Here is a 41,373-nt window from a genome sequence, read left to right as displayed (position 1 = left end):
CGGACGAATAAGCCTTTCCCGTCCGCCCGCCCGTTTGCCCCGCAGCCACCCCCGGACACCCGGGCCTCCCTCACCCGCCCGCGCGCCCGATCAAACCGCGCCAGCGCCGACGCACGAGCCTCACCCACCCGACCGGCTGCCCCGCAGCTACCCCTGCACGAACACGCCTTTCCCGTCCGCCACCCGATGGCCCCGCAGCCACCCCCGGACGAATAAGCCTTTCCCGTCCGCCCGCCCGTTTGCCCCGCAGCCACCCCCGGACACCCGGGCCTCCCTCACCCGCCCGCGCGCCCGATCAAACCGCGCCTAGCGCCGACGCACGAGCCTCACCCACCCGACCGGCTGCCCCGCAGCTACCCCTGCACGAACACGCCTTTCCCGTCCGCACACCCGACGGCCCCGCAGCCACCCCGGACGACCGGGCCTCCCTCACCCGCCCGCGCCCCCGATCATCCCGCCCCAGCCCCGGACGCACGAGCCTCGCCCGCCCGTCCAATTGCCCCGCAGTTCCCCTACACCCCCCTCAAATGCACCACATCCCCCGCCCCCACCGGCTCCTGCACCCCTTCCCCGGTGGCCAGGACCAGGCGGCCGTCGCTGTCCACCGCTACCGCCTCGCCCGTGATCGATCGGTCGCCCGGCAGTTCTGCCCTGACCTTGCGGCCCAGCGTCGCGCAGCCCGCGGCATAGGTTTCCTGGAGGCGGGAGGCCGTCGGGTCGCCCTCTGCCGTGCGCCAGTCGCCGTACCACTGCTCCAGGGAACGCAGCACCGCCCGCAGCACCGTGTCCCGGTCGGTGCTCGCCGCCCCGGCGAGCGCGAGGGACCCGGCCGTGGGCACCGGCAGTTCGTCCGCGCGCAGCGTCACGTTGATGCCGATGCCGACCACGACACCGCCGCCGTCCCCGGAACCCGCCCGCTCGGCGAGGATGCCCCCGGCCTTGCGTTCCTCTCCGTCGACCGTCACCAGCAGGTCGTTCGGCCACTTGAGGGCCGTGTCCACCCCGGCCGCCCGCGAGAGCCCCGTGGCGACGGCGACGCCGGTCAGCAGCGGCAGCCACCCCCAGCGCGCGACCGGGACCGCGGGCCCCGGCTTCAGGAGCACCGAGAAGAAGAGGCCCGAGCGGGCCGGCGCCGACCAGCGGCGGTCGAGGCGGCCACGCCCCGAGCTCTGCTCCTCGGCGACGAGCACCGCCCCCTCGGGCAGCTCGTCCGCGCGGGCGGCCAGATCCGTGTTGGTCGACCCCGTCGCGGGCACCACATCCAGGGAGGTCCAAAGCCCTCCGTCCCGCAGCAGCGCACGCCGCAGCGACGCGGCGTTCAGGGGCGGTCGGTCGAGGTCGGACCACCGGCCGTCACCCGTGCCGGAAGGAGTGTCCGAAGGGTCGTCTGAAGCATCTCGCGGCGTCATGCAAGCCACCTTAGGTGTGGTAAACGCCGCACTGCCGATCCGTAGGCACGCCGATACCCTACGAGTCAGTAGCAAGCGATCACCAGCAGCCGCAAGCCGCCAGTCGCCCCTTTGAGCAGGCAGGGAGCCGCATCCCTATGTCCGAGCCGGAAGAGCCCAACGTGCCCGTGCAGAGCGCCGCAAGCGATACCACCGCCACCACCGCCGCCCCGGAGGCAGGTATCGACATCCATACGACTGCGGGCAAGCTCGCTGATCTGCAGCGCCGCATCGAGGAGGCCAAGCACGCCGGTTCGGCCCGCGCGGTCGAGAAGCAGCACGCCAAGGGCAAGTTGACGGCGCGCGAGCGCATCGAACTGCTCCTCGACGAGAGCTCCTTCGTCGAGTTCGACGAGTTCGCCCAGCACCGCTCGACGGACTTCGGCCTGGAGGCCAACCGCCCGTACGGCGACGGGGTCGTGACCGGTTACGGCACCGTCGACGGCCGCCCGGTGGCCGTCTTCTCCCAGGACTTCACCGTCTTCGGCGGCGCCCTCGGCGAGGTCTTCGGCCAGAAGATCGTCAAGGTCATGGACTTCGCCCTGAAGACCGGCTGCCCGGTCATCGGCATCAACGACTCCGGCGGCGCCCGCATCCAGGAGGGCGTCATGGCCCTCGGGATGTACGGGGAGATCTTCCGCAGGAACACCCACGCCTCCGGCGTGATCCCGCAGATCAGCCTGGTCGTCGGGCCCTGCGCGGGCGGCGCCGTCTACTCGCCCGCGATCACCGACTTCACCGTCATGGTCGACCAGACCTCGCACATGTTCATCACGGGCCCCGACGTCATCAAGACGGTCACCGGCGAGGACGTCGGCTTCGAGGAGCTCGGCGGTGCCCGCACCCACAACAGCACCTCCGGTGTCGCGCATCACATGGCGGGCGACGAGAAGGACGCGATCGAGTACGTCAAGTCCCTTCTCTCCTACCTGCCTTCGAACAACCTCAGCGAGCCCCCCGCCTTCCCCGAGGAGGCGGACCTGGCGCCGACGGACGAGGACCGCGAGCTCGACACCCTCATCCCGGACAGCGCCAACCAGCCGTACGACATGCACACGGTGATCGAACACGTCCTGGACGACGCCGAGTTCTTCGAGACGCAGCCGCTGTTCGCGCCGAACATCGTCACCGGCTTCGGCCGGATCGAGGGCCGCCCGGTCGGCATCGTCGCCAACCAGCCGACGCAGTTCGCCGGCTGTCTGAACATCGACGCATCCGAGAAGGGCGCCCGCTTCGTCCGCACCTGCGACGCTTTCAACGTCCCCGTCATCACCTTCGTCGACGTGCCGGGCTTCCTGCCGGGCGTCGAGCAGGAGCACACGGGCATCATCCGCCGCGGCGCCAAGCTGATCTACGCGTACGCGGAGGCGACGGTCCCGCTGATCACCGTCATCACCCGCAAGGCGTTCGGCGGCGCGTACGACGTCATGGGCTCCAAGCACCTGGGCGCCGACCTCAACCTGGCCTGGCCGACCGCGCAGATCGCGGTGATGGGCGCGCAGGGCGCGGTGAACATCCTGCACCGCAAGACCATCGCGGCGGCCGACGCCTCCGGCGACGTGGAGGCCACCCGCGCCCGCCTGATCCAGGAGTACGAGGACCGCCTCCTCAACCCGTACACGGCGGCCGAGCGCGGCTACATCGACGCCGTGATCATGCCGTCGGAGACCCGCTCCCATCTCGTGCGCGGCCTGCGTCAGCTGCGTACGAAGCGGGAATCCCTTCCCCCGAAGAAGCACGGCAACATCCCCCTGTAGACCGTGCGGACCGTGCCTCAGCGAGGAGAGCGAGGAGACCCTTCATGATCAAGGTCGTACGGGGCAATCCCACCCCGGAGGAGCTGGCCGCCGCGCTCGCGGTGGTCCAGGCGCGCGCCGCGGCGGTCGCGAACCAGCCGTCCGGCGCGCCCACGGTGCTCGACGCATGGGCCGACCCCGCGCGGGTGGCCCGCCATCGGCTGCCCGCACCGGGGCCGACGTCGTGGGGCCGCACCTACTGGCCCGGCTGAGCCCGGCGCCCCGATCCGGGAATGAGTGGGACGGGCCGGGGCGCCTGAGTACGCGTACTCAGGCGCCCCGCCGTCACCGCGCGCAGTATCGATTGCATGCTGTGGTCGGACCCGGAGGACAACCCGCCGAAAGACATGCGGGACATGCAGGTGAAGATGCGCCGTGCGGGGCTCGTCCTCGCCCTGGCCATGGTCATCGCGATGTTCGTCCTGGGCATCCACTGAGACGTCACGAAGGCATCCGCCCGGGGGTCCACCGCGGCTCGCTAACCTGACCGCATGAGTGATCAGCCCCGACAGCCCCGCCGCCTCGTCCTCGCCTCCAAGTCCCCCGCCCGCCTCGGCCTCCTGCGCCAGGCCGGTCTCGCCCCCGAGGTGATCGTCAGCGGGGTCGACGAGGACGCGATCTCCGCACCGACCCCCGCCGAGCTCGCCCTGGCCCTGGCCGAGGCCAAGGCATCGGTCGTCTCGGCGCGCCCGGACGCCAAGGGCGCCCTGGTCATCGGCTGCGACTCCGTCCTCGAACTGGACGGTCAGGCGCTCGGCAAGCCCGCCGACGCCGAGGAGGCCACGGCCCGCTGGAAGTCCATGCGCGGACGCGCGGGCGTCCTGCAGACCGGCCACTGCGTGTACGACACCGCGGCCGGCCGGCATGTGTCGGCGGTCGCGTCGACCGTCGTCCGCTTCGGCGACCCTTCCGACGAGGAGATCGCCGCGTACGTGGCGAGCGGCGAACCCCTGCACGTGGCGGGCGCGTTCACGCTCGACGGCCGCTCGGCCCCCTTCGTCGACTCGATCGAGGGCGATCACGGCAACGTCATCGGCCTCTCGCTGCCGCTGCTGCGCCGCCTGCTGTCCGAATTGGGCGTCGGGATCACGGAGTTGTGGGCGAATTAGACCCACGCAGACCCACGCGAGAGCCCCGGAGGGGCTCAGGCGGGCTGTGGGGCGCCGTTCTCCGGAGCGGCGCCGCCCGCTGCCCCGTTGCCGGGGCGCGGCTCGTCGGCGGCCCCACCGGGCTTCCTGTCGTACGCCACGAGCGTCAGGACGATCAGGCCGAGCACGATCATCATGAAGACGAAGGCGGGCCAGCCGACCAGGCCCACCGAGAACGCCCCGAGCAGCGCGTGCACCACGGCGGCGCTGATCAGGAGCAGCCGGCCGAAGCGGCCCGGCGCGCGGTCGCTGATCCCCGAGCGCGCCATGATCAGGCCGCACAGCGCGAGGTAGAGGCCGAAGACGCCGCCCGCGATCCACGTCGAGACCGACATCGCGTGCGGGTCGAGCCCGGCGAGCGACATGTCCTGCTTGTTCACGACAAGCCCGAGGAACCAGTTGAGGAGTGCGATGCCCACCGCCTCCACCAGGAGCACGATCGCGCCCACCAAGGCCACCGGTCTACGCGCCACGGCGCCCACCCTCTTCCGCTGTTACCGCCATTACGTGCCAGACATCGCGAACGCTACTAACGGGTAAACCGAGGGACAAGGGCCCGGCCCAAGGCAAAGAATCATTGGGCCATTCGTAGGGACTCCACAAAGATTGGCCCCCTGCCGCAGCACGCTCTCACAGAGACCTTGGCCACATCGGGGCGTTAGTCTGCCCGGAAGGGACCCTGCGTACCGTGGTGCGACAAGGGATTTCGCGGTACGGGCAGGCCCGGATCACGCTCCGTGTGGGCAAGCTCACCATTGGGGACGGGTCGAAAGGTCGTGTCGGCAGTCCCTAAACTCGGCTTGTTTCAAGGAGGGAGCCATCGTGCGCAAGGTGCTCATCGCCAACCGTGGCGAAATCGCTGTCCGCGTTGCTCGGGCATGCCGGGATGCAGGGATCGCGAGCGTAGCCGTCTACGCAGATCCTGACCGGGATGCTCTGCATGTACGTGCGGCAGATGAGGCGTTCGCGCTGGGCGGTGACACTCCGGCCACCAGCTACCTGGACATTTCCAAGGTGCTGGCAGCGGCCAAGGACGCGGGGGCGGACGCGGTCCACCCCGGCTACGGCTTCCTTTCGGAGAACGCCGACTTCGCGCAGGCCGTTCTGGACGCGGGCCTCATCTGGATCGGCCCGCCGCCGCAAGCAATTCGTGACCTCGGTGACAAGGTCGCCGCCCGGCACATCGCGCAGCGCGCGGGTGCCCCGCTGGTGGCCGGTACGCCGGACCCCGTCAGCGGTTCCGACGAGGTCGTCGCCTTCGCCGAGGAGCATGGCCTGCCGATCGCGATCAAGGCCGCCTTCGGTGGCGGCGGGCGCGGTCTGAAGGTGGCCCGGAACCTCGAAGAGGTGCCCGAGCTGTATGACTCCGCGGTGCGCGAGGCCGTCGCCGCCTTCGGCCGCGGCGAGTGCTTCGTGGAGCGTTACCTCGACAAGCCGCGGCACGTGGAGACGCAGTGCCTGGCCGACAAGCACGGCAACGTGGTCGTCGTCTCCACCCGTGACTGCTCGCTCCAGCGCCGCCACCAGAAGCTGGTGGAGGAGGCCCCCGCGCCGTTCCTGAGCGAGGCCCAGAACGCCGAGCTGTACGCGGCGTCGAAGGCCATCCTGAAGGAAGCGGGCTACGAGGGCGCCGGCACCGTCGAGTTCCTCGTCGGGACCGACGGCACGATCTCCTTCCTGGAGGTCAACACCCGTCTGCAGGTGGAGCACCCGGTCACCGAAGAGATCACCGGCATCGACCTGGTCCGCGAGATGTTCCGCATCGCCGACGGCGAGGAACTGGGCTACGGCGACCCCGAGATGCGCGGCCACTCCTTCGAGTTCCGCATCAACGGCGAGGACCCGGGCCGCGGCTTCCTGCCCGCCCCCGGCACCGTGACCGAGTTCGCCCCGCCGTCGGGTCCGGGCGTGCGCCTGGACGCGGGCGTGGAGTCCGGCAGCGTCATCGGCCCGGCGTGGGACTCGCTCCTCGCCAAGCTGATCGTGTCCGGCGCGACGCGTCAGCAGGCGCTGCAGCGGGCCGCGCGCGCCCTTGAGGAGTTCACCGTGGAGGGCATGGCCACGGCCATCCCGTTCCACCGCGCGGTCGTCAAGGACCCCGCCTTCGCCCCCGAACTGACCGGCTCGACCGACCCGTTCACGGTCCACACCCGCTGGATCGAGACCGAGTTCGTCAACGAGATCCCCGCGTTCTCCGCGACGGCCGACGCCGAGACGGACGAGGAGCCGGGCCGCGAGACGGTGGTCGTCGAGGTCGGCGGCAAGCGTCTCGAGGTCTCGCTCCCCTCCTCGCTGGGCATGACCATCGCCCGCACGGCAGCGGCGGGCGGCGCCCGCCCCAAGCGCCGCGCGGCGAAGAAGTCGGGCCCGGCGGCTTCCGGTGACACCCTCGCCTCCCCCATGCAGGGCACGATCGTCAAGATCGCTGTCGAGGAGGGCCAGGAGGTGCAGGAGGGCGACCTGGTCGTCGTCCTGGAGGCCATGAAGATGGAACAGCCCCTGAACGCACACCGCTCGGGCACGATCAAGGGCCTCACGGCGGAGGTAGGCGCAAGCCTGACCTCCGGCGCGGTGATCTGCGAGATCAAGGACTGACCCGAGGCTCGTTACTCGTACGCTGGCCGGGCTGGAGCTTCCAGCCCGGCCAGCGGAGCATTCAGCCCGTCGTGGGGGTCCCCCCTGCTCCTTAAGAGCTTGGGGGAGGTTGAGGACGAACTCGGCGGAGCCGGTGACAGACGGCCACCGCGCTTCGGGCAGACTTGAAGCACACGTACATTCGGGTCAGGGAGGCACGCCATGGCAGAAGCCGGGAGCCGCCAAGAGCGCCCCCGCTCGAAAAGAGCGGACGCGCGCCGCAACTACGACCGGCTCCTCGCAGAGGCCCGCGCCGCCTTCGCCGAGCACGGCACGGACGCCTCGCTGGAAGACATCGCCCGCCACGCGAACGTAGGCATCGGCACCCTCTACCGCCACTTCCCCAACCGGCACGCCTTGATGAGCGCCGTCTTCGAAGAGGCGGTGAGCGACCTCCTGGACCGTTCCCGCGCGCTGCTCGAAGATCCGCAGCCCTGCTCGGCCCTGGTGACCTGGCTGCGCGCCATCATCACTCATGCGGGTGAGTACCGCGGGCTCTCCCGCGCCCTCATGTCGGCGTCGCACGACGACAGTTCGGCACTCTCCCGATGCAGCAGGCCCATGCGGGAGGCGGGCACGGCCCTGCTCGTGCGGGCCCAGGAGGCCGGCGCCGTACGCCAGGGCGTCTCGATCGGCGACCTGATGCAGCTGACCAACGCGATCGCGCTGGCCGCCGAAGAGACCCCCGACGAGCCCGAGCTGGCCGACCGTCTCCTGATGCTGACCCTGCGCGGCCTGAAGGCCGAGGGACCGGCACCCGAAGACCGCGGTCCGGTCCCGGCGGCCACGGCCGGTTCAGCGGCGGCGTAGATCCGCCACCCGCGCGGCCCGCTCCCCGGGCTGCTGCTCCCCGAGCACCGCACTGCGCAACTGCGCCCCGGGTCCCGCCCCGTGACCGCCGTGGTTACGGCGCTGTCCCGGCAGTGGCACGTCCCGACGCGGTTGCCGCGCCGGGACGGAATCCACCCCCGGTCCGGAGTTGGGGCTCGCGGCCCCGCCGGCGACGGCGATCTGCACGCCCTGATCGGCCAGGGCCTGCAGCTCGGTGGCCGCGCGGTCGTCGTGCGTGGGCGGTTCGTCCGTGACCAGGCGCGTGATGACGTCCGTCGGCACCGTCTGGAACATCGTGTCGGTGCCGAGCTTGGTGTGGTCGGCGAGGACCACGACCTCGGCCGCGGCCTGGACGAGCGCACGGTCCACGCTCGCGGAGAGCATGTTGGACGTGGAGAGCCCGCGTTCGGCGGTCAGACCACTGCCCGACAGGAAGGCGCGCGAGACCCGCAGGCCCTGCAGGGACTGTTCGGCCCCGCTTCCCACGAGCGCGTAGTTGGAACCGCGCAGGGTGCCGCCGGTCATGACGACCTCGACGCGGTTGGCATGAGCCAGGGCCTGTGCCACCAGAAGGGAATTGGTGACGACGGTCAGACCGGGCACCCGCGCGAGCCGTCGGGCCAGCTCCTGCGTGGTCGTACCCGCCCCGACGACGATGGCTTCGCCTTCTTCGACGAGTCCCGCCGCGAGATCGGCGATTGCCGTCTTCTCGGCGGTCGCGAGATGTGATTTCTGCGGAAAGCCGGACTCCCGCGTGAATCCGCCCGGCAATACCGCACCGCCATGTCTGCGGTCGAGGAGTCCTTCTGCCTCCAGCGCGCGCACGTCCCGCCGTACGGTCACTTCGGAGGTCTGGACGACGCGGGCGAGCTCCCGGAGCGATACAGCTCCGTTGGCCCGCACCATTTCGAGGATCAATTGGCGACGTTCTGCAGCGAACACGAAACTGACAGTAACCCCAACGACCGTCTGCTTTCAGCAGTTTGCGCCGAATTACAGAAGTTGTTCGCACGACAGGGTGGGAAGTGGTATAGGTGCCTACTCCCCCCGCCTATGCCGAGGGAATGGGCGACAACAGCCCGTGACCTGCGCGGAGTTGTTACCCCGGACCTGCCCCGATCATTCGGCGTTCAACCGACGATCGGTCCGCGATCAGGCTTCGCCCGCCGACTTCCGCGTGTGGAGCTGACGCGCGACCTCGGCGATCGAGCCCGAAAGGGATGGATACACGGTGAACGCATTCGCGATCTGCTCGACCGTCAGATTGTTGTCGACCGCGATCGAGATGGGGTGGATCAGTTCCGAGGCGCGCGGTGCGACGACCACACCGCCCACCACGATGCCCGTACCGGGACGGCAGAAGATCTTGACGAATCCGTCGCGAATGCCCTGCATCTTCGCGCGCGGGTTGCGAAGGAGCGGCAGCTTGACGACGCGGGCGTCGATCTTGCCGCCGTCGACGTCGGACTGGCTGTAGCCGACGGTCGCGATCTCGGGGTCGGTGAAGACGTTCGACGAGACGGTCTTCAGGTTCAGCGGCGTCACCGCGTCGCCCAGGAAGTGGTACATCGCGATGCGGCCCTGCATGGCGGCGACGGAGGCGAGCGCGAAGATGCCGGTGACGTCACCGGCGGCGTACACACCGGGAGCGGACGTCCTGGAGACCTTGTCGGTCCAGATGTGCCCGGAGTCCTTGAGCCGGACCCCGGCCTCCTCCAGGCCCATTCCGCTGCTGTTCGGGATGGCGCCCACGGCCATCAGACAGTGCGTGCCGGAGATGACGCGGCCGTCGTTGAGCGTCACCTCCACGCGGTCGCCCACGCGCTTGGCGGAGGCGGCGCGGGAGCGTGACATGACGTTCATGCCGCGGCGGCGGAAGACGTCCTCCAGGACGGCGGCGGCGTCCGGGTCCTCGCCGGGCAGCACGCGGTCGCGGCTCGACACGAGCGTGACGTTCGACCCGAGCGCCTGGTAGGCGCCGGCGAACTCGGCGCCGGTGACACCGGAGCCGACCACGATGAGCTCCTCGGGGAGCTCGTCCAGGTCGTACACCTGGGTCCAGTTCAGGATGCGCTCGCCGTCGGGCAGCGCGTCCGGGACCTCGCGCGGGTGCCCGCCGGTGGCGATCAGCACGGCGTCGGCGACGAGGGTCTCCTCGGTGCCGTCGGCCGCGCGCACGATGACCTTGCGCGAGCCGTCGGTGTCCTGCTGGCCCTCCAGGCGGCCACGGCCGCGCAGCACGCGCGCGCCCGCACGCGTGACGGACGCGGTGATGTCGTGGGACTGCGCGAGCGCGAGGCGCTTCACACGGCGGTTGACCTTGCCGAGGTCCACGCCGACGACGCGGGCGGGGGTGTCGATGTGCGGGGTGTCGTCCGCGACGATGATGCCCAGCTCCTCGTACGAGGAGTCGAAGGTGGTCATCACCTCGGCCGTGGCGATCAGAGTCTTGGACGGGACGCAGTCGGTGAGCACCGACGCCCCGCCCAGACCGTCGCAGTCGACGACGGTCACCTCCGCGCCGAGCTGGGCGGCAACGAGTGCCGCCTCGTATCCGCCGGGTCCGCCGCCAATGATCACGATCCGAGTCACGTACTCCATTGTCCCGCACGCTTCAAGGTGCTTCGCCCCGGGGGCTCCATCCGGCCGTTCTGCCTACTGGCGGGGCCTGTGCGCACCGGGGGGACGCACGCGTCGCCTGCCGTACCCTCGACCACATGTCGCTCTACGCCGCGTACGCCGGCAATCTGGATCCGCGGCTCATGTCCCGCCGCGCCCCGCACTCGCCGCTGCGCCAGACGGGCTGGCTGAACGGCTGGCGGCTGACGTTCGGCGGGGAGCACATGGGGTGGGAGGGCGCGCTCGCCACCATCGTGGAGGCGCCTCGCTCGCAGGTCTTCGTGACGCTGTACGACGTCGCCCCCATGGACGAGGACTCCATGGACCGCTGGGAGGGCGTGGGGCTCGACGTCTACCGCAGGATGCGGGTGCGGGTGCACACCCTGGACGGCGAGGAACCCGCCTGGGTGTACGTCCTCAATGGTTACGAGGGCGGCCTGCCGTCCGCGCGCTATCTCGGGGAGCTGGCCGACGCGGCGGAGACCGCGGGGGCGCCGCACGACTACGTGATGGAGCTGCGCAAGCGGCCCTGCTAGGGCCTTCCGCTCGCCTCCCGTGGCTCTCGTCGGAAACGACAAGACAACGATCCGAATCCCGTGGGCATCGTCATCTACGCGCGTAGGGCGAGAGCGGCTACTCTCGTCCGCGTGAACGCTTCAGTTATTTCGGACGACCAGGGCGACCCGTACGCCGCCGCCGACGCCGCCGCCACGCGCCTGCGTGAGCTGACGGGCGCCGAGACCCACGACGTGGCCCTCGTGATGGGCTCCGGCTGGGCCCCGGCCGTGGACGCGCTCGGCGAGCCCGACGCCGAGTTCCCCGTCACTGATCTGCCCGGCTTCCCGATGCCGGCGGTGGAGGGACACGGCGGCCGCATCCGCTCCATCAAGATCGGCGAGAAGCGCGCCCTCGTCTTCCTGGGCCGCACCCACTACTACGAGGGCCGTGGCGTCGCCGCCGTCGCGCACGGCGTGCGTACGGCGGTGGCCGCGGGCTGCAAGACGATCGTGCTGACGAACGGCTGCGGCGGTCTGCGCGAGGGCATGCGTCCCGGTCAGCCGGTCCTGATCAGCGATCACCTGAACCTGACGGCCACGTCGCCGATCGTCGGCGCGAACTTCGTGGACCTCACGGATCTGTACTCCCCGCGGCTGCGCACCCTCTGCAAGGAGATCGACCCCTCCCTCGAAGAGGGCGTCTACGCGCAGTTCCCCGGCCCGCACTACGAGACTCCGGCGGAGATCCGCATGGCCCGCACCATCGGTGCGGACCTGGTGGGCATGTCGACGGTCCTCGAGGCGATCGCCGCGCGCGAGGCCGGCGCGGAGGTGCTCGGCATCTCCCTGGTCACGAACCTCGCCGCGGGCATGACGGGCGAGCCCCTCAACCACGAGGAGGTCCTCCAGGCGGGCCGCGACAGCGCCACGCGCATGGGCGAACTCCTGGGCGACGTCTTGGGGCGCATCTAGTTTTTCCCCCTGCGGGGGGCGTTGCCTGACGGGGCGCCTTGGCCTGGCGGGCTCTTTGCCCGGCGGGTGCCTTGCCCGGGGCCGGTGCCTTGCCCGGGGCGGGTGCCTTGCCCGGCGGGTGCCTTGCCCGGGGCGGGTGCCTTGCCCGGCGGGCTCCTTGCCCGGCGGGCTCCTTGCCCGGCGGGTGCCTTGCCCGGCGGGTGCCTTGCCCTGTGGGGCGCTTCGGGTGGCCGGGGGCTTTCCCCCGGGGGAGCGCCCCTGCACTGTGCCTGGGTGGCCCGGAGCGCTGGTTGCCGCACAGGCCTTCCCGCCCACCCGCCCGATTGCCCCGGAGCGTCGGGCGGGTGCGTAAGCCCTTGCCGCCGCGGGGTGAACGGGTGGGTGGGCGGGAAAGATCCGCCGCGAAGCGGTGGTACGAAAGGCCCCACCGGGCCGCACCAGACCGACGCACCCGCGGCCCAAGCCAGGCAAGCCCCCGGACCGCAACGGGTAGACGCACCGGGGGCCGCCCCGGACCGCCCGGGCACCCCGCACCCGCCCCGGGCTCGGGTAGCCATACCCGGCCCGCACAGAACCCCGCATACGAGAGGCTGAAGAACCGTGCTGGACGACTCTGAACTCATCGCGCGGGCCCAGGCCTGGCTGGCCGAGGACCCGGACCCCGAGACCCGCGAGGAACTCGCGAAGCTCATCGAGACCGCGGACACCGCGGAGCTGGCCGCCCGCTTCAGCGGCACCCTCCAGTTCGGCACCGCCGGCCTCCGAGGCGAACTCGGCGCGGGCCCCATGCGCATGAACCGCTCCGTGGTCATCCGCGCGGCAGCAGGCCTCGCCGCGTACCTGAAGGCCCAGGGTCAGACCGACGGCCTCGTCGTCATCGGCTACGACGCCCGCCACAAGTCCGCGGACTTCGCCCGCGACACCGCCGCCGTCATGACCGGCGCCGGACTCCGCGCGGCGGTGCTCCCCCGCCCGCTCCCCACCCCCGTACTCGCCTTCGCCATACGGCACCTCGGCGCGGTCGCGGGCGTGGAGGTGACGGCGAGCCACAACCCCCCGCGCGACAACGGCTACAAGGTCTACCTCGGCGACGGCTCCCAGATCGTGCCGCCCGCGGACGCGGAGATCGCCGCGCAGATCGACGCGGTGCCGAGCCTGCACGACGTACCCCGCCCCGAGGCCGGCTGGGAGACCCTCGGCGACGACGTCCTGAACGCCTACCTGGCCCGCACGGACGCCGTCCTGTCCCCGGACTCCCCCCGTACCGCCCGCACCGTCTACACGGCGATGCACGGCGTCGGCAAGGACACCCTCCTCGCGGCGTTCGAGCGGGCGGGATTCCCCGCCCCGGAGCTCGTCGCCGAGCAGGCGGAGCCCGACCCGGACTTCCCGACCGTCGCGTTCCCCAACCCGGAGGAGCCGGGCGCGATGGACCTCTCCTTCGCGAAGGCCCGCGAGGTGGACCCGGACCTGATCATCGCCAACGACCCGGACGCGGACCGCTGCGCGGCAGCGGTCAAGGACGGCGCCGACTGGCGCATGCTCCGGGGCGACGAGGTCGGCGCACTCCTGGCGGCGCACCTCGTGCGCAGAGGCGCACGCGGCACGTTCGCGGAGTCGATCGTCTCCTCGTCCCTGCTCGGCCGGATCGCGGAGAAGGCGGGTCTCGGATACGAGGAGACCCTGACCGGCTTCAAGTGGATCGCCCGCGTGGAGGGTCTGCGCTACGGCTACGAAGAGGCCCTCGGCTACTGCGTGGACCCCGAAGGCGTACGCGACAAGGACGGCATCACGGCGGCACTGGTCCTCACCGAGCTGGCGTCCGAGCTGAAGGAGCAGGGGCGCACGCTCCTGGACCTCCTGGACGACCTGGCCGTGGAGCACGGCCTGCACGCCACCGACCAGCTGTCGGTCCGCGTGGAGGACCTCTCCCTGATCGCGGATGCGATGCGGCGTCTGCGCGAGCAGCCCCCGACGTCGCTCGCGGGCCTGCCCGTGACGAAGGCCGAGGACCTGACGCAGGGCACGGACACGCTGCCGCCCACGGACGGCCTGCGCTACACGCTCGACGGCGCCCGCGTCATCGTGCGCCCGAGCGGCACGGAGCCGAAGCTGAAGTGCTACCTGGAGGTCGTGGTCCCTGTCTCGGCGAAGGACGGGCTGCCCGCCGCCCGCACCGAGGCGACGGAGCTCCTCGCGGCGATCAAGCGCGACCTGTCCGCCGCCGCGGGCATCTAGGGCACAGGCGGCCACCCGTCCGGGTGGTTCGATCGGCGCAGCCGCCGCAGTGATCCAGTGCGCCGCCGGTCCCCCGGGAAGGGTGACCGGCAGCGCACGATCACGTTCCTGGAGCTGCCGCAGTGCCGTACGGACCGACCCCTGAGACCACCTCGACCGCATCGGCGCCCGCCGCGACGCCCCAGGTCGTCGCCCCGTCCCGCCACCCCCGCAGCACTCCAAGCCGCTCCCCCGGCCGCCGCGCACGCGCCGTACGCGCCCTGCGCCACGCGACGCCCGCACTCCTCGCATACGGGGCCGTACGCCTCTTCGGCGCCCTCGTCTTCGCCGTGTGGGCGCGCAGGGAGCACCGGGACGTCTGGCATCTGCTGGCGGAGTCGTGGGACTGCGACTGGTATCTGAAGATCGCCGACAAGGGGTACGCGGACACCCTGGGCACCCAGATCGACGCGAACAACCTCGCCTTCTTCCCCCTGCACTCGCTGCTCATCAGGGCGGGCAGCCTGCTCGTCCCGGAGCCGCGCGGGGCCGTGGGGCTCGCGATCGCCGTCACGTGTTCGTTCCTCGCGGCATGGGGGATCTTCGCGGTGGGCGACCGCCTGCACGGACGCAGGGCGGGCGTCCTGCTCGCCGTCCTGTGGGGTTCGCTCCCCGTCGCGCTGGTGCAGTGGATGGGCTACACGGAGTCGCTCTTCACGGCGCTCACCGCGTGGGCGCTGTACGCCGTGCTCACCGGCCGCTGGATCTGGGCAGGTTCGCTGGCCGCGCTCGCGGGGCTGACCCGCCCCACGGGAGTGGCGCTGGCGGCGGCGGTGTCCCTGACGGCCCTGCTCGCGCTCTGGCGTGCGCGCAGCGAAGTGGGCGGCACAGGCAGCGTACGCATGCTCCTGGGGGCCTTGCTCGCCCCGCTCGGCTGGCTTTCGTACGTCGGCTGGGTGGGGCTGCGACTGGGCCGCTGGGACGGCTATTTCGCCGTACAGAAGCTGTGGCGCAACGAGTGGGACGGCGGGGCGGCGACGCTGCGGACCGCGACGGACCTGCTGTCGGAACAGCGGCCGCAGCTGTTCCTGATGATGGTGACGGCGACGCTGCTCGCGTCGGCGGCGCTGTTCGTCCTGTCGGTGGGTGACCGGCAGCCGCTGCCGCTCCTCGTCTTCACGGGCCTGCTGCTCCTGATCGTGCTGGGCAGCAAGGGGGTCTACTTCCCCCGGGCCCGCTTCCTGCTCCCGGGCTTCCCCCTGCTGCTGCCCCTCGCGGCGGCGCTGTCCCGCGCGCGGACGCACGTCGCCGTGACGGTGACGGCGACCGCGGCGCTCACCTCGGCGGCGTTCGGCGGCCACATGCTGCTGGCCTGGATGGGCCCTCCGTAGAACCCGCCGTAGGAACCGCCGTAGGAACCGCCGTGGGAACCGCCGCGCAGCGCTACCCCACGGCCAGCAACACCACGAGCAGCACCGCCCCGGCCACGGCGGGCGCCAGGATCTCGTAGCCCCAGCGCACCTCGGGCTCGCCCTGGGCGGACTTCGCGGTGGCGCGGAGTTCGGACAGGGAGCGCAGGTCGTCCATGATCTGGTCCCCCGCGGCGCGCGGGGGCGCCTGCCGGCCGGACTTCATCGAGGCGCGCAGGCCCGGTCCGCCGACGCTCGGATCGCCCGCGGCCATCCCCTGGGACTTCCTCCGGGCGGCCTTCTTGCGGCCGCGCAGGGAGACCGGGACGGCCCAGAGCTGGTACTTGGTGCCGTCCTGGGTGAAGACCTCGTTCGAGTACCCGGAGCGCAGGCCCGACACGGACGCCCACGGCAGCGTGATCGTCCGGAACGGGTTGCGGATGCGCAGCCGGTCGTCGTTCGCGAACACGACGGGGCGCACGGTGAAGGCGACGACGATCGGCACCGCGAGGAGCAGCCCGGCGAGCGCGAGCCACGGGGTGCGGCCCTCCCCCCGGATCATCGCGTCGATGCCGAGCCAGCCGCCGAGGGCGAGCAGCAGGACGCCTCCGGCGATACCGCCGGACGACCGGTAGGTCCGGTCTTTGTACTCGGGGTACTCGGGCTCCGCCACGGGGGGCTGGGGGTCGGTCATGCCCCCGATTCTGCCTGAGGTCCGCTCCGGGGCTCCCGCGGGGACGCCCGCGCGACGCAATACGCCGGAGTGACCCACCTCTGTACAGCCGCTACGCGCGTAGATATGCTCCCCTCGTGACCATGCCCCATGCATCCGCCCCCACCGCACACGCGCTGACGGACGCCACAGCGTCGGACCGCACGCTGCGCCGCTTCCTCCACGGGCTGCCCGGCGTCGACACGGTCGGCCTGGAGGCACGCGCCTCAGCGCTCGGCACCCGTTCGATCAAGACGACGGCGAAGGCGTACGCCATCGACCTCGCCATCTCGATGATCGACCTGACGACGCTGGAGGGCGCCGACACCCCGGGCAAGGTCCGGGCACTCGGCGCGAAGGCCGTGAACCCCGATCCGACCGACCGCGGCACCCCGAGGACCGCCGCGGTCTGCGTCTATCCGGACATGGTGGCCACCGCCAAGGAGGCCGTCGGCGACAGCGGGGTCAAGGTCGCCTCCGTCGCGACCGCCTTCCCCGCGGGCCGTGCCGCCATCGACGTGAAGCTCGGCGACGTCCGCGAGGCCGTCGCGGCGGGCGCCGACGAGATCGACATGGTCATCGACCGGGGCGCCTTCCTCGCGGGTGACTACATGACGGTGTTCGAGCAGATCCGCGCCGTGAAGGAAGCCTCCGGCGAGGCCCGGCTCAAGGTCATCTTCGAGACCGGCGAGCTGTCCACGTACGACAACATCCGCCGCGCCTCCTGGATCGGCATGCTGGCGGGCGCGGACTTCATCAAGACCTCGACCGGCAAGGTCGGCGTCAACGCCACCCCCGCGAACACCCTCCTGATGCTGGAGGCCGTACGCGACTTCCGCGAGCAGACCGGGGTGCAGGTCGGCGTCAAGCCCGCGGGCGGCATCCGCACCACCAAGGACGCGATCAAGTTCCTCGTCCTGGTGAACGAGACCGCGGGCACGGACTGGCTGGACAACCACTGGTTCCGTTTCGGCGCCTCATCACTCCTCAACGACCTGCTGATGCAGCGCCAGAAGCTGGCCACGGGCCGCTACTCCGGCCCCGACTACGTCACGGTGGACTGACCCATGACTTCCACGCCCTTTGACTACGCACCCGCTCCGGAGTCCCGCTCCGTCGTCGACATCGCGCCGTCGTACGGCCTGTTCATCGACGGCGAGTTCGTGGAGGCGGCCGACGGCAAGGTCTTCAAGACCGTCTCGCCCTCCACCGAAGAGGTCCTCTCCGAAGTCGCGCAGGCCTCCTCCGAAGACGTCGACCGCGCGGTGAAGGCCGCCCGCAAGGCCTTCGAGAAGTGGTCGGCGCTGCCGGGCGCCGAGCGCGCCAAGTACCTCTTCCGGATCGCCAGGATCATCCAGGAGCGCAGCCGCGAACTGGCCGTCCTGGAGACCCTCGACAACGGAAAGCCCATCAAGGAGACGCGCGACGCCGACCTTCCCCTGGTCGCCGCGCACTTCTTCTACTACGCGGGCTGGGCCGACAAGCTCGACCACGCGGGGTACGGCGCGAACCCGAGGCCCCTCGGTGTCGCGGGCCAGGTCATCCCCTGGAACTTCCCGCTCCTGATGCTCGCCTGGAAGATCGCCCCGGCGCTCGCCACGGGCAACACGGTCGTCCTGAAGCCCGCCGAGACCACGCCGCTCTCCGCGCTGTTCTTCGCGGACATCTGCCGTCAGGCGGGCCTGCCCAAGGGCGTCGTCAACATCCTTCCCGGGTACGGCGACGCGGGCGCGGCCCTCACCGCCCACCCGGACGTGAACAAGGTCGCCTTCACCGGCTCGACCGCCGTCGGCAAGGCCATCGCGCGCCAGGTCGCGGGCACGGACAAGAAGGTCACGCTCGAACTGGGCGGCAAGGGCGCCAACATCGTCTTCGACGACGCCCCCATCGACCAGGCCGTCGAGGGCATCGTCACCGGCATCTTCTTCAACCAGGGCCAGGTCTGCTGCGCCGGATCGCGCCTCCTCGTACAGGAGTCGGTCCAGGACGAGGTGCTGCACGCGCTCAAGCGGCGCCTGTCCACCCTGCGCCTGGGCGACCCGCTGGACAAGAACACGGACATCGGCGCGATCAACTCCGCCGAGCAGCTCGCCCGCATCACCGCGCTCACCGAGACGGGCGAGGCGGAGGGCGCCGAACGCTGGTCCGCCCCGTGCGAACTGCCCTCCTCCGGCTACTGGTTCGCGCCGACGCTCTTCACGAACGTCACGCAGGCGCACACCGTCGCGCGCGACGAGATCTTCGGCCCGGTGCTCTCGGTGCTGACCTTCCGCACCCCGGAAGAGGCCGTCGCCAAGGCCAACAACACGCAGTACGGCCTCTCCGCCGGCATCTGGACGGAGAAGGGCTCCCGCATCCTCGCGGTCGCCGAGCGCCTGCGCGCGGGCGTCATCTGGGCCAACACGTTCAACAAGTTCGACCCGACCTCGCCCTTCGGCGGCTACAAGGAATCGGGTTACGGCCGCGAGGGCGGCCGCCACGGCCTGGAGGCTTACCTCGATGTCTGAGCAGCGTTTGAGCGTCTTCAAGACCTACAAGCTGTACGTCGGGGGCAAGTTCCCCCGCAGCGAGAGCGGCCGGGTGTACGAGGTGACGGACTCGAAGGACAAGTGGCTGGCCAACGCCCCCCTCTCGTCCCGCAAGGACGCGCGTGACGCGGTCTCCGCCGCGCGCAAGGCGCAGGGCGGCTGGGCGGGCAAGACGGCCTATCTGCGCGGCCAGATCCTGTACCGCGTCGCGGAGATGCTGGAGGGCCGCAGGGACCAGTTCGTGCGCGAGGTCGCCGAGGCTGAGGGGCTCTCCAAGTCGAAGGCCGCCGCCGAGGTGGACGCCGCGATCGACCGCTGGGTCTGGTACGCGGGCTGGACCGACAAGATCGCCCAGCTCGTGGGCGGCGGGAACCCGGTCGCGGGCCCCTTCTTCAACCTCTCCTCGCCGGAGCCGACGGGCGTGGTGACGGTCGTCGCACCGCAGAAGTCGTCGTTCCTCGGCCTGGTCTCCGTGATCGCCCCCGTCATCGCGACCGGCAACACGGCCGTGGTGATCGCGAGCGAGGACTCCCCGCTCCCCGCGCTCTCGCTCGGCGAGGTGCTCGCCACCTCCGACCTGCCGGGCGGCGTCGTGAACATCCTGTCCGGCAGGACGGCGGAGATCGCCCCGTCGCTCGCCGCGCACCAGGACGTGAACGCGATCGACCTCGCGGGCGTCGAGGACGACGACCTGGCCAAGGAGCTCGAGGTGGCCGCCGCGGACAACCTCAAGCGCGTCGTCCGTCCACAGCCTGTGGGCTGGTCGGCCGACCCGGGCACGCACCGCCTGACGGCCTTCCTGGAGACCAAGACGGTCTGGCACCCCACAGGTTCACTGGGCGCGTCGGGCTCCTCGTACTGAGGCCGCCCGAGGCTGCCTGAGGCCATCTGAAGCCACTGCGCACGGCGAAGCCCCGGTCCTCCTCCGTCCAGGAGGGCCGGGGCTTCGCCACACCACCGGGCCGATCGGCTAGCCGGGCAGCAGCCCCGTGGCCGGACCCACCACCGGCAGGTCGCTCAGCGTCCCTCCGCCCTGGGCCAGCGGGGCGGTGACCGGAGCCGTCGAGAGCGGCTTGAAGTCCGCGATCTGGGTGCCGAGCGCGTTGTCCAGCGGGTCGGACCCCGTGCCCGCGAGCGGATTTAGCTTCAGCTCCTTGACGGGCCCGAGGCCACCCGCGCTGACCTCCTCCACCGCCCGGAGCACCCCCGCACCGGCCGCGGGCAGGTTGTCGGAGGCCGGGGGCGCGGGGGCCGGCGCGGCGCTCGCCGTCGCCGCGCCACCGATGCCGAGCGCCGTGCCCGCGACGGTGACCGTCAGACCCGCCCGCAGCAGAACGCGGGAGAGGTGCTTGGAGGCTGTTGCGTGCCGTGCCATGGGTTCCGCCCTTGTCCTCTTGAGTAATCAGATGCGCACACAGCGTAGTTGAGGGGCGATGCGGGCACCAAAGCCCTACCCTTCGGGTCGCCTGGGCGGCTCAATGCAGCACACTGTTCTCTCGTGAGTTCCCATCCCCCGATACCCACCCGAGTCGTGCTGCTCGCCGGCCCCTCGGGCTCAGGCAAGTCGTCGTTCGCGGCCCTCACGGGGCTGCCCGTCCTGTGTCTCGACGACTTCTACAAGGAACACGACGACCCGACACTGCCGCAGGTCCCCGGCAGCACGGACATCGACTGGGACTCCCCCGGCTCCTGGGACACGGACGTCGCCGTCGCCGCCATCGAGCAGCTGTGCCGCACGGGACGTACGCGCATCCCCGTCTACGACATCGCCACCAGCTCGCGTACGGGCGAGACGGCGATGGACATCGAGCGCACACCCCTGTTCATCGCGGAGGGCATCTTCGCGGCGGACATCGTGGAGCGGTGCCGGGAGATCGGCGTGCTCGCCGACGCGATCTGTCTGCGGGGGCGGCCGTCCACCACCTACCGGCGGCGGCTGCTGCGGGACCTGCGCGAGGGGCGCAAGTCCGTGGCGTTCCTGCTGCGGCGCGGCTGGCGGCTGATGCGCGCCGAGCGCGCGATCGTCGCCCGGCAGACCGCCCTCGGCGCTCACCCCTGCGGCAAGGACGAGGCCCTGGGACGGCTCGCGGCCGCTGCCGCCGGGCGGTGCGCCAAGGCCGGCGCCGACGCCGCGTAGCTCCGCGGGGGGAGCGGTTCACCGGACCACCGCACCAAAAGCAGAAGGACCGGAAAGACCCCCCGGCCTTCCGGTCCCGCCACTTGTTTCCCCCGTGGATCCCCCGTGATCCCCGTTCTTCCCCCGTGCCCCCCTGCTTCCGCCGCCTCCCCCCGGGAGCGGCGGCCCCCCGATCCCTAGGCGACCAACTCGCCGAAGGACTCTTCCTGGTCACGGCCGAAGCTGAGGACGTCGTCCTCGCGCAGCCGGCGCAGGGAGCGCCAGATGCTGGACTTCACCGTGCCCACACTGATGTCGAGGATGTCGGCGATCTCGGGGTCCGTGCGGCCCTCGTAGTACCGCAGGACCAGCATCGTCCGCTGCAGTTCGGGGAGGCGGGCCAGGGCCTGCCAGAGAACCGCACGGAGTTCGGTGCCACGCATCGCGTCCGTGTCGCCCGCCGTCTCCGGCAGCTCCTCGGTCGGGTATTCGTTGAGCTTGCGGCGCCGCCAGGCGCTGATGTGCAGGTTGGTCATGGTGCGGCGGAGGTATCCGCCGACCGCGGCCTTGTCGCTGATCCTGTCCCAGGCCCGGTACGTCGAGAAGAGGGCACTTTGGAGCAGGTCCTCGGCCTCGAAACGGTCGCCGGTCAGGTGATAGGCGGTTGCGTACAGGGAGGCACGACGCTCCTGGACGTAGGCGGTGAACTCCGCCTCCGACGCTGTGGTGCGCTCCCCCGTGTCCTCCCTGTACGCGGCTCCCCCGTGAGCCCCCCCATCGGTTCCCCCGTTGTCCCCGCGGGTTTCCCCCGGGAACGCGTCAACCACCGTCATGTACGCGGTGTGCTGACGCCCGGTGCCGCGAGCGCACCCCCGCCCGCTCACGGCACCGGACTTCTCGTGCCTCTCGGCAGGCCGGATCACGTCGTGGAGACGCGTGATTACTGCGCTTGAGCTGGTGCTGTGCAGTGTGTTCATCTCGCGCCCCCCGTCGGTGGAGTCCGGCTGTTTCCGTGTGACCAAAACTCTGCCGGACCCACTTCATGACGGTGTCCGCCGACTGTCACAGGCCTGCAACAGGCCTTCCATGTGTAGGGGAGAAGTGTGGGAGCCCACCAACAGTCGAACTGTGCCCGTGCCATGGGACAGAATGACGTCCGTGCCTTCCCTGTTGCTGATCGAGGACGACGACGCCATCCGTACGGCCCTTGAGCTTTCGCTCACCCGCCAAGGGCATCGGGTGGCCACTGCTGCCACCGGCGAGGACGGCCTGAAGCTGCTCAGTGAGCAGCGGCCGGACCTGATCGTGCTGGATGTGATGCTGCCGGGCATCGACGGCTTCGAGGTGTGCCGTCGCATCCGGCGCACCGACCAGTTGCCGATCATCCTGCTGACCGCGCGCAGCGACGACATCGACGTCGTCGTCGGGCTCGAGTCCGGTGCCGACGACTATGTCGTGAAACCCGTGCAGGGCCGGGTGCTCGACGCCCGTATCCGTGCGGTCCTTCGCCGCGGTGAGCGCGAGGCCAATGACGCGGCGACATTCGGTTCGCTCGTCATCGACCGCGCCGCGATGACCGTCACGAAAAACGGCGAGGACCTGCAGCTCACGCCGACCGAGCTGCGGCTGCTCCTGGAGCTGAGCCGCAGGCCCGGACAGGCGCTCTCACGGCAGCAGTTGCTGCGTCTGGTGTGGGAGCACGACTACCTCGGTGACTCCCGGCTCGTCGACGCCTGTGTGCAGCGGCTGCGCGCGAAGGTCGAGGACGTGCCGTCCTCGCCGACGCTGATCCGTACGGTGCGTGGAGTGGGCTACCGGCTGGACACTCCTCAGTGACCAAACCGCAGGACAAGCTCCGCGGTTGGGCCGCGGCGCGCAAGGCGATAATGGCGGGGCTTCGCTTCACGAGCCTCAGGCTCCGGCTTGTCGTGGTGTTCGGTCTGGTGGCGCTCACCGCCGCCGTGACGGCGTCCGGGATCGCGTACTGGCTGAACCGCGAGGCGGTCCTGACGCGTGCGCAGGACGCGGCCCTGAAGGACTTCCAGCAGGAGATGCAGACCCGCGCCGGTGCGCTGCCGCCCAATCCGACCCAGGACGAGCTGCAGCAGGCCGCCGGGACGATGGCCAACAGCAGCCAGCGCTACAGCGTGCTCCTGATCGGGAAGGACGCCGACGGTGACACGATCGTCGGCTACTCCGACCTGGACGCCTTCACGCTCGCCGACGTGCCCAAGTCGCTGCGCAAGACGGTGAACAAGGAGCAGCCGCTCACCTCCAGCAACAAGAGCCCGTACCACCTGTACTGGCAGCGGACCGTCGAGGGCGGCACGCCGTATCTCGTGGGCGGCGCCAAGGTCATCGGCGGCGGGCCGACCGGTTACATGCTCAAGTCCCTTGAGCCGGAGGCCAAGGACCTGAGTTCGCTCGGCTGGTCGCTCGCGATCGCCACCGGGCTCGCGCTCATCGGTTCCGCGCTGCTCGCGCAGGCCGCGGCGACCACCGTGCTCAAGCCGGTGCACCGGCTGGGTGTCGCCGCGCGGCGGCTCGGCGAGGGCAAGCTGGACACGCGTCTTCGGGTGTCGGGCACGGATGAACTGGCCGATCTGTCACGGACGTTCAACCGGACCGCGGAGAGCCTGGAGAAGAAGGTCGACGACATGAGCGCCCGCGACGAGGCGTCGCGGCGCTTCGTCGCCGACATGTCGCACGAGCTGCGTACGCCGCTGACCGCGATCACCGCGGTGACGGAGGTCCTGGAGGAGGAGCTGGACGCCGAGACGGGGTCCGTCGATCCGATGATCGAGCCCGCCGTGCGGCTCGTGGTCAGCGAGACCCGCCGGCTGAACGACCTGGTGGAGAACCTGATGGAGGTCACCCGCTTCGACGCGGGTACGGCCAGGCTCGTCCTGGACCACGTCGACATCGCCGACCAGATCACGGCCTGTATCGACGCCCGTGCCTGGCTCGACGCGGTCGAGCTGGACGCGGAGCGCGGCATCATGGTGCGGCTCGACCCGCGTCGTCTGGACGTCATCCTGGCGAACCTGATCGGCAACGCGCTCAAGCACGGCGGCTCCCCGGTGGAGGTCTCGGTGCGGCTCGCGGGCGAGAAGCTCGTGATCGCGGTGCGTGACGGGGGCCCCGGCATCCCCGAGGACGTACTGCCGCACGTCTTCGACCGCTTCTACAAGGCGAGCGCGTCCCGGCCGCGGTCGGAGGGCAGTGGCCTGGGGCTCTCCATCGCCTTGGAGAACGCCCATATCCACGGCGGGGAGATCACGGCCGCGAACTCGCCCAAGGGTGGCGCGGTGTTCACGCTGTGGCTGCCGCGCGACCCGTCGGAGCTGTTGCCGGAGGACGAGCCCGCGGAGGGCACGGACGGCGACGACGCCGTCGAGGGAGAGGCACGATGAACCGCCGGAGGCTGCGCGCCGCGCTGCTCGCCACCGCGCTGACCACGCTCCTCGCGGGCTGCGGCATCCGCTCGACGGAGGTGCCCACGGACTTCGGCCCCGGGCCGTCCCGGGTGCCCTGCGTGATGTCCGGGTCGAGCATCGCGTCGCAGTCCAGCGGGGTTCCCGTGCAGGTCTTCTTGGTGTGCGCGGCGCAGCTGGTGACCGTCGACCGGTCGGTGCGCATCCCCACGGAGAAGGCGACGACGGACCGGGTCCGGATCGCGCAGGCGCTCCTGGACGAGCTGTCGCAGCCGCCGTCGGCCCCGGAGAAGCAGGCGGGCTTCGCGACGGACGTACGCGGCGGCACGGTCGTCAACGGCCCCGAGGAGGGCGACCCCGGGGACGCCCTGCGGTTCAGCACGTCCCCGGAGGATCTGTCGGCGTTCGCTCTGGCACAGATCGTTTGCACGTTCGCGGACAGCGCGGCGGCGGGCGACGACCGCGAGGTGATCATGGGCGGCCCCGGTGACGACCCGCTGCGCCGCTACGAATGCACCCAGGCGGTCCGGCAGCGTCCCGGGACGGTGGCTCCGCCCACGGAGACCGTGCGGTAGTCGATCAGGACAGTCACGGTGTGCGATCAGGACAGTGCGTGTTCCGGGAGTGAATGCGCGGAACCGATCCTGCCGTCAGGCGCGTCTTGGGGGGCGTGCGTCAAGGCTCGGGCGGCCACGGGGCCGCCATCCGCTTCCGTGCGGCAGGAGGATTCCTCCTCGTCGCGCATCTTCTGTTCGTCGGCTGGCTCACTCTGCGTCCACTGGACGTGCCGTGGGTCAGCGCGGCGAATCTTCAGCCGTTCGCCGGCATCAAGGCGGATCTGGCGCTCGGACCTGTGCAGGCCGCCCGGCAGATAGGCGGCAGTCTGCTGCTCCTCGCCCCGCTCGGTGTGCTGCTTCCGCTCGCCGGTGGGCGGGTTCACGTGTCACCGCTCGGTTCGCTGGTGCGGACGGTCGCGGCGGGCGCGCTGATCTCGCTCGGCATCGAGCTGCTGCAGACCGGGGTCCCCGGGCAGGTCGTCGACATCGACTCGCTGTTCCTGAACTCCGTGGGCGTGGCCCTCGCGCATCTCGCCGTGGTGCCCGCGGCCCGGGCCAGGCTCCGCCGCCGTACGGACGGGGAGCATCGGGCGGCCCTCCTGCGGGAGGACGCCTCTCAGGGGCCGACCCCGACGATTCCCAGGGTCGGTATCGCACCTTAGGGCGACGCTTCGCCCGCTTCGCGAACGTAGCTTTGAGTCATCGGGGCACACGTCCCGGAGCGCTTCGGGGAACGGCCCCGAGCCTCATCGCCACGGTTCACGAAGGAGCCACCATGACCGCCCTTGCCCGCCCCACCCACGGCCGGATGATCGGCGGAGTGTGTGCCGCCCTCGCCCAGCGTTTCCGCACGTCGGCCACGACGATGCGCGTGATCTTCCTGGTCTCGTGCCTGCTTCCGGGACCGCAGTTCCTGCTCTACATCGCGCTCTGGGCCCTGTTGCCCTCCGAGGGCAAGGCCAGGCAGGCAGCCTGGTGAACCGGCGGCCCCCGCCGCCACCGGATACGTACGCCGATGGGGCGCCCCCTAGAAAAAGGGGGCGCCCCATCGGCGTGTGCGGGGACCGCGAGGATCAGCCGAGCGGCAGACCGTTCACGCCCAGACCCTCGGTGGGGAGGCCCTGGAGGGGCAGGCCCTGAAGGGGCAGGGCGCCGGCGACCGGCAGGCCGCCGAGCAGACCGGAGACCGGGTCGGCCGCGGCGGGCTTGCCCCGGTCGCCGGCGTCCTTCATGCTCTCGCCGAGCTTGTCCACGGTCGGCGCGGAGGCCTGCAGGGTGCTGCCGAGCACGTTCTGGCCGGCGGAGATCGCCTCGGGGCCACCGGCGGGCAGCTTCTCGCCGACCGCTTCCATTGGGAGCACGGTGGTGGCGGAGCCCAGGGCGCCCGTGGCGTCGGGCAGGGCCGGCGCGGCGGTGGCGGCACCCGCGCCCGCGGCGGCGAAGGCGGCGCCGAGAGCGGCGACACCGAGGGTCTTGGCGGCAGACTGCTTCATCTTCAATGCGTCCTTGATGACGGGGACTTTTGAGCGGCCCATGACCGTAAACATGTGAAGGGGCGGTCCGCAAACAGCGAAACAGCAAAAGCGCGGCCGGGAATTAATGTTCCCGGCCGCGCCCAGACTGCTTCAATTCCTGTTACACGTCGACAGAAGCCCTGGTGGAGGCGGTCTGACGGAACAGCCATTCGGACTTCAGCTCGGCATATCCGGGCTTGATCACGTCATTGATCATGGCCAGGCGTTCATCGAAAGGAATGAACGCTGATTTCATCGCATTGACTGTGAACCACTGCATGTCGTCGAGCGTGTAGCCGAAAGTCCCGACCAAATGCTCGAATTCACGGCTCATGCTGGTGCCGGACATCAGCCGGTTGTCGGTGTTCACCGTGGCCCGGAAGTGCAGCTTGCGGAGCAGACCGATGGGGTGGTCGGCGTACGAGTCGGCGGCGCCCGTCTGCAGGTTGGAGCTGGGGCACATCTCCAGGGGGATGCGCTTGTCGCGCACGTAGCTGGCGAGGCGGCCGAGCTTCACGGTGCCGTCGTCGGCGACCTGGATGTCGTCGATGATCCGCACGCCGTGGCCGAGACGGTCGGCGCCGCACCACTGGAGGGCCTGCCAGATGGACGGCAGACCGAAGGCCTCACCGGCGTGGATGGTGAAGTGGTTGTTCTCGCGCTTGAGGTACTCGAAGGCGTCGAGGTGCCGGGTGGGCGGGAAGCCCGCCTCGGCGCCCGCGATGTCGAAGCCGACGACGCCCAGATCGCGGTAGCGGTTGGCGAGTTCGGCGATCTCCAGGGCACGGGCCGCGTGCCGCATGGCGGTGAGCAGTGCGCCCACGCGGATGCGGTGGCCGTTCTCCTTCGCACGCCGCTCGCCTTCCCGGAAGCCTTCGTTGACGGCCTCGACGACCTCTTCGAGGGTGAGGCCCTGCTCCAGGTGCTGCTCGGGGGCGTACCGGATCTCGGCGTAGACGACGCCGTCCTCGGCGAGGTCCTCGGCGCACTCGGCCGCCACGCGCTTGAGGGCGTCCTTCGTCTGCATCACGGCGCAGGTGTGCGCGAAAGTCTCCAGATAGCGCGGCAGCGAACCGGAGTCGGCGGCTTCCCTGAACCAGATCCCCAGCTTGTCGGGGTCGGTCTCGGGCAGACCCTCGTAACCCGACTCGCGGGCGAGGTCGACGATCGTGCCGGGGCGCAGGCCGCCGTCGAGGTGGTCGTGCAGGAGCACCTTCGGGGCGCGGCGGATCTGGTCGGCGCTGGGCGTTTCGCGGTCCGTCTGACCGGCTTTGGTGGTCTGGCTCGTCATTTCGGCACTCTAGCGCCTACGCGCGTAGATCTCACGGGTCGATACGTAACAGTGACCCCGCGGACGGGTGGCGTACACCATCGCTTCTGACACTGTTCTGTCATGGCACAGCAAGCGACGCCCGATTCCGCGCGCGCGGCCAGGCTCGGACGCGTGATCGGCGCCCGTCCTTCGGCGGTCAGCGGCGCCGTGCTGCTGCTCCCGGGCGGCCACGAGACCTCCGACCGCAAGCCGTCCCCGTTCGCCGCGTCCGCGGTGCGCGCGCTCGGCCGCAGGCTCGCCCAGGACGGCCGCGAGGAGGGACTCGCCGCGCACGTCGTGCACTACCGCAGCCGGGGGTGGAACGGTGCGCAGGCGCAGCTCGCGCGGGACGCGGAGTGGGCCGCCGACGAGATCGTCCGGCTCTACGGCGATGTCTCGATCTGCCTCGTGGGCCGGGACATGGGCGGCCGGGCCGCTCTGCGGGCCGGCGGCCACGAAGCGGTCAACTCCGTTCTGGCGCTGGCTCCCTGGCTGCCCGAGGACGACGTGGCGGCCTCTCCCGAGCCGGTCAAGCAGCTCGCCGGGCGGCGGGTCCTGATCGTGCACGGCACGAACGACGAGCGGACCGACCCCGAACTGTCGTTCCGTCTCGCGGCGCGGGCGAAGAAGGCGAACCGCGAGGTGTGCCGCTTCGAGGTCCACTCCGACGGCCACCGGTTGCAGCAGCACCAGTCCGAAGTCCAGGCGCTGGCCTCGGACTTCGTCATGGGCTCACTGTTCGGCCACGCGTACGCGCGCCCCTTGGAGGACGCGCTGGCGGCCCCGCCACCTCTGGGGCTGCGGATGCCGCTGGCGGCGGGGTTCGGGGAGTCGATGCGGCACTGAGGGGGCCCGGTCCCTACTCCGGCAGCAGCCGCCCCCGCCTCCCCAGCAGGAACTTCTTGAAGGCCGCCACCGGCGGAGTGTCCGGATGCCCGTCCAGCCAGGCCACGCCGATCTCCCGCACCGCCCGCTGCCCCGTCACCGTCAGTTCCACGACTCCCGGGCGCGGTACGGCCGGTGGCGGCAGGAGGGCCACCCCCAGGCCCGCCGCGACCAGGCCACGGAGCGTCTCCGCCTCCTCCCCCTCGAACGCGACCCGCGGCTTGAAGCCCGCCTCCTGGCAGAGGTCGTCCGTGATGCGCCGCAGGCCGTAGCCGGGTTCGAGGGTCACGAACGCCTCGTCCGCCGCCTCCGCGAGCCGCACCCGCTTCCGGGAGGCGAGGCGGTGGTCGTCCGGCACGACAAGGCGCAGGCGCTGTTCGTCCAGGCGGCGGGCGACGAGATCCGGTGCGTCCGGCACGGGCGACGTCAGGCACAGGTCGAGCTCCCCCGCCCGGAGCCGCTCGATCATCGCCTCCCCGTAGTTCTGTACGAGGCTGAAGCGGACCCGCGGATGATCCGCGCGGAAGGCGCGGATCAGGCCGGGCACGGTCTCCGAGCCCATGGTGTGCAGAAAGCCGAAGGCCACCTTGCCCGACGCCGGGTCCGCGTCCGCCCGTACGGACTCCGCGGCCCGCTCCACCTCGCCGAGCGCCCGCTCGACGGAGGCCAGGAACGTGCGGCCCGCCGGGGTCAGGGAGACCGTGCGGCCGTGCCGTGCGAACAGGTCGACCCCCAGGTCCTGTTCGAGGCGGACCAGCGCGCGCGACAGCGTCGACTGCGGCACCTGCATCTCGTGCGCGGCCCGCGTCACATGCTCCGTGCGCGCGACCCCCGCGAAGTACGCGAGGCGCGGCGAGAGCAGCGCGGACCACGACTCCGGGGTCAGCTCGGCCGGCGCGGACACCGCCGAGCCGATGTCTCCTACGTAACTGCTCTGCGACAGACGCCGCTCTGAACTGCGCTCATGCACCATGGGAACGATTATGACCAGTTCATGCATTGGACGGATGAGTCTCGTGTGCCTACGTTCGATGCATGCCTCCTGCCAGTAGCGGGGCGTCCGTCACCCACGCGGCCGCCCTCCCCTCGCCGTCCCCGCAGACCGAACCCGCCGACACGCGCCTGAACCCCGGCGGCCCCGGCTACCGCCGGATGAGCTTCGCCCTCTTCCTCGCCGGCGTCGCGACCTTCGCCCTCCTCTACTCCACGCAGGCGCTGCTCCCCCTGGTCTCCGCCGACTTCGGCGTCAGCGCGAGCTCCGCGAGCTGGACGGTGTCCGCCGCCACGGGTGCGCTCGCCCTCTTCGTGCTGCCGCTGAGCGCGCTCAGCGAGCGGTTCGGGCGGCGCACCCTCATGACCGCCTCGCTGACGATCGCGGTGGTCGTGGGTCTTCTCGTCCCCTTCGCGCCCTCCATCGGCGCGCTCATCGCGCTGCGCGCCGTGCAGGGTGCCGCGCTCGCCGGGCTCCCGGCCTCCGCGATGGCCTTCCTCGCGGAGGAGGTCAGGCCCAAGGCGCTGGTCGCCGCGATCGGCATGTTCGTGGCGGGGAACTCCATCGGCGGCATGAGCGGGCGCATCATCACCGGCTGGGTCGCGCAGGCATGGGGCTGGCGCGTGGCCGTGGGCGTCGTGGGTGTCGTCGCCGTCCTGTGCGCCCTCGCCTTCCGCGCGCTGCTCCCCGCGCCGCGCCACTTCACGGCGGGCTCGCTCAACCCCAAGGCCCTTGGCCGGACGATCCGTTCGCACCTCGCCAACCCGCTGCTGTGCAGGCTGTACGCGATCGGCGCCCTGTTCATGACGGTGTTCGGCGCGGTCTACACGGTGATCGGCTACCGCCTCACCGAGGCGCCGTTCTCGCTCCCGCAGGGCATCATCGGCTCGATCTTCCTGGTCTACCTCGTCGGCACGGTCTCGTCGGCCGCCGCGGGGAAGCTGGTGACGCGGCTCGGACGGCGCGGGGCGCTGTACCTGGCGGTGAGCACGACGGCCGGCGGTCTGCTGCTCTCCCTCTCCGACTCCCTGGCCATGGTGCTGCTCGGGCTCGTCCTGATCACCGCGGGCTTCTTCGCCGGTCACGCGGTCGCCTCCTCGTCCGTGAGCCGGACGGCCACCGAGGGGCGCGCGCAGGCTTCGGCGCTCTATCAGTCCGCGTACTACCTGGGCTCCAGCGCGGGCGGCACGCTCGGCGCGGTCGCCTTCCACGCGGGGGGCTGGGCCGGGACGGTGGGCCTGGGGCTGCTCGCGGTGAGCGGCGTCGTGTCCCTCACCGTCTGGGGGTCGCACGTGGCCCGGGTCCAGGAGCGGCGGGACCGCCAGCGGCTCGTGGCGGCGCACTAGCCGGTCCGGGCGACCCTCTCCCGCCTGCGGTTTTTCCTACTCCGGGGGCCGTTGTCAGTGGGCTGCGGTAGCTTCCAAAGTGCCGGGACTTTCGTGGCAGCCGCAGGGGTGGGTGGGTTGGTATGACTGACATCGCAGGGACGACGTCGGAGCTCGACGTCACGCTGGAGAAACACCGGGTCGAGCTGACCGGGTACTGCTATCGCATGCTGGGCTCCGCCTTCGAGGCCGAGGACGCGGTGCAGGACACGATGGTCCGCGCCTGGCGGAGCTACGAGAAGTTCGAGGGCCGCTCCAGCCTGAGGTCCTGGCTGTACAGGATCGCGACGAACGTCTGCCTGGACATGCTGAACGCGGGCAACCGCCGGGCCCGTCCGATGGACCTGACCGCATCGGCGCCGCTCGCCCAGGCCGCGCTCACCCCGCGCCCGGACAACGTATGGCTGGAGCCGATGCCGGACGCGCGCGTGCTGCCTTCCGTCAGCGACCCCGCCGAGGCCGCCGTTGCGAAGGAGTCGGTGCGGCTCGCGTTCGTCGCCGCCCTGCAGCAACTGCCGCCCAAGCAGCGGGCCGTGCTGATCCTGCGTGAGGTCCTCGCGTGGAAGGCCAGCGAGGCGGCCGAGCTCCTCGACACCTCGGTGGCCTCCGTCAACAGCGCGTTGCAGCGGGCGCGGGCGACGCTGGCCGAGGGGCCCGGCGACGACACCGCCACGTCCGACCCGCTGGACGAGGAGCAGCAGAAGCTCCTTGAGCGGTACGTCGCCGCCTTCGAGGGGTACGACATGGCGGCGCTGACGGCGCTGCTGCACGAAGACGCCATCATGACGATGCCCCCGTTCGACCTGTGGCTGCGCGGCACGGCGGACATCACCGGCTTCATGTCGACGATGGGCGCCTCCTGCGCCGACAGCCGCCTGTTCCCGGTCGACGTCAACGGCACGCCGGGCTTCGCCCACTACAAGCCCGACCCCGAGAAGGGCGGGTTCACGCCGTGGGCGATTCAGGTCATCGAGATCTCAGAGGGGCGGATCGCGGGCTTCCACTGCTTCCTGGACACGCCCCGGTGGTTCCCGCTGTTCGGCCTGCCGACCCATCTCGACGTCCATGGGGAGCCCGACGAGGTCCAGTAGCTCGCGGAGGGCCGGGGTGGGGTTCCGCAGGCGGATGCGGCCGCCTGCGCGGCGGGCGGTGAGCTGGAGTCTGGCGAGGGCGTCTATTGCGGCGAGGACGGGTGGGCCTACGTCTGCGACGTCGCACACGAGGATGTCCGCGCCGGTCGCGTGCAGCAGGCTTCTGGCCTCTTCGCAGAGGCGGTGCGTGACCTCTCGGTCGAGGGTGCCGGTCAGGGTGAGGGTCGGCCGGTGTGTGTCGTCCATGTTGGGGAGACCGTGCGGGCGCTCGGAACTCATCGGTAGGTCCGTGGCCTTGGTGACCGCAATCACCGGCTCCGCCGAGTTCGTCCTCAAACGCCGGACGGGCTGGGAATCCAGCCCGGCCGGCGTTTGAGGCCATCTTTTGGGGGTCCAGGGGGCGGAGCCCCATGGTTTCGGGAAGGGGCGGGGTGGGGGAAAGGAAACCCCTACGCGATGCGGTCCAACACGATCGGCGTCGGCGCGAAGCCCGTGCCCTCCGGCGCGATGTCGAAGGCGCCGGCCACCGACTCCAGCGCATACTCGAACCGCTCGGGGGTGTCCGTGTGCAGGGTCATGACCGGCTCCCCCGCACGGACCTGAGCCCCAGGCTTCACATGCAGCTCGACCCCCGCCCCCGCCTGCACCACGTCCTCCTTGCGAGCGCGCCCCGCGCCCAGGCGCCACGCGGCGACGCCGACGTCGTACGCGTCGAGGCGGGTCAGGATGCCCGACGACGGTGCCGTCACGACGTGCGTCTCCCGGGCCACCGGCAGGGTCGCGTCCGGGTCGCCGCCCTGGGCGGAGATCATCCGGCGCCAGACGTCCATGGCCGAGCCGTCGGCCAGCGCCTTCGCCGGGTCGACGTCCTTCAGACCCGCCGCGTCCAGCATTTCGCGCGCCAGGGCGAGGGTGAGCTCCACGACGTCGGAGGGGCCACCGCCCGCGAGGACCTCCACCGACTCGCGGACCTCAAGGGCGTTGCCCGCCGTCAGGCCGAGCGGCGTCGACATGTCCGTGAGGAGCGCGACCGTACGTACGCCGTGGTCCGTGCCCAGGCCCACCATCGTGGACGCCAGCTCACGCGCGTCCTCCAGCGTCTTCATGAACGCGCCCGTGCCGACCTTCACGTCCAGGACGAGCGAGCCCGTGCCCTCGGCGATCTTCTTCGACATGATCGAGGAGGCGATGAGCGGGATGGCCTCGACGGTTCCCGTCACGTCCCGCAGCGCGTACAGCTTCTTGTCGGCCGGGGCCAGGCCGTCACCCGCCGCACAGATCACCGAGCCCACGCCGTCGAGGACGGACAGCATCTCCTCGTTCGAGAGGAGAGCCCGCCAGCCCGGGATCGACTCCAGCTTGTCCAGGGTGCCGCCCGTGTGACCGAGACCCCGGCCCGACAGCTGCGGCACCGCCGCGCCGCACGCCGCGACCAGCGGGGCGAGCGGCAGCGTGATCTTGTCGCCGACACCGCCCGTGGAGTGCTTGTCGGACGTGGGGCGGGAGAGCGACGAGAAGTCCATGCGCTCGCCGCTCGCGATCATCGCGGCGGTCCAGCGGGCGATCTCGCCGCGGTTCATGCCGTTCAGCAGGATCGCCATGGCCAGGGCCGACATCTGCTCGTCGGCGACCGCGCCGCGCGTGTACGCGTCGATGACCCAGTCGATCTGCTCGCCGCTCAGCTCGCCGCGGTCCCGCTTCGTACGGATGACGGAGATGACGTCCATGGCATAACCCCTCTTTGCGCGTAAAACGGTGATCGCGAAACTCTACGCGCATAGAGCCGCGAGATGAAGGCGGCCCCCGCCCGAAGATCTACAACGGGCAGGGGCCGTACGTCAGTTGAGGTGCTGCGGGCCGAACGCGTCCGGCAGCATGTCCTCCAGCGTCCGGATGCCCGCGGCCGTCTCCAGGAGGAGCGTCGGGCCGCCGAACTCGTAGAGCAGCTGGCGGCAGCGGCCGCACGGCATCAGGATCTCGCCCTTGGCGTCGACGCAGGTGAAGTGCGTCAGACGGCCGCCCCCGGTGAGCTGGAGCTGCGAGACCAGGCCGCACTCGGCGCACAGGCCGAGGCCGTACGACGCGTTCTCCACGTTGCAGCCCGACACCGTGCGGCCGTCGTCCACGAGGGCCGCGGCACCGACCGGGAAGCCTGAGTAGGGCGCGTACGCACGGGACATGGCCTCGCGCGCAGCATCCCGCAGCGCGTCCCAGTCGGTCTCGGTCACGTTCCTTGTCCCTTTCGGTAGGGCTGGCCGTCCGCCTTCGGCATGCGCAGCCGCTGGGCGGAGAGCGAGAGCACGAGCAGCGTGACGACGTACGGCGTCGCGGTGACGACCTGGTTGGGAACCTCGTCGGTCAAGCCGTACCACGCGAACATCAGCGCCGAGACGGCCGCGGTGATCGCCGCGGGGATGTAACGCTTGCGCCATACGAGGTACGCCGCGCCGATGACCAGCAGGATCGCGAGCAGCAGGAGCAGTGCGTGCACGTTGGTGCCGCCGCCCCGGAGCTTCAGGCTGTCGGTGTAACCGAACAGGCCGGCACCGAGCGCGAGTCCGCCGGGCATCCAGTTGCCGAAGATCATGGCGGCGAGGCCGATGTAGCCGCGGCCGCCGGTCTGGCCCTCCAGGTAGATGTTCGAGGCGACGAGCGAAAGGAACGCGCCGCCCAGGCCCGCGAGGCCGCCCGAGATGATCACTGCCAGGTACTTGTACTTGTAGACGTTGACGCCGAGGGACTCGGCGGCCACCGGGTTCTCGCCGCAGGAGCGCAGGCGCAGACCGAACGACGTACGCCACAGGACCCACCAGCTCAGCGGCACCATCGCGATGGCGATGACGGTGAGCGGCGACAGGTTCGTGAACAGGCCGCCGAGCAGGCCCGCGATGTCCGAGACGAGGAACCAGTGCTTCTCGTTCAGGTCCTGCAGCCAGTCGGAGAGACCCGGCACGGAGAACTCCCCGAGCGAGTCCACCGGCGGCGACTGCTTCGACGTGCCGCCCTCCTTGCCCTCGAAGGCGAAGGTGGAGAGATAGCGCGTGACGCCCAGGGCGAGGATGTTGATGGCCACACCGGAGACGATGTGGTTGACGTTGAAGGTGACCGTGACGATCGCGTGCAGCAGACCGCCGAGCGCGCCGCCGAGGATGCCGAACAGGATGCCGACCCACGGGCCCCACTGGTAACCGGCGAACGCGCCGAACCAGGTGCCGAGGATGAGCATGCCCTCCAGGCCGATGTTGACCACGCCCGCGCGCTCGGCCCACAGACCGCCGAGGCCCGCGAGGCCGATCGGCACGGCGAGCCGCAGCGCGGTCGACATCTGGCCGGTGGAGGTGATGCCGTTCGCGTCGGTGATCAGCCGGACCACGGACGTCAGGACGAGGACGCCCGCGATCACGAGAAGGAGGACGGGGAGCGATATGCGGCGGCGGCCCGGCGCGGGCTGCTTGGCCGGGGGCTTGGCTACGGTTGCCGAGCTCATCGGGCAGCCACCTCCTTCACGGTGTCGTTGTTGCCGTTCTTGCCGTTCTTGCGGGCTGCGGCGGCCAGTTCCTCGCCGACGCGGCGCTGCTGACGCTTGAGGCCCCAACGGCGTACGGCCTCGTAGGAGACGACGACCGCGATCACGATGAGGCCCTGCATGATCACCGCGATCTCCTTGTCGTACGCGACCGGGGTCGCGTAGTCGAGGGCGGGCGACGCCTTGTCGAGGAAGGCCCAGAGCAGCGAGGCGAAGGCGATGCCCACCGGGCTGTTGCGGCCGAGCAGCGCGATGCCGATGCCGGTGAAGCCGAGGCCCGCGGGGAAGCTGAGGCTGTAGGTGTGGGTGTCGCCGAGCAGGATCGGCATGCCGGCGAGGCCCGCGACCGCGCCGGAGATCAGCATCGCGCTGAGCACCATGCGCTTGGCGTTCACGCCGGAGGCCGCGGCGGCCGACGTGGAGGCGCCGGTGGCGCGCAGGTCGAAGCCGAAGCGGGTGCGGTTGAGGACGACCCAGTACAGGATGCCCGCGAGCGCTGCGATGATCACGAAGCCGTAGATCTCGCCGGACTCACCCATGCTGATGCCGGGGAACCAGCCGGACTCGTGCATCTCGCCGGTGGTCTGGTTGTTGCCGACCGGGACACCGAAGTTCTCGGTGAGGGTCATGTAGCCGATGACGCTCGTCGCGATGGCGTTGAGCATGATCGTCGCGACGACCTCGCTGACCCCGCGGGTGGTCTTCAGGATGCCCGCGATGCCCGCCCAGAAGGCGCCGGTGAGCATGGCGACCAGCATCAGGAGCGGGATCTGGAGCGGGGCGGGGAGCGCGACGTGCGCGCCGACCACGGCGGTGGTCATCGCGGCGAGGCGGTACTGCCCGTCCACACCGATGTTGAACAGGTTCATGCGGAAGCCGACGGCCACCGCGAGCGCCGCCAGGTAGTACATCCCGGCCTGGTTGATGGTCAGGACCTGGACGTCGGAGTAGCTGATCTGCTCCAGCATCAGCGTGTACGGCTCGATCGGGTTCTTGCCCGAGGCGAGCAGCACGACCGAGGTCAGTGCCACGGCCACGACGAGCGCGATGACCGGTCCGGCCACCGCGAGGAGCACGCGCTCCTTGTCGAACTTCTTCATCGGGCCTCGTCCTCCGAAGCGTCGCCAGAGCCCTCTTCGGGCTCTTCTTCTACGTGTTCGAGGTGACCGGAGGCCGCGCCGGTCATGGCCGAGCCGAGCTCCTCCGGCGTGACGGTGGCCGGGTCGGCGTCGGCGACGAGCCGTCCGCGGTAGATCACGCGGAGGGTGTCGGAGAGGCCGATCAGCTCGTCCAGGTCGGCGGAGATCAGGAGTACGGCGAGTCCCTCACGCCGTGCCTCGCGGATCTGGTCCCAGATCTGGGCCTGCGCGCCGACGTCCACACCGCGGGTGGGGTGGGCGGCGATCAGGAAGCGGGGGTTGTGGCTCATCTCGCGGCCGACGATCAGCTTCTGCTGGTTGCCGCCGGAGAGGGACGCGGCCGTGACGTCGATGCCGGGCGTACGGACGTCGTACTGCTCGACGATGCGCCGGGTGTCGGCCTGCGCGCCCTTGGGGTCGAGCCAGAAGCCGCCCTTGCCGCGGGAGTTGGGCTTCTCGGTGACGTGCCCGAGGATGCGGTTCTCCCAGAGCGGCGACTCCAGGAGGAGGCCGTGTCGGTGGCGGTCCTCGGGGATGTAGCCGACGCCCTGCTCGCGGCGGTGGCGCGTGGCGAGGTCGGTGATGTCCTTGCCTGCCATGCGGATGACGCCGGAGTCGGCGTGCTTGAGGCCGATCAGCGCGTCGATCAGCTCGGTCTGGCCGTTGCCCTCCACGCCCGCGAGGCCGAGGACCTCACCCTCGTGGATGGTGAAGGAGATGTCGTCCAGGAGAGCGCGGCCGGACTCGCCGTCGGCGAGCAGCTTGAGCTCCTTGACCTCGATCATCGCGCGGTCGGTGACCGTCGACTCGGCCGTCTCCGGGGTGGGCAGTTCGCTGCCGACCATCAGCTCGGCGAGCTGGCGCGGGGTCGTCTCGGAGGGGATCGCCGTGCCGACCGTCGTGCCGCGCCGGATGACGGTGATGTCGTCGGCGACGGAGAGGACTTCGCCCAGCTTGTGGGAGATGAAGATGACGGACAGGCCCTCGGACTTCAGCTCGCGCAGGTTGTCGAAGAGCGCGTCGACCTCCTGCGGCACGAGGACCGCGGTCGGCTCGTCCAGGATCAGCGTGGTGGCGCCGCGGTAGAGGACCTTGAGGATCTCCACGCGCTGGCGGTCGGCGACGCCGAGGTCCTCGACCATGGCGTCGGGGCGCACTCCGAGGCCGTACCGCTCGGATATCTCGGCGATCTTGCGGCGGGCCGCGCCGCCGATGCCGTGCAGCTTCTCGCTGCCCAGAACGATGTTCTCCAGGACCGTGAGCTGGTCCGCGAGCATGAAGTGCTGGTGGACCATGCCGATGCCGCGCGCGATGGCGTCGGCGGGGCTGGAGAAGGTCACCTGGGTGCCGTCGACGGAGATGGTGCCCTCGTCCGGCTTCTGCATGCCGTAGAGGATCTTCATCAGGGTCGACTTGCCCGCGCCGTTCTCGCCGACGAGGGCGTGCACGGTGCCCTTGCGGACGATCAGGCGGATGTCGTGGTTGGCCACCACGCCCGGGAAGCGCTTGGTGATGCCGGTGAGTTCAACGGCAACGGCCTGGGCGGTGGTCTGGCCCTTGTCGGGACTGGTGGACGCGTCGATGGCGCACTCTCCTCGGGAATCCTCAGGAAAGGGGCCACCTACGCGCGTAGCGCCCCTGGTTCGACGGGAGTTGGGCAGTGGGCCGCGCGAACGGGGCGCGGGGGAAACCATCGTCCCCCACACCCCGTTCCGCGACCATCACGCTGGTGTTACGGCTGTGGCGACCGATGTCGAGGCGGTCGCCGCGCTGTCGTCACGCCATGGTGACGTCAGCCGTTACGGCGTGGCCTTGACCTTGATCTTGCCGCTGATGATGTCCTCTTCGGCCTTCTTCAGCGCAGCCTGGAGGCCGGCGTTCTTCTTGAACTCGGGGTTCGAGTCGGCGAGCGCGACGCCACCGGACTTGAGGTCGGCGCGGACGACGCCACCCTCGGCGTTGTCGTCGGCGACGGACTTCGCCAGGTTGTAGACCGACCCGGCGACGTCCTTCGTCGCGGAGGTCAGGATGTACTTCTTGTACTTGGCGAGCGCGTCCTGCTTGTACTGGTCGGAGTCGACGCCGATCGCCCAGACCTTCTTGGCGGCGGCGGCCTCGATGACGCCCTGACCGGAGAGACCGGCGGCGTGGTAGACCACGTCGGCGCCGTCCTCGATCTGGCCCTGGGCGGCGGTCTTGCCCTTGTCGGGGCTGGTGAAGCCGCCGTCCTCGGCCTTCTCCGTCAGGTACTGCTTGACGACCTTGACCTTGGGGTTCGTGTCCTTGACGCCCTGCGTGAAGCCCGCCTCGAACTTGTGGATCAGCGGGACGTCCACGCCGCCGACGAAGCCGACGGTCTTGCTCTTGGTCGTCTTGGCGGCGGTGACGCCCGCGAGGTACGAGGCCTCCTGCTCGCTGAAGACCAGGTCGGCGACGTTGTCGGCCTTGACCGTCTCGTCGTCGACGATGCCGAAGGTGACCTTCGGGTACTTGGCGGAGACTTCCTTGACCGCGGGGGCGTAGGCGTAGCCGACACCGATCACCGGGTTGTAGCCCTGCTTGGCCAGCTGGGTGAGGCGCTGGGCCTTGTCGGCGTCGGACTCGCCGTCGTTCGGCTCGACGGCCTTCTTGCCGATCTTCAGGTCCTTGGCGGCCTTGTCCATGCCGGCGGTCGCGGCGTCGTTGAAGGACTGGTCGCCCTTGCCGCCGACGTCGTACGCGATGGCTACGCCCTTGCTCTTGCCGTCGCTCTTGGAGCCTGCGGCGTCGCTGGACGTGCCGCCGCAAGCGGTGGCGGAGACGGCGAGTGCGGCGGTGGCTACACCCGCTGCGGCGATTCGGGAAACCCGGCGCATAGAGAGGAACTCCTTATGTACAAGCAAGCACAAGCACGTACGAGCGCCTCACCTGGCGCTGATTTCGCCGCAGCGTAACGCGCGTAGACCTGACATAAGAACCCTTCTGTCCCGTCCGTTATCGAGCTGTGGCCGCGAGGTTGCGGGAGCATGTACGCGCTGTGGGGCGCCCCTCACGCAAGGACTCACGCAAGGGGCGCCCCACCTGTCACCGCCGGATGACGACGGACCGGCTACGGAGTGGTCTTGACCGTGACCTTTCCGTCGACGATGTCCTTCTCGGCCTTCTCCACGGCGGCGACCACGTCCTTCATCGCCGTGTACTTCGGGTTGCTGTCGGCGAACCCGACGCGACCCGACTTCAGGTCGTAGCGCTGCTCGCCCGTGATGGGCTTGCCCTCGACGACCGACTTCGTCAGGTCGTACACCGCCCCGCCGACGTCCTTGAGGGCGGAGCCGAGGATGTAGTCCTTGTACTTGGCCAGGGCCTTCTGCTTGTACTGGTCGGAGTCGACGCCGATCGCCCACACCTTCTGCGAGCCGGCCTCCTGGATCACGCCCTGCCCGGAGAGCCCCGCCGCGTGGTAGAGCACGTCCGCGCCCGACTCGATCTGACCGCTGGCCGCGTTCTCGCCCTTGTCGGGGCTGCTGAAGCCGCCGTCCTCGGGCTTCTCGGTCAGGTACTGCTTCTCGATCTTGACCTTGGGGTTCGTGTCCTTCACGCCCTGCACGAAGCCGGCCTCGAACTTGTGGATGAGCGGGATGTCCACGCCGCCGATGAACCCGACGTGATCGGCCTTGGTGGCCTTGGCCGCCGCGACGCCCGCCAGATACGACCCCTGCTCCTCGTGGAAGACGAGGTCGGCGACGTTGTCGGCCTTGACGGTGTTGTCGTCGATGATCCCGAAGGTGGTCTTCGGGAACTTCGCGGCGACCTCCTTGATCGCGGGCGCGTAGATGTACCCCACCCCGACGACCGGGTTGTAGCCCTGCTTCGCCAGCTGCTCGATCCGCTGCACCTTGTCGGCGCTGGACTCGCCGTCGCCCGGCTCCATGTCCACGCCGCCGATCTTGAAGTCCTTGCGGGCCTTCGCGTATCCGGCGTAGGCGGCGTCGTTGAAGGACTGGTCGCCCTGACCGCCGATGTCGTACGCGAGGCCGATGCCCTTGTCGACGTACTTCGACGAACCGCCGGACTTGTCGTCCTTTCCGTCCTCCTCCGACGCCTCGCTGCTGGTCTTGCCGCACGCTGAGGCCGCGAGGGCGAGGGACGCCACTGTCACGGCCACTTGGGAGAGCCTGGACACCCGGGCTCCCCGGGTTCCACAAGATCCTCGACGAAGACGCATAGGACGCACCCCTTACGTTCCCCAAAGCACCCTTGAAGGGCCTGATTTCGGCGCACAGTAACGCGCGTAGAAAGGGAGGGGAACGGGGTTTCGCACTGCCGTTACCTATTCGTGCCGAGGGCCGGTTACGTCCGGATGAACGGGTCCGCCATAACCGGCCGAGGGCAGTGCTCGCCCGCCGGGCTTGTCTACCGCGCGCCGTCGAGCAGCGCGGCGGCGGTGAACAGCTCGACGCCCACCGTGATCGCCGACTCGTCCGCGTCGAAGTCGCCCTGGTGGAGGTCGCGTACGGTGCGCTCGCCGGGCGTACGGACGCCGAGGCGGGCCATGGCGCCCGGCACATGCTCCAGGTACCAGGAGAAGTCCTCGCCGCCCAGGCTCTGTTCGGTGTCCTCGACGGAGTGCGGG

General features: G+C 70.6%; 41 protein-coding genes (1 of these 41 cut by a window edge). 22 read left to right on the top strand and 19 right to left on the bottom strand.

Features of this window, described 5'->3' with window-relative positions; all coding sequences use genetic code 11:
* Positions 1-512 precede the first annotated feature (512 nt).
* Positions 513-1,409, bottom strand: coding sequence for a biotin--[acetyl-CoA-carboxylase] ligase (locus AB0I66_RS18375; RefSeq protein ID WP_363208899.1), 897 nt, complete (start codon positions 1,407-1,409; stop codon positions 513-515).
* 137 nt (positions 1,410-1,546) lie between these two features.
* Here AB0I66_RS18375 and AB0I66_RS18370 point away from each other — a divergent pair, with 137 nt between their 5' ends.
* The 4 genes from AB0I66_RS18370 to AB0I66_RS18355 all read left to right on the top strand — a co-directional run bounded on the left by AB0I66_RS18370 (position 1,547) and on the right by AB0I66_RS18355 (position 4,353).
* Positions 1,547-3,205 (top strand): acyl-CoA carboxylase subunit beta, encoded by a 1,659-nt coding sequence (locus tag AB0I66_RS18370; RefSeq protein WP_363208898.1) that lies wholly within the window; start codon positions 1,547-1,549, stop codon positions 3,203-3,205.
* A 44-nt stretch (positions 3,206-3,249) separates the two neighbouring features.
* Positions 3,250-3,456 carry an acyl-CoA carboxylase subunit epsilon gene (locus AB0I66_RS18365; RefSeq protein ID WP_363208897.1) on the top strand — a complete coding sequence of 69 codons (207 nt, stop codon included), beginning with the start codon at positions 3,250-3,252 and terminating at the stop codon, positions 3,454-3,456.
* A 96-nt stretch (positions 3,457-3,552) separates the two neighbouring features.
* Positions 3,553-3,681 carry a hypothetical protein gene (locus AB0I66_RS18360; protein ID WP_363208896.1) on the top strand — a complete coding sequence of 43 codons (129 nt, stop codon included), beginning with the start codon at positions 3,553-3,555 and terminating at the stop codon, positions 3,679-3,681.
* A 54-nt stretch (positions 3,682-3,735) separates the two neighbouring features.
* Positions 3,736-4,353: a nucleoside triphosphate pyrophosphatase gene (locus tag AB0I66_RS18355; RefSeq protein ID WP_363208895.1), complete on the top strand. Its 618-nt coding sequence runs from the start codon at positions 3,736-3,738 to the stop codon at positions 4,351-4,353.
* Positions 4,354-4,388: 35 nt separating this feature from the next.
* Here the strand turns inward: AB0I66_RS18355 and AB0I66_RS18350 are convergent, their stop codons facing one another.
* Positions 4,389-4,874, bottom strand: a complete 486-nt coding sequence (locus AB0I66_RS18350; RefSeq protein ID WP_363208894.1) for a hypothetical protein — start codon at positions 4,872-4,874, stop codon at positions 4,389-4,391.
* 340 nt (positions 4,875-5,214) lie between these two features.
* On the opposite strand from AB0I66_RS18350, the gene AB0I66_RS18345 reads away from it, so the two are divergent.
* Together AB0I66_RS18345 and AB0I66_RS18340 are read left to right on the top strand one after the other, a co-directional pair.
* Positions 5,215-6,987: a biotin carboxylase N-terminal domain-containing protein gene (locus AB0I66_RS18345; protein WP_363208893.1), complete on the top strand. Its 1,773-nt coding sequence runs from the start codon at positions 5,215-5,217 to the stop codon at positions 6,985-6,987.
* 201 nt (positions 6,988-7,188) lie between these two features.
* Positions 7,189-7,836: a helix-turn-helix domain-containing protein gene (locus AB0I66_RS18340; RefSeq protein WP_363208892.1), complete on the top strand. Its 648-nt coding sequence runs from the start codon at positions 7,189-7,191 to the stop codon at positions 7,834-7,836.
* Here AB0I66_RS18340 and AB0I66_RS18335 read toward each other — a convergent pair.
* Both AB0I66_RS18335 and AB0I66_RS18330 read right to left on the bottom strand, forming a co-directional pair.
* A complete protein-coding gene (locus AB0I66_RS18335) occupies positions 7,822-8,799 on the bottom strand; it encodes a DeoR/GlpR family DNA-binding transcription regulator (RefSeq protein WP_363208891.1) in 978 nt (325 codons plus the stop codon). The two genes, AB0I66_RS18340 and AB0I66_RS18335, sit on opposite strands and share 15 nt — an antisense overlap.
* A 210-nt stretch (positions 8,800-9,009) precedes the next feature.
* Positions 9,010-10,458, bottom strand: a complete 1,449-nt coding sequence (locus AB0I66_RS18330) for an NAD(P)H-quinone dehydrogenase (protein ID WP_363208890.1) — start codon at positions 10,456-10,458, stop codon at positions 9,010-9,012.
* Between the two features lie 116 nt (positions 10,459-10,574).
* Here AB0I66_RS18330 and AB0I66_RS18325 point away from each other — a divergent pair, with 116 nt between their 5' ends.
* The 4 genes from AB0I66_RS18325 (at position 10,575) to AB0I66_RS18310 (ending at position 15,553) form a co-directional block, all read left to right on the top strand.
* Positions 10,575-11,012, top strand: coding sequence for a gamma-glutamylcyclotransferase (locus AB0I66_RS18325; protein ID WP_344523525.1), 438 nt, complete (start codon positions 10,575-10,577; stop codon positions 11,010-11,012).
* Between the two features lie 111 nt (positions 11,013-11,123).
* Positions 11,124-11,945: a purine-nucleoside phosphorylase gene (locus AB0I66_RS18320; protein ID WP_363208889.1), complete on the top strand. Its 822-nt coding sequence runs from the start codon at positions 11,124-11,126 to the stop codon at positions 11,943-11,945.
* 603 nt (positions 11,946-12,548) lie between these two features.
* Positions 12,549-14,183, top strand: coding sequence for a phospho-sugar mutase (locus AB0I66_RS18315; RefSeq protein ID WP_363209386.1), 1,635 nt, complete (start codon positions 12,549-12,551; stop codon positions 14,181-14,183).
* A 260-nt stretch (positions 14,184-14,443) separates the two neighbouring features.
* The gene (locus tag AB0I66_RS18310) at positions 14,444-15,553 is read left to right on the top strand and encodes a hypothetical protein (RefSeq protein WP_363209385.1); all 1,110 of its coding nucleotides are present in this window, start codon (positions 14,444-14,446) and stop codon (positions 15,551-15,553) included.
* Between the two features lie 52 nt (positions 15,554-15,605).
* Here the strand turns inward: AB0I66_RS18310 and AB0I66_RS18305 are convergent, their stop codons facing one another.
* Positions 15,606-16,265 (bottom strand): PH domain-containing protein, encoded by a 660-nt coding sequence (locus tag AB0I66_RS18305; RefSeq protein ID WP_363208888.1) that lies wholly within the window; start codon positions 16,263-16,265, stop codon positions 15,606-15,608.
* 122 nt (positions 16,266-16,387) lie between these two features.
* On the opposite strand from AB0I66_RS18305, the gene deoC reads away from it, so the two are divergent.
* The 3 genes from deoC to AB0I66_RS18290 are packed head-to-tail and all read left to right on the top strand — an operon-like array spanning position 16,388 to position 19,673.
* Positions 16,388-17,347 carry a deoxyribose-phosphate aldolase gene (gene deoC / locus AB0I66_RS18300; protein WP_363209384.1) on the top strand — a complete coding sequence of 320 codons (960 nt, stop codon included), beginning with the start codon at positions 16,388-16,390 and terminating at the stop codon, positions 17,345-17,347.
* 3 nt (positions 17,348-17,350) lie between these two features.
* Positions 17,351-18,790 carry an aldehyde dehydrogenase family protein gene (locus tag AB0I66_RS18295; protein WP_363208887.1) on the top strand — a complete coding sequence of 480 codons (1,440 nt, stop codon included), beginning with the start codon at positions 17,351-17,353 and terminating at the stop codon, positions 18,788-18,790.
* Positions 18,783-19,673, top strand: coding sequence for an aldehyde dehydrogenase family protein (locus AB0I66_RS18290; protein ID WP_363208886.1), 891 nt, complete (start codon positions 18,783-18,785; stop codon positions 19,671-19,673). Before AB0I66_RS18295 ends, AB0I66_RS18290 begins: the two co-directional genes overlap by 8 nt.
* A 108-nt stretch (positions 19,674-19,781) precedes the next feature.
* Here AB0I66_RS18290 and AB0I66_RS18285 read toward each other — a convergent pair whose 3' ends face one another.
* Complete coding sequence (locus AB0I66_RS18285; RefSeq protein WP_363208884.1) at positions 19,782-20,186, bottom strand: hypothetical protein; 405 nt, start codon at positions 20,184-20,186, stop codon at positions 19,782-19,784.
* Between the two features lie 123 nt (positions 20,187-20,309).
* On the opposite strand from AB0I66_RS18285, the gene AB0I66_RS18280 reads away from it, so the two are divergent.
* Positions 20,310-20,948 carry an ATP-binding protein gene (locus tag AB0I66_RS18280; protein WP_363208883.1) on the top strand — a complete coding sequence of 213 codons (639 nt, stop codon included), beginning with the start codon at positions 20,310-20,312 and terminating at the stop codon, positions 20,946-20,948.
* Positions 20,949-21,124: 176 nt separating this feature from the next.
* On the opposite strand, the gene AB0I66_RS18275 is transcribed toward AB0I66_RS18280, so the two are convergent.
* Positions 21,125-21,904: a SigE family RNA polymerase sigma factor gene (locus AB0I66_RS18275; RefSeq protein WP_363208882.1), complete on the bottom strand. Its 780-nt coding sequence runs from the start codon at positions 21,902-21,904 to the stop codon at positions 21,125-21,127.
* 181 nt (positions 21,905-22,085) lie between these two features.
* Between AB0I66_RS18275 and afsQ1 the strand changes: the two genes are divergently transcribed.
* The 5 genes from afsQ1 to AB0I66_RS18250 all read left to right on the top strand — a co-directional run bounded on the left by afsQ1 (position 22,086) and on the right by AB0I66_RS18250 (position 25,897).
* On the top strand, positions 22,086-22,763 hold the full coding sequence (gene afsQ1, locus AB0I66_RS18270) for a two-component system response regulator AfsQ1 (RefSeq protein ID WP_030562528.1): 678 nt from the start codon (positions 22,086-22,088) through the stop codon (positions 22,761-22,763).
* Complete coding sequence (locus tag AB0I66_RS18265) at positions 22,760-24,340, top strand: HAMP domain-containing sensor histidine kinase (protein ID WP_363208881.1); 1,581 nt, start codon at positions 22,760-22,762, stop codon at positions 24,338-24,340. Before afsQ1 ends, AB0I66_RS18265 begins: the two co-directional genes overlap by 4 nt.
* Positions 24,337-24,936 carry a hypothetical protein gene (locus tag AB0I66_RS18260; protein ID WP_363208880.1) on the top strand — a complete coding sequence of 200 codons (600 nt, stop codon included), beginning with the start codon at positions 24,337-24,339 and terminating at the stop codon, positions 24,934-24,936. Before AB0I66_RS18265 ends, AB0I66_RS18260 begins: the two co-directional genes overlap by 4 nt.
* Before the next feature lie 53 nt (positions 24,937-24,989).
* Positions 24,990-25,580 (top strand): VanZ family protein, encoded by a 591-nt coding sequence (locus tag AB0I66_RS18255; protein WP_363208879.1) that lies wholly within the window; start codon positions 24,990-24,992, stop codon positions 25,578-25,580.
* A gap of 113 nt (positions 25,581-25,693) precedes the next feature.
* Positions 25,694-25,897 carry a PspC domain-containing protein gene (locus tag AB0I66_RS18250; protein ID WP_363208878.1) on the top strand — a complete coding sequence of 68 codons (204 nt, stop codon included), beginning with the start codon at positions 25,694-25,696 and terminating at the stop codon, positions 25,895-25,897.
* Positions 25,898-25,991: 94 nt separating this feature from the next.
* Here AB0I66_RS18250 and AB0I66_RS18245 read toward each other — a convergent pair whose 3' ends face one another.
* Both AB0I66_RS18245 and AB0I66_RS18240 read right to left on the bottom strand, forming a co-directional pair.
* Positions 25,992-26,411, bottom strand: a complete 420-nt coding sequence (locus AB0I66_RS18245; protein ID WP_363208877.1) for an ATP-binding protein — start codon at positions 26,409-26,411, stop codon at positions 25,992-25,994.
* Positions 26,412-26,553: 142 nt separating this feature from the next.
* On the bottom strand, positions 26,554-27,723 hold the full coding sequence (locus AB0I66_RS18240; RefSeq protein ID WP_363208875.1) for an adenosine deaminase: 1,170 nt from the start codon (positions 27,721-27,723) through the stop codon (positions 26,554-26,556).
* 102 nt (positions 27,724-27,825) lie between these two features.
* On the opposite strand from AB0I66_RS18240, the gene AB0I66_RS18235 reads away from it, so the two are divergent.
* The gene (locus tag AB0I66_RS18235) at positions 27,826-28,590 is read left to right on the top strand and encodes a prolyl oligopeptidase family serine peptidase (RefSeq protein ID WP_363208874.1); all 765 of its coding nucleotides are present in this window, start codon (positions 27,826-27,828) and stop codon (positions 28,588-28,590) included.
* A 13-nt stretch (positions 28,591-28,603) separates the two neighbouring features.
* On the opposite strand, the gene AB0I66_RS18230 is transcribed toward AB0I66_RS18235, so the two are convergent.
* Positions 28,604-29,602, bottom strand: a complete 999-nt coding sequence (locus tag AB0I66_RS18230; RefSeq protein ID WP_363208873.1) for a LysR family transcriptional regulator — start codon at positions 29,600-29,602, stop codon at positions 28,604-28,606.
* Between the two features lie 62 nt (positions 29,603-29,664).
* Here AB0I66_RS18230 and AB0I66_RS18225 point away from each other — a divergent pair, with 62 nt between their 5' ends.
* Both AB0I66_RS18225 and AB0I66_RS18220 read left to right on the top strand, forming a co-directional pair.
* On the top strand, positions 29,665-30,966 hold the full coding sequence (locus tag AB0I66_RS18225) for an MFS transporter (protein ID WP_363208872.1): 1,302 nt from the start codon (positions 29,665-29,667) through the stop codon (positions 30,964-30,966).
* 122 nt (positions 30,967-31,088) lie between these two features.
* Positions 31,089-32,096 carry a sigma-70 family RNA polymerase sigma factor gene (locus tag AB0I66_RS18220; protein ID WP_363208871.1) on the top strand — a complete coding sequence of 336 codons (1,008 nt, stop codon included), beginning with the start codon at positions 31,089-31,091 and terminating at the stop codon, positions 32,094-32,096.
* Here AB0I66_RS18220 and AB0I66_RS18215 read toward each other — a convergent pair.
* From AB0I66_RS18215 to AB0I66_RS18175, 9 genes are all read right to left on the bottom strand, one after another.
* Entirely contained in the window at positions 31,983-32,342 is a 360-nt protein-coding gene (locus AB0I66_RS18215) for an STAS domain-containing protein (protein ID WP_363209383.1), read from the bottom strand. The two genes, AB0I66_RS18220 and AB0I66_RS18215, sit on opposite strands and share 114 nt — an antisense overlap.
* Positions 32,343-32,545: 203 nt before the next feature.
* On the bottom strand, positions 32,546-33,823 hold the full coding sequence (locus AB0I66_RS18210; protein ID WP_363208870.1) for a thymidine phosphorylase: 1,278 nt from the start codon (positions 33,821-33,823) through the stop codon (positions 32,546-32,548).
* A gap of 111 nt (positions 33,824-33,934) precedes the next feature.
* On the bottom strand, positions 33,935-34,324 hold the full coding sequence (locus tag AB0I66_RS18205) for a cytidine deaminase (RefSeq protein WP_363208869.1): 390 nt from the start codon (positions 34,322-34,324) through the stop codon (positions 33,935-33,937).
* Positions 34,321-35,583 (bottom strand): ABC transporter permease, encoded by a 1,263-nt coding sequence (locus AB0I66_RS18200; RefSeq protein WP_363208868.1) that lies wholly within the window; start codon positions 35,581-35,583, stop codon positions 34,321-34,323. Before AB0I66_RS18200 ends, AB0I66_RS18205 begins: the two co-directional genes overlap by 4 nt.
* Positions 35,580-36,722: an ABC transporter permease gene (locus AB0I66_RS18195; RefSeq protein WP_363208867.1), complete on the bottom strand. Its 1,143-nt coding sequence runs from the start codon at positions 36,720-36,722 to the stop codon at positions 35,580-35,582. Before AB0I66_RS18195 ends, AB0I66_RS18200 begins: the two co-directional genes overlap by 4 nt.
* On the bottom strand, positions 36,719-38,344 hold the full coding sequence (locus AB0I66_RS18190; protein WP_363209382.1) for an ABC transporter ATP-binding protein: 1,626 nt from the start codon (positions 38,342-38,344) through the stop codon (positions 36,719-36,721). Before AB0I66_RS18190 ends, AB0I66_RS18195 begins: the two co-directional genes overlap by 4 nt.
* Before the next feature lie 216 nt (positions 38,345-38,560).
* Entirely contained in the window at positions 38,561-39,616 is a 1,056-nt protein-coding gene (locus tag AB0I66_RS18185; RefSeq protein ID WP_363208866.1) for a BMP family ABC transporter substrate-binding protein, read from the bottom strand.
* Between the two features lie 233 nt (positions 39,617-39,849).
* Complete coding sequence (locus AB0I66_RS18180) at positions 39,850-40,965, bottom strand: BMP family ABC transporter substrate-binding protein (RefSeq protein ID WP_363208865.1); 1,116 nt, start codon at positions 40,963-40,965, stop codon at positions 39,850-39,852.
* A gap of 188 nt (positions 40,966-41,153) precedes the next feature.
* On the bottom strand, positions 41,154-41,373 hold the 3' portion of the coding sequence (locus tag AB0I66_RS18175; protein WP_363208864.1) for a M20 family metallopeptidase. 1,067 nt of this gene lie beyond the right edge of the window; the window shows 220 of its 1,287 coding nt (coding positions 1,068-1,287); the start codon falls outside the window, past its right edge; the stop codon is at positions 41,154-41,156.

The sequence above is a fragment of the Streptomyces sp. NPDC050439 genome (assembly GCF_040655335.1).
Lineage (GTDB): Bacteria > Actinomycetota > Actinomycetes > Streptomycetales > Streptomycetaceae > Streptomyces.
This window is presented reverse-complemented; position numbering and strand designations above follow the sequence as displayed.

What these genes read in the sequence shown, in the direction of transcription:
- AB0I66_RS18305 (WP_363208888.1), bottom strand. Translation starts at nt 16,265, where the DNA reads ATGACCGACCCCCAGCCCCCCGTGGCGGAGCCCGAGTACCCCGAGTAC.
- AB0I66_RS18230 (WP_363208873.1), bottom strand. Translation starts at nt 29,602, where the DNA reads ATGGTGCATGAGCGCAGTTCAGAGCGGCGTCTGTCGCAGAGCAGTTAC.
- AB0I66_RS18290 (WP_363208886.1), top strand. Translation starts at nt 18,783, where the DNA reads ATGTCTGAGCAGCGTTTGAGCGTCTTCAAGACCTACAAGCTGTACGTC.
- AB0I66_RS18210 (WP_363208870.1), bottom strand. Translation starts at nt 33,823, where the DNA reads ATGGACGTCATCTCCGTCATCCGTACGAAGCGGGACCGCGGCGAGCTG.
- AB0I66_RS18220 (WP_363208871.1), top strand. Translation starts at nt 31,089, where the DNA reads ATGACTGACATCGCAGGGACGACGTCGGAGCTCGACGTCACGCTGGAG.
- AB0I66_RS18195 (WP_363208867.1), bottom strand. Translation starts at nt 36,722, where the DNA reads ATGAAGAAGTTCGACAAGGAGCGCGTGCTCCTCGCGGTGGCCGGACCG.
- AB0I66_RS18285 (WP_363208884.1), bottom strand. Translation starts at nt 20,186, where the DNA reads ATGGCACGGCACGCAACAGCCTCCAAGCACCTCTCCCGCGTTCTGCTG.
- AB0I66_RS18360 (WP_363208896.1), top strand. Translation starts at nt 3,553, where the DNA reads ATGCTGTGGTCGGACCCGGAGGACAACCCGCCGAAAGACATGCGGGAC.
- AB0I66_RS18240 (WP_363208875.1), bottom strand. Translation starts at nt 27,723, where the DNA reads ATGACGAGCCAGACCACCAAAGCCGGTCAGACGGACCGCGAAACGCCC.
- AB0I66_RS18180 (WP_363208865.1), bottom strand. Translation starts at nt 40,965, where the DNA reads ATGCGTCTTCGTCGAGGATCTTGTGGAACCCGGGGAGCCCGGGTGTCC.
- AB0I66_RS18250 (WP_363208878.1), top strand. Translation starts at nt 25,694, where the DNA reads ATGACCGCCCTTGCCCGCCCCACCCACGGCCGGATGATCGGCGGAGTG.
- AB0I66_RS18215 (WP_363209383.1), bottom strand. Translation starts at nt 32,342, where the DNA reads ATGGACGACACACACCGGCCGACCCTCACCCTGACCGGCACCCTCGAC.
- AB0I66_RS18355 (WP_363208895.1), top strand. Translation starts at nt 3,736, where the DNA reads ATGAGTGATCAGCCCCGACAGCCCCGCCGCCTCGTCCTCGCCTCCAAG.
- AB0I66_RS18235 (WP_363208874.1), top strand. Translation starts at nt 27,826, where the DNA reads ATGGCACAGCAAGCGACGCCCGATTCCGCGCGCGCGGCCAGGCTCGGA.
- AB0I66_RS18255 (WP_363208879.1), top strand. Translation starts at nt 24,990, where the DNA reads ATGCGCGGAACCGATCCTGCCGTCAGGCGCGTCTTGGGGGGCGTGCGT.
- AB0I66_RS18370 (WP_363208898.1), top strand. Translation starts at nt 1,547, where the DNA reads ATGTCCGAGCCGGAAGAGCCCAACGTGCCCGTGCAGAGCGCCGCAAGC.
- AB0I66_RS18295 (WP_363208887.1), top strand. Translation starts at nt 17,351, where the DNA reads ATGACTTCCACGCCCTTTGACTACGCACCCGCTCCGGAGTCCCGCTCC.
- AB0I66_RS18200 (WP_363208868.1), bottom strand. Translation starts at nt 35,583, where the DNA reads ATGAGCTCGGCAACCGTAGCCAAGCCCCCGGCCAAGCAGCCCGCGCCG.
- deoC (WP_363209384.1), top strand. Translation starts at nt 16,388, where the DNA reads ATGCCCCATGCATCCGCCCCCACCGCACACGCGCTGACGGACGCCACA.
- AB0I66_RS18375 (WP_363208899.1), bottom strand. Translation starts at nt 1,409, where the DNA reads ATGACGCCGCGAGATGCTTCAGACGACCCTTCGGACACTCCTTCCGGC.
- AB0I66_RS18260 (WP_363208880.1), top strand. Translation starts at nt 24,337, where the DNA reads ATGAACCGCCGGAGGCTGCGCGCCGCGCTGCTCGCCACCGCGCTGACC.
- AB0I66_RS18365 (WP_363208897.1), top strand. Translation starts at nt 3,250, where the DNA reads ATGATCAAGGTCGTACGGGGCAATCCCACCCCGGAGGAGCTGGCCGCC.
- AB0I66_RS18340 (WP_363208892.1), top strand. Translation starts at nt 7,189, where the DNA reads ATGGCAGAAGCCGGGAGCCGCCAAGAGCGCCCCCGCTCGAAAAGAGCG.
- AB0I66_RS18330 (WP_363208890.1), bottom strand. Translation starts at nt 10,458, where the DNA reads ATGGAGTACGTGACTCGGATCGTGATCATTGGCGGCGGACCCGGCGGA.
- AB0I66_RS18325 (WP_344523525.1), top strand. Translation starts at nt 10,575, where the DNA reads ATGTCGCTCTACGCCGCGTACGCCGGCAATCTGGATCCGCGGCTCATG.
- AB0I66_RS18225 (WP_363208872.1), top strand. Translation starts at nt 29,665, where the DNA reads ATGCCTCCTGCCAGTAGCGGGGCGTCCGTCACCCACGCGGCCGCCCTC.
- AB0I66_RS18275 (WP_363208882.1), bottom strand. Translation starts at nt 21,904, where the DNA reads ATGAACACACTGCACAGCACCAGCTCAAGCGCAGTAATCACGCGTCTC.
- AB0I66_RS18185 (WP_363208866.1), bottom strand. Translation starts at nt 39,616, where the DNA reads ATGCGCCGGGTTTCCCGAATCGCCGCAGCGGGTGTAGCCACCGCCGCA.
- AB0I66_RS18245 (WP_363208877.1), bottom strand. Translation starts at nt 26,411, where the DNA reads ATGAAGCAGTCTGCCGCCAAGACCCTCGGTGTCGCCGCTCTCGGCGCC.